General features: G+C 63.4%; 54 protein-coding genes, 1 tRNA gene and 1 other RNA gene (2 of these 56 cut by a window edge). 27 read left to right on the top strand and 29 right to left on the bottom strand.

All coding sequences use genetic code 11. The features are described from left to right. Positions 1–420, top strand: the end of a protein-coding gene (locus HUV48_RS01110) for an MFS transporter (protein ID WP_176265935.1). 903 nt of this gene lie to the left of the window's left edge; only the last 420 of its 1,323 coding nucleotides appear in the window; its start codon lies beyond the left edge, outside the window; the stop codon is at positions 418–420. 13 nt (positions 421–433) lie between these two features. Here the strand turns inward: HUV48_RS01110 and HUV48_RS01105 are convergent, their stop codons facing one another. After that, entirely contained in the window at positions 434–643 is a 210-nt protein-coding gene (locus tag HUV48_RS01105) for a hypothetical protein (RefSeq protein WP_176265934.1), read from the bottom strand. Between the two features lie 196 nt (positions 644–839). On the opposite strand from HUV48_RS01105, the gene HUV48_RS01100 reads away from it, so the two are divergent. Then, positions 840–2,504 (top strand): thiamine pyrophosphate-binding protein, encoded by a 1,665-nt coding sequence (locus tag HUV48_RS01100; protein ID WP_176265933.1) that lies wholly within the window; start codon positions 840–842, stop codon positions 2,502–2,504. 65 nt (positions 2,505–2,569) lie between these two features. Here the strand turns inward: HUV48_RS01100 and HUV48_RS01095 are convergent, their stop codons facing one another. Next, entirely contained in the window at positions 2,570–2,740 is a 171-nt protein-coding gene (locus HUV48_RS01095; protein ID WP_176265932.1) for a CsbD family protein, read from the bottom strand. 77 nt (positions 2,741–2,817) lie between these two features. Beyond that, a complete protein-coding gene (locus HUV48_RS01090; RefSeq protein ID WP_176265931.1) occupies positions 2,818–3,228 on the bottom strand; it encodes an EVE domain-containing protein in 411 nt (136 codons plus the stop codon). 168 nt (positions 3,229–3,396) lie between these two features. Here HUV48_RS01090 and HUV48_RS01085 point away from each other — a divergent pair, with 168 nt between their 5' ends. The 5 genes from HUV48_RS01085 to HUV48_RS01065 all read left to right on the top strand — a co-directional run bounded on the left by HUV48_RS01085 (position 3,397) and on the right by HUV48_RS01065 (position 8,779). Then, positions 3,397–5,112, top strand: coding sequence for a putative bifunctional diguanylate cyclase/phosphodiesterase (locus tag HUV48_RS01085; protein ID WP_176265930.1), 1,716 nt, complete (start codon positions 3,397–3,399; stop codon positions 5,110–5,112). Positions 5,113–5,191: 79 nt separating this feature from the next. Then, a complete protein-coding gene (dapF, locus tag HUV48_RS01080) occupies positions 5,192–6,001 on the top strand; it encodes a diaminopimelate epimerase (protein WP_176266648.1) in 810 nt (269 codons plus the stop codon). Next, complete coding sequence (gene mtaB / locus HUV48_RS01075; protein WP_176265929.1) at positions 5,983–7,200, top strand: tRNA (N(6)-L-threonylcarbamoyladenosine(37)-C(2))-methylthiotransferase MtaB; 1,218 nt, start codon at positions 5,983–5,985, stop codon at positions 7,198–7,200. Before dapF ends, mtaB begins: the two co-directional genes overlap by 19 nt. Then, positions 7,197–8,120: a signal recognition particle-docking protein FtsY gene (gene ftsY / locus HUV48_RS01070; protein ID WP_176265928.1), complete on the top strand. Its 924-nt coding sequence runs from the start codon at positions 7,197–7,199 to the stop codon at positions 8,118–8,120. The genes mtaB and ftsY overlap by 4 nt, the downstream gene beginning before the upstream one ends. Further along, positions 8,120–8,779: an inner membrane-spanning protein YciB gene (locus HUV48_RS01065; protein ID WP_176265927.1), complete on the top strand. Its 660-nt coding sequence runs from the start codon at positions 8,120–8,122 to the stop codon at positions 8,777–8,779. The genes ftsY and HUV48_RS01065 overlap by 1 nt, the downstream gene beginning before the upstream one ends. A gap of 10 nt (positions 8,780–8,789) precedes the next feature. Here HUV48_RS01065 and HUV48_RS01060 read toward each other — a convergent pair whose 3' ends face one another. From HUV48_RS01060 to HUV48_RS01015, 10 genes are all read right to left on the bottom strand, one after another. After that, the gene (locus HUV48_RS01060) at positions 8,790–10,766 is read right to left on the bottom strand and encodes a potassium transporter Kup (protein ID WP_176265926.1); all 1,977 of its coding nucleotides are present in this window, start codon (positions 10,764–10,766) and stop codon (positions 8,790–8,792) included. Positions 10,767–10,935: 169 nt separating this feature from the next. Then, on the bottom strand, positions 10,936–11,583 hold the full coding sequence (locus HUV48_RS01055) for a tetratricopeptide repeat protein (RefSeq protein WP_176265925.1): 648 nt from the start codon (positions 11,581–11,583) through the stop codon (positions 10,936–10,938). Continuing rightward, positions 11,580–11,996, bottom strand: a complete 417-nt coding sequence (locus tag HUV48_RS01050; RefSeq protein WP_176265924.1) for a cytochrome c-type biogenesis protein — start codon at positions 11,994–11,996, stop codon at positions 11,580–11,582. Before HUV48_RS01050 ends, HUV48_RS01055 begins: the two co-directional genes overlap by 4 nt. After that, positions 11,993–12,523 carry a DsbE family thiol:disulfide interchange protein gene (locus HUV48_RS01045; protein WP_176265923.1) on the bottom strand — a complete coding sequence of 177 codons (531 nt, stop codon included), beginning with the start codon at positions 12,521–12,523 and terminating at the stop codon, positions 11,993–11,995. Before HUV48_RS01045 ends, HUV48_RS01050 begins: the two co-directional genes overlap by 4 nt. Further along, positions 12,520–14,505, bottom strand: a complete 1,986-nt coding sequence (locus tag HUV48_RS01040; protein ID WP_176265922.1) for a heme lyase CcmF/NrfE family subunit — start codon at positions 14,503–14,505, stop codon at positions 12,520–12,522. Before HUV48_RS01040 ends, HUV48_RS01045 begins: the two co-directional genes overlap by 4 nt. After that, the gene (ccmE, locus tag HUV48_RS01035) at positions 14,502–14,978 is read right to left on the bottom strand and encodes a cytochrome c maturation protein CcmE (protein ID WP_176265921.1); all 477 of its coding nucleotides are present in this window, start codon (positions 14,976–14,978) and stop codon (positions 14,502–14,504) included. The genes HUV48_RS01040 and ccmE overlap by 4 nt, the downstream gene beginning before the upstream one ends. Continuing rightward, positions 14,975–15,136, bottom strand: coding sequence for a hypothetical protein (locus tag HUV48_RS01030; RefSeq protein WP_176265920.1), 162 nt, complete (start codon positions 15,134–15,136; stop codon positions 14,975–14,977). Before HUV48_RS01030 ends, ccmE begins: the two co-directional genes overlap by 4 nt. Then, positions 15,136–15,858 (bottom strand): heme ABC transporter permease CcmC, encoded by a 723-nt coding sequence (ccmC, locus tag HUV48_RS01025; protein ID WP_176265919.1) that lies wholly within the window; start codon positions 15,856–15,858, stop codon positions 15,136–15,138. Before ccmC ends, HUV48_RS01030 begins: the two co-directional genes overlap by 1 nt. A 55-nt stretch (positions 15,859–15,913) precedes the next feature. Next, a complete protein-coding gene (locus tag HUV48_RS01020; RefSeq protein WP_176265918.1) occupies positions 15,914–16,978 on the bottom strand; it encodes a Leu/Phe/Val dehydrogenase in 1,065 nt (354 codons plus the stop codon). A gap of 58 nt (positions 16,979–17,036) precedes the next feature. After that, positions 17,037–17,113, bottom strand: a tRNA-His gene (locus HUV48_RS01015). A gap of 194 nt (positions 17,114–17,307) precedes the next feature. Here HUV48_RS01015 and HUV48_RS01010 point away from each other — a divergent pair. Beyond that, entirely contained in the window at positions 17,308–17,952 is a 645-nt protein-coding gene (locus tag HUV48_RS01010; protein WP_176265917.1) for a prolyl hydroxylase family protein, read from the top strand. After that, entirely contained in the window at positions 17,949–18,131 is a 183-nt protein-coding gene (locus HUV48_RS01005; protein WP_176265916.1) for a hypothetical protein, read from the top strand. Before HUV48_RS01010 ends, HUV48_RS01005 begins: the two co-directional genes overlap by 4 nt. A 23-nt stretch (positions 18,132–18,154) precedes the next feature. Here HUV48_RS01005 and HUV48_RS01000 read toward each other — a convergent pair whose 3' ends face one another. Further along, a complete protein-coding gene (locus HUV48_RS01000) occupies positions 18,155–20,248 on the bottom strand; it encodes a malate synthase G (protein WP_176265915.1) in 2,094 nt (697 codons plus the stop codon). A gap of 162 nt (positions 20,249–20,410) precedes the next feature. On the opposite strand from HUV48_RS01000, the gene HUV48_RS00995 reads away from it, so the two are divergent. The 4 genes from HUV48_RS00995 (at position 20,411) to HUV48_RS00980 (ending at position 24,268) form a co-directional block, all read left to right on the top strand. Further along, on the top strand, positions 20,411–21,619 hold the full coding sequence (locus tag HUV48_RS00995; RefSeq protein WP_176265914.1) for a hydrolase: 1,209 nt from the start codon (positions 20,411–20,413) through the stop codon (positions 21,617–21,619). After that, positions 21,616–22,635 (top strand): arginine N-succinyltransferase, encoded by a 1,020-nt coding sequence (locus tag HUV48_RS00990; protein ID WP_176265913.1) that lies wholly within the window; start codon positions 21,616–21,618, stop codon positions 22,633–22,635. The genes HUV48_RS00995 and HUV48_RS00990 overlap by 4 nt, the downstream gene beginning before the upstream one ends. Further along, complete coding sequence (locus HUV48_RS00985; RefSeq protein ID WP_176265912.1) at positions 22,632–23,894, top strand: N-succinylarginine dihydrolase; 1,263 nt, start codon at positions 22,632–22,634, stop codon at positions 23,892–23,894. The genes HUV48_RS00990 and HUV48_RS00985 overlap by 4 nt, the downstream gene beginning before the upstream one ends. A 116-nt stretch (positions 23,895–24,010) precedes the next feature. Continuing rightward, complete coding sequence (locus HUV48_RS00980; RefSeq protein WP_176265911.1) at positions 24,011–24,268, top strand: hypothetical protein; 258 nt, start codon at positions 24,011–24,013, stop codon at positions 24,266–24,268. 49 nt (positions 24,269–24,317) lie between these two features. Here the strand turns inward: HUV48_RS00980 and ssrA are convergent. Beyond that, positions 24,318–24,658, bottom strand: a transfer-messenger RNA (tmRNA) gene (ssrA, locus tag HUV48_RS00975). A 6-nt stretch (positions 24,659–24,664) separates the two neighbouring features. Further along, on the bottom strand, positions 24,665–25,156 hold the full coding sequence (gene mscL / locus HUV48_RS00970; protein ID WP_176265910.1) for a large conductance mechanosensitive channel protein MscL: 492 nt from the start codon (positions 25,154–25,156) through the stop codon (positions 24,665–24,667). 135 nt (positions 25,157–25,291) lie between these two features. On the opposite strand from mscL, the gene HUV48_RS00965 reads away from it, so the two are divergent. From HUV48_RS00965 to HUV48_RS00945, 5 genes are read left to right on the top strand one after another with little or no spacing between them, the layout of a single operon-like run. Further along, positions 25,292–25,975: a LemA family protein gene (locus tag HUV48_RS00965; RefSeq protein ID WP_176265909.1), complete on the top strand. Its 684-nt coding sequence runs from the start codon at positions 25,292–25,294 to the stop codon at positions 25,973–25,975. 20 nt (positions 25,976–25,995) lie between these two features. After that, positions 25,996–26,814, top strand: a complete 819-nt coding sequence (locus HUV48_RS00960) for a TPM domain-containing protein (RefSeq protein ID WP_176265908.1) — start codon at positions 25,996–25,998, stop codon at positions 26,812–26,814. A 3-nt stretch (positions 26,815–26,817) separates the two neighbouring features. Further along, positions 26,818–27,492: a TPM domain-containing protein gene (locus HUV48_RS00955; protein ID WP_176265907.1), complete on the top strand. Its 675-nt coding sequence runs from the start codon at positions 26,818–26,820 to the stop codon at positions 27,490–27,492. Continuing rightward, positions 27,492–28,067 carry an NUDIX hydrolase gene (locus tag HUV48_RS00950; RefSeq protein ID WP_176265906.1) on the top strand — a complete coding sequence of 192 codons (576 nt, stop codon included), beginning with the start codon at positions 27,492–27,494 and terminating at the stop codon, positions 28,065–28,067. Before HUV48_RS00955 ends, HUV48_RS00950 begins: the two co-directional genes overlap by 1 nt. After that, positions 28,067–28,849: an SDR family oxidoreductase gene (locus HUV48_RS00945; protein ID WP_176266647.1), complete on the top strand. Its 783-nt coding sequence runs from the start codon at positions 28,067–28,069 to the stop codon at positions 28,847–28,849. Before HUV48_RS00950 ends, HUV48_RS00945 begins: the two co-directional genes overlap by 1 nt. Positions 28,850–28,896: 47 nt before the next feature. Here the strand turns inward: HUV48_RS00945 and HUV48_RS00940 are convergent, their stop codons facing one another. Beyond that, a complete protein-coding gene (locus tag HUV48_RS00940; RefSeq protein ID WP_176265905.1) occupies positions 28,897–29,112 on the bottom strand; it encodes a PspC domain-containing protein in 216 nt (71 codons plus the stop codon). Beyond that, the gene (locus HUV48_RS14470) at positions 29,109–29,240 is read right to left on the bottom strand and encodes a hypothetical protein (protein ID WP_263970482.1); all 132 of its coding nucleotides are present in this window, start codon (positions 29,238–29,240) and stop codon (positions 29,109–29,111) included. Before HUV48_RS14470 ends, HUV48_RS00940 begins: the two co-directional genes overlap by 4 nt. A gap of 229 nt (positions 29,241–29,469) precedes the next feature. Here HUV48_RS14470 and recF point away from each other — a divergent pair, with 229 nt between their 5' ends. Beyond that, positions 29,470–30,552: a DNA replication/repair protein RecF gene (gene recF / locus HUV48_RS00935; protein ID WP_176265904.1), complete on the top strand. Its 1,083-nt coding sequence runs from the start codon at positions 29,470–29,472 to the stop codon at positions 30,550–30,552. On the opposite strand, the gene HUV48_RS00930 is transcribed toward recF, so the two are convergent. After that, positions 30,549–31,283: an arylesterase gene (locus tag HUV48_RS00930; RefSeq protein WP_225871471.1), complete on the bottom strand. Its 735-nt coding sequence runs from the start codon at positions 31,281–31,283 to the stop codon at positions 30,549–30,551. The two genes, recF and HUV48_RS00930, sit on opposite strands and share 4 nt — an antisense overlap. A gap of 68 nt (positions 31,284–31,351) precedes the next feature. Between HUV48_RS00930 and HUV48_RS00925 the strand changes: the two genes are divergently transcribed. Together HUV48_RS00925 and HUV48_RS00920 are read left to right on the top strand one after the other, a co-directional pair. Continuing rightward, a complete protein-coding gene (locus HUV48_RS00925) occupies positions 31,352–32,041 on the top strand; it encodes an ABC transporter ATP-binding protein (protein ID WP_176265903.1) in 690 nt (229 codons plus the stop codon). Beyond that, a complete protein-coding gene (locus HUV48_RS00920; RefSeq protein WP_176265902.1) occupies positions 32,038–34,560 on the top strand; it encodes an ABC transporter permease in 2,523 nt (840 codons plus the stop codon). Before HUV48_RS00925 ends, HUV48_RS00920 begins: the two co-directional genes overlap by 4 nt. Before the next feature lie 70 nt (positions 34,561–34,630). On the opposite strand, the gene HUV48_RS00915 is transcribed toward HUV48_RS00920, so the two are convergent. After that, positions 34,631–37,312 (bottom strand): TonB-dependent receptor, encoded by a 2,682-nt coding sequence (locus tag HUV48_RS00915; protein ID WP_176265901.1) that lies wholly within the window; start codon positions 37,310–37,312, stop codon positions 34,631–34,633. A gap of 284 nt (positions 37,313–37,596) precedes the next feature. On the opposite strand from HUV48_RS00915, the gene typA reads away from it, so the two are divergent. Beyond that, positions 37,597–39,435, top strand: coding sequence for a translational GTPase TypA (typA, locus tag HUV48_RS00910; protein WP_176265900.1), 1,839 nt, complete (start codon positions 37,597–37,599; stop codon positions 39,433–39,435). A 7-nt stretch (positions 39,436–39,442) separates the two neighbouring features. Here the strand turns inward: typA and HUV48_RS00905 are convergent, their stop codons facing one another. Beyond that, positions 39,443–40,201, bottom strand: coding sequence for a ZIP family transporter (locus HUV48_RS00905; protein ID WP_176265899.1), 759 nt, complete (start codon positions 40,199–40,201; stop codon positions 39,443–39,445). A gap of 105 nt (positions 40,202–40,306) precedes the next feature. On the opposite strand from HUV48_RS00905, the gene putP reads away from it, so the two are divergent. From putP to HUV48_RS00890, 3 genes are read left to right on the top strand one after another with little or no spacing between them, the layout of a single operon-like run. Next, positions 40,307–41,776 (top strand): sodium/proline symporter PutP, encoded by a 1,470-nt coding sequence (putP, locus tag HUV48_RS00900; protein ID WP_176265898.1) that lies wholly within the window; start codon positions 40,307–40,309, stop codon positions 41,774–41,776. 9 nt (positions 41,777–41,785) lie between these two features. Further along, positions 41,786–43,585: a gamma-glutamyltransferase gene (ggt, locus tag HUV48_RS00895; protein ID WP_176265897.1), complete on the top strand. Its 1,800-nt coding sequence runs from the start codon at positions 41,786–41,788 to the stop codon at positions 43,583–43,585. Between the two features lie 60 nt (positions 43,586–43,645). Next, positions 43,646–44,332 (top strand): extensin-like domain-containing protein, encoded by a 687-nt coding sequence (locus tag HUV48_RS00890; RefSeq protein ID WP_225871470.1) that lies wholly within the window; start codon positions 43,646–43,648, stop codon positions 44,330–44,332. A gap of 4 nt (positions 44,333–44,336) precedes the next feature. Here the strand turns inward: HUV48_RS00890 and HUV48_RS00885 are convergent, their stop codons facing one another. The 7 genes from HUV48_RS00885 to HUV48_RS00855 form a co-directional block, all read right to left on the bottom strand. Then, positions 44,337–44,978, bottom strand: coding sequence for a response regulator transcription factor (locus tag HUV48_RS00885; RefSeq protein ID WP_176265896.1), 642 nt, complete (start codon positions 44,976–44,978; stop codon positions 44,337–44,339). A gap of 150 nt (positions 44,979–45,128) precedes the next feature. After that, positions 45,129–45,881: a proteasome-type protease gene (locus tag HUV48_RS00880; RefSeq protein WP_176265895.1), complete on the bottom strand. Its 753-nt coding sequence runs from the start codon at positions 45,879–45,881 to the stop codon at positions 45,129–45,131. Between the two features lie 81 nt (positions 45,882–45,962). Further along, positions 45,963–46,778, bottom strand: a complete 816-nt coding sequence (locus tag HUV48_RS00875) for a transglutaminase family protein (protein ID WP_176265894.1) — start codon at positions 46,776–46,778, stop codon at positions 45,963–45,965. A 21-nt stretch (positions 46,779–46,799) separates the two neighbouring features. After that, positions 46,800–47,744 carry an alpha-E domain-containing protein gene (locus tag HUV48_RS00870; RefSeq protein WP_176265893.1) on the bottom strand — a complete coding sequence of 315 codons (945 nt, stop codon included), beginning with the start codon at positions 47,742–47,744 and terminating at the stop codon, positions 46,800–46,802. Between the two features lie 34 nt (positions 47,745–47,778). Continuing rightward, complete coding sequence (locus HUV48_RS00865; protein WP_176265892.1) at positions 47,779–49,206, bottom strand: circularly permuted type 2 ATP-grasp protein; 1,428 nt, start codon at positions 49,204–49,206, stop codon at positions 47,779–47,781. An 84-nt stretch (positions 49,207–49,290) separates the two neighbouring features. Next, complete coding sequence (locus tag HUV48_RS00860; RefSeq protein WP_318656022.1) at positions 49,291–50,082, bottom strand: alpha/beta fold hydrolase; 792 nt, start codon at positions 50,080–50,082, stop codon at positions 49,291–49,293. A gap of 38 nt (positions 50,083–50,120) precedes the next feature. Further along, positions 50,121–50,678, bottom strand: a complete 558-nt coding sequence (locus tag HUV48_RS00855; RefSeq protein ID WP_176265891.1) for a DUF3617 domain-containing protein — start codon at positions 50,676–50,678, stop codon at positions 50,121–50,123. A 124-nt stretch (positions 50,679–50,802) separates the two neighbouring features. On the opposite strand from HUV48_RS00855, the gene uvrB reads away from it, so the two are divergent. Beyond that, positions 50,803–52,989 (top strand): excinuclease ABC subunit UvrB, encoded by a 2,187-nt coding sequence (uvrB, locus tag HUV48_RS00850; RefSeq protein ID WP_176265890.1) that lies wholly within the window; start codon positions 50,803–50,805, stop codon positions 52,987–52,989. Then, positions 52,986–53,618: a hypothetical protein gene (locus tag HUV48_RS00845; RefSeq protein ID WP_176265889.1), complete on the top strand. Its 633-nt coding sequence runs from the start codon at positions 52,986–52,988 to the stop codon at positions 53,616–53,618. The genes uvrB and HUV48_RS00845 overlap by 4 nt, the downstream gene beginning before the upstream one ends. Here the strand turns inward: HUV48_RS00845 and HUV48_RS00840 are convergent. Next, positions 53,536–55,439, bottom strand: partial view of a protein-disulfide reductase DsbD family protein gene (locus tag HUV48_RS00840; RefSeq protein ID WP_176265888.1) — the 3' portion only. It continues 169 nt past the right edge of the window; 1,904 of the gene's 2,073 nt are visible here — the last part of the coding sequence; its start codon lies beyond the right edge, outside the window; its stop codon occupies positions 53,536–53,538. The two genes, HUV48_RS00845 and HUV48_RS00840, sit on opposite strands and share 83 nt — an antisense overlap.

Raw genomic sequence — 55,439 nt, 5'->3', positions numbered from 1 at the left:
GTGCTCGTGATGGGCGTTTTCGTAGTCGCGTTCTACGCAGTCTGCCGGCTATGGGAGGCCGATCAGCCGACCCAGCTTTTGTCGGTCAGCGAGTTCATCGCCTGGCCGACGGCGACCTTCCTGTTGCTGACCTTGCTCGGCATCGCGATTGCCGGCGGGATGTTCGTCGTACCGCTCTACGCGTTCCTGACGACCCGCGTGGCGCCCGAAAAGGCGGCGCGCACAATAGCGGCGAACAACATCGTCAATTCTGGAGCGATGGTAGCCGGGTCCATACTCGCCGGCCTGCTGAACGCCCTCGGCATCTCGCTGACAGAACAGGTCCTGCTGAGCGCCTTCATGTGCCTGATTTCAGCATGGCTTGCCCGCAAGCTGTTCCGCACCGAATGTGAGGCGAACCTTGCGGAGCAGACGACCTAATCCTTTCCTCGCCTCAGGCGAGGAAGACGAGCGCCGCCGCAAAAGTGGCGAAGTACACGCTGGCTACGCCGCGCATGTCTTCCATCGTAAGCCAGAGGGTCGGCTTGCCGTCGATGATATCAGGGTCTTCCTCCGAGCGGTCGCTCGAAAAGACGTGAGGGGGGAGGCTCGCGCGGAAGCTGTGTCCGGCGCCTTCGGTGGTGAGTACGAGTGATCTACGCATGATGTAGCTGTTAACGGAACGGTAAGAATTCGGTTTCCCATAAATCGAACGTGTCGCGTGATGGAACATTAAGCATGTCTGCTAACTACCGAGTTGTGCAGCAATCGATCTAAACCATTGAAAAGAGACCGGCCCTTCGCTCGGCGCCAATGAAGTGGATTGCGGAGGGGCGCTGCGCTCTCTAAGCGCGTTTACCATGACCGAACATGCTTCCCCGCAGGCCGCACGTCTGCTCGTAGACTGTCTAGCAGCGCAGGAATGCGACCGTATCTTCACCGTTCCGGGTGAAAGTTTCCTGCCGGTCCTAGACGCTCTGCACGGGGATCAGTCCATCGACGTTGTCACTTGCCGCCAGGAAGGCGGGGCTGCATTCATGGCCTGCGCGGACGGCGCGATGACGGGACGACCGGGCGTCGCCTTCGTCACCCGCGGACCCGGCGCTACCAATGCGAGCATCGGAGTGCATGTCGCGCAGCAGGATTCGCAGCCGATGATCCTGTTCGTCGGCGACGTCGGGCGCTCGATGCGGGACCGCGAAGGTTTCCAGGAAATCGACTTTCCGGCGTTTTTCGGTCCGATTGCAAAATGGGCCGCACGGATCGACGATGCGGAGCGCATTCCGGAATACATCGCTCGTGCTTATGCGACCGCGATGTCGGGCAGACCGGGACCGGTGGTGCTCGCTTTGCCGGAAGACATGCTGAGCGACACGGCTGAAGCGCAGCCGAGACAATTCCTTGCCCGTCCCGCTCAGGCGCCCTGCCCTGATGCGATGCAGACGATGCTCGCGATGCTCGACGATGCCGCTTCGCCGGTGGCAATTGTCGGCGGTGCGGGATGGAACGCCAAGGCGCGCCAGTTCTTCCAGATTTTCGCGGAGCGCGCCGGCATTCCGGTCGCAACCGCGTTTCGCCGTCAGGATGCGATACCCGCCAGTTCGTCCGTCTATGCCGGAAGCCTCGGTTACGGACCGAACCCGAAACTGGTCGAGCGCGTCAAGCAAGCAGACCTCGTGATCGCGGTTGGAGCCAGGCTGGGCGAAGCGACCACAGATGGGTACGCTGTCCCCGATCTCGACGGCGGCGACTACAAGCTCGTCCATGTCCACCCCGATCCCTCGGAACTCAACAGCGTCTACCCGGCCGATCTCGCGATCTGCGCCGATATGGGCGAGTTTTCCGAGGCATTGGCCCTCTGGGACGAAAGCGACATCACCCCGTTCTCGACGGGCGCGGAAGCGAACCGGGAGTGGGAAGAATGGGCCAGTCCCTCGCCGGGCAGCGAATACCCGCTCGATCTCGCCCGGTGCGTCACCTTCATGCGTGATACGCTTCCGCCGGATACCATCATCTGCAACGGCGCCGGCAATTTCGCAGGCTGGTGGCATCGTTACTGGCGCTACGAGGGCTACCCGGCGCAGTTAGCACCGACCTGCGGCGCCATGGGCTACGGCTTGCCGGCAGGTGTGGCCGCGGCGAAGCGCTTCCCAGACCGAACGGTCGTCGCAGTGTGCGGCGACGGGGACTTCCTCATGAACGGTCAGGAACTGGCGACGGCGGTTCAGTTCGAAGTCGACCTGATCGTCGTCGTGGTAGACAACGGCGCATACGGCACGATCCGGATGCATCAGGAACGCGAGTTTCCCGGCCGTGTCTCAACCACGGACCTGCGCAATCCCGATTTTGCCGCCCTAGCGGAAAGCTTCGGTTGCTGGAGCGCCTTTGCCGATACCACCGAAGCGTTCAAGGATGCCATTGTCGCTGCCGAAGGCCGTCGCGGGGTACGGCTCATCCACTGCAAGATCGACGTCGAGCAACTCGCAGCGAGCGGAGCGACGATAAGCGGACTGCGTGCGCGCTAGCTGATCGACGTACGAAAAGGGCCGCCCATGCCGGACGGCCCTTCTGCATTCATATTAGTCGGCAATTATACTTTGTTGCCGGTAGCGCCCTTCACTTCACCCTTCAGGTTCTGTGCTTCACCCTTGCGCTCCTGGGCATGACCTTCGGCACGCGTTTCCGGATCGTTCGATTGCTGCTTCGCTTTGCCGGCAACTTCGTTTCCGACGCCCTTGGCTTTGTCTTTCAGTTCACCCATGATTTGTCTCCTGCAACTGTGCGGCGCAGTATCGCGCGGCTATATACAGTTAACGGAGTAGCGGGCCCGCAGTTCCGTCAGACGCCTGCCATCTTGAGGATCAAAGACCATTCGTCCGGTTTGATTTCCGCTACGGAAAGACGCGATTGACGAACGAGTTCGCAATCTGCGAGCCGTTCCTCCACCTTGATCTCTTTAAGCGTCACTGGCCGCGGCAGCTTCGTTTTCGGAACGACCTTGACGGCAGCCCACTTGCCCGTTTCGTCGGTCGGATCGGTAATCCCCGCTTCACTGACTTCGCAAATGCCCACGATCTCAAGCCCTTCGCGCGAATGGTAGAAGAACGCCTGGTCGCCGACTTCCATGGCGGCGAGATTGTTCTTCGCGCGGTGGTTGCGAACACCGTCCCAAGTGCCCTCGCCTTCCGCTTCGAGATCGTCCCAACCGTATTTGAACGGTTCCGATTTGAGGAGCCAGTAGCGTTCCATCGTATTCCTTCGCGTTTGTGCAGAAGCCGGTCGGTACCGCATGATTGAGCCGGGAAGCAAGGCGACCGGCAAACGCATTCCCGTACCCAACCTTCGGCCAATTAACCGATTATTGAACACTGCCCCTTACCAATCGGTCACTAATCAGGACGGGCAGGATTAACCGCGTTGACCGACAAGGCCGCATACAAAAGCGCAGCGCTTAAAAGGGCAACCCAAGGCGATATCGTAACTCTAGCGATCGCCGGCGCCTCGATCCTGCTGTTCGCCGGCAGCGCAAGTATCGTCATACCGCAGATCATCGCGGCTTTTCAGGGACATCAAAGTCCGCCGGACATCCTGCTGGCAAATGCCTTGCTCCTCAATATAGCACTCATCGGGCTCGGCTGGCGACGTTACAACGAACTCAATCGAAGGCTTAAGGCGCAGGCTGCCGCAGCCCGGGACGCCAAGCTTCTCGCCGATACCGATCCGCTAACCGGATCTCTCAACCGACGAAGCGGGATCGAAGTCATCGACCGGCTGATGAGCAACTGCCAGAAGTCGGGGAGCGCCACTGCGATCATTCTGATCGACCTCGATAACTTCAAGCGGGTCAACGATTCCAACGGACACCGTGTCGGCGACGATGTCCTGCGGCAGACGGTCCGGCGGATCGAGGATCTGCTCCCTATCGAAGCCAAACTCGCGCGGATCGGCGGCGACGAATTCGTTTGCGCCCTGCCTTACGCCGCGCATCAGCGCGAACGTATCGAGATGCTCGCCTTCCGTATGCTGGAAACGCTCGCCAAGCCGTTCGACTACGAGCACGGTGCGGTGGAACTCACGATCTCGGTCGGTATTGCCAGCAATGATGCGCAGTCGAACGCAGCGGCGAACGCTCAGCCCAGTCAGCCCGAGAAAGCAGGTGCGCAGCTGCTGATTCACCGCGCAGACCTCGCGATGTATCATGCGAAGAACAGCGGGAAGAACCGCTACGCATGGTTCGACGAAGCTATGGAGCGCGAACTGGTCGAGCGCCAGCGCCTCGAGCGGGGCCTGCGCGAGGGCCTGAGACTTGGCCAGTTCAGACCATTTTACGAACAGCAGATCGATCTCGACAGCGGGGATCTTCTGGGGTTCGAGATGCTTGCACGCTGGCGGTCCCCCGAACTCGGCGAAGTCAGCCCCGAAATCTTCATTCCGCTCGCGGAAAAACTCGGATTGATCGATGAACTCTCCGAAGGGCTGATAGCTCAGGCGCTTGCCGATGCGCGCGATTGGGCACCGCATCTCACTTTGTCGATCAACATTTCGCCCATACAACTGCGCGATCAGTGGTTCTCGCACCGCATCCTGAAACTGCTGGTGCAGAATGCTTTTCCGCCCTCCAGGCTCGATCTGGAGATCACGGAGAGCTGTCTGCACGAGGACCTCGATCAGGTGCGCTCCGTCATCACCAGTCTGCGCAACCAGGGCGTTCGCTTCTCGATCGACGATTTCGGGACCGGCTATTCGAGCCTGCTCCAGCTCAAGAACCTGCCGGTGGACCGGCTGAAGATCGACCGCAGTTTCGTGTCCTCGTTAACCGAAAACGGCGAGGCGGATGCGTTCGATACGACCATCGTAGATGCGATCCTGTCGCTCGGCGAAGGCTTCAAGATGCCGATCACGGCCGAGGGTATCGCGACGCCGGATATACTCGAAGCGCTGAAGCGCCGCGGCCGGATGGCCGGACAGGGCTATCATTACGGGATGCCGGAAAATGCGGACCAGGTGCGGAACAGGCTCGCCAAACTCGGTTTGCTGGCTCAGTCGGAAGCGTCGCCCGCTCACCCGCACGAGCCGAAAACCGAGGTTCACGATCTTGCACACGGCTATGCGGAAAGGGTCCGCACCGGCTGACTTTCCTCGATACAGGGCGGCCGATTGCGGCCAGCGCTCTTTACGATAGCCTATGCCGCGCATAGATGCGGGCGCGATAATGCGCATTTCCTTCACCAAGATGCACGGTCTGGGCAACGACTTCGTCGTTATCGATGGCCAAGCGCAAATTTTGCCGGAGCTTTCCCCGGCCGCGGTGCGCAATATCGCCGACAGGCACGGCGGTATCGGCTGCGACCAGCTTATCCTGCTCGAAGCATCGGATAAGGCCGACTCCAAGATGAGGATCTTCAACGCCGATGGCAGCGAGGTCGAAGCTTGCGGCAATGCGGCCCGCGCGGTCGCCGTATTGCTCGGAGAAAAAGCGGCGCTGGAGACTGCCGGCGGTGTCATTGCGCTCACTCCGGCAGAAGGCGGGGCAAGCGTCGACATGGGCACACCGCGCTTCGGCTGGGAGGAAATCCCGTTACAGATGCCGATGAATACGAACCGGATGCCGGTCGCCTGGGATGGACTAGAGAACCCTGCGGCGGTCAATGTCGGTAATCCGCATGTGATCTTCTTCGTCGAGAATGTCGCCGACGTTCCGCTGTCCGATCTCGGACCTCAGATTGAGCACGACCCGCTGTTCCCTGAGCGCGTCAACGTAAACGTCGCTTCCGTGAAAGATCGCAAAACCATAGAGTTGCGCGTCTGGGAACGCGGTGCGGGTCTGACCAAGGCTTGCGGCACGGGAGCCTGCGCAACGGCAGCCGCAGCGATACGCCGCGGGCTGACGGAGAAGCGAGTAATCGTTCACCTTCCTGGCGGGGCGCTCGAAATCGAACAGGCCGGTGATGGCCGGCTGACCATGACCGGCCCGGCAACCGAGAGCTTTCGCGGCTCGTTCGAATGGGACGACTTCGCGTGAACGCGCTTGCGGACACTACCCGCGGTGCGAAGATCGTATCGCTCGGCTGCCGCCTCAATATCGCGGAAAGCGAACGCATGGCGGCGCTGCTCGCGCAAGAGAGCGGTCTCGTCGTCGTGAACAGCTGCGCGGTCACGGAAGAAGCCGTAAGGCAGACCCGCAAGGCGATCCGCCGTGCCCGGCGGGAAAATCCCGATGCGCGGCTGCTCGTTACAGGCTGCGCTGCCGATATAGAGCGCAGCGCTCTCGGCGCGATGGACGAGGTCGACGGACTTGTTCCGAACGCGGCAAAACTCGACGCGAGGGCGTGGAACGTACCTCTCCCCAAAACGATGCCGCGCAATGCTCCCAAACATACGCGGGCGTTTATCGCGGTGCAGAACGGCTGCGACCACGCCTGCACCTTCTGTGTCATTCCGCAGGGCCGCGGAAAGAGCCGCTCGCTGTCCATGGGCGAAGTCCTGCGTGAAGTAGAGCGTCATCTCGACGCGGGCGCAGCCGAAGTCGTTCTGACGGGCGTCGATCTGACTTCATGGGGTAGTGATTTAGCCAGCAGCCCCACCCTCGGCTCTCTCGTTGCCGCGATCCTGAACACATTTCCCGCATTGAGACGGCTCCGCCTGTCTTCGCTCGACGGAATCGAGATCGATCCGGAGTTGATCGAACTGTTCTGCTTGGAAGAACGGCTCATGCCGCATCTGCACCTGTCGATGCAGCACGGGTCGGACCTTATCCTGAAGCGGATGAAGCGCCGCCACCTGCGCAGCGATGCCATCAAGCTTGTTGAAAGACTCAAGGCCGAGCGGATCGACCTCGCCGTAGGTGCCGACCTTATCGCAGGCTTTCCGACCGAGACCGAAGCGCATCACGCGGACAATCTTGCGATTATCCGCGATCTCGGCATCGTACACGGCCACGTCTTTCCGTATTCGCCGCGTTTAAACACCCCCGCCGCGCGCATGCCGCAGCATGTGCGCTCGACCATCAAGCAGCGCGCGAAGGAACTGCGCGAGGCGGTTTCCCTTCAGCGAGCGGAATGGCTCGAAAGCCTCGTGGGCAACGAACAATCCATTCTCGTCGAAAGCGACGGAACGGGCTATGCGCCAAACTATGCCCGCATTTCCGCTCCGACCGGCTCGAACCGCGGGGATATCGTGAGTGTAACCCCGCTCCGCCATGACAAGGACCTTCTGATATGAGCGAGACACGCTGGTCCGACCGGCTCTTCGGCGGCTTCCGCAAGACGTCGGAGCGACTTTCCGGAAACCTCACCGGCGTTGTCGGTACGGCGAAGCTGGACGACGCGACGCTGGACGAGGTGGAGGATGCGCTGATCGTCTCGGACCTCGGCCCGGCAGCGGCCGCGCGTATTCGTGCGAAACTTTCCGAGCAGCGCTTCGGCCGCGAAATCACCGAGCGCGAACTCAAGGAAACGGTTGCCGAAGAAATCGCGGCCATCCTGCGCCCGGTGGCCAAGCCGCTCGAAATCGTCGCTTTCCCCCGCCCGCAGGTCATACTCGTCATTGGCGTGAACGGTTCGGGCAAGACGACTACTATCGCGAAACTCGCGCACTGGTTTCAGGAAGACGACTACGGCGTGATGCTGGCGGCGGGCGACACCTTCCGCGCGGCGGCAATTGGTCAGCTGGCGACATGGGCTGACCGGCTAGGCGTGCCTATCGTACGCGGGCCACAGGGCGGAGATCCAGCAAGTGTCGTCTTTGACGGGGTCAAGGCCGCGACGGACCAGGGCATCGATACGTTGATCGTGGATACCGCCGGGCGACTGCAGAACAAGCGCGAGCTGATGGACGAGCTTGAGAAAATTCGCCGCGTTCTCGGCCGGCTCAATCCGGAGGCGCCGCACGATGTCGTGCTCGTGCTCGATGCGACAAACGGGCAGAACGCGCTGTCGCAGATCGAGGTTTTCAAGCAGGTCGCAGGCGTTACCGGCCTCATCATGACGAAGCTGGACGGAACGGCGCGCGGCGGCGTTCTGGTCGCGGCAGCCGAGCAATACGGCCTGCCGATCCACGCCATCGGCGTGGGCGAGCAGATGGACGACCTGCGCCCCTTCGACCCCGACCTTGTCGCGCGCGTTATCGCAGGGGTGGCATAATGAAAAGCGAACCGCAGGCCGATACGAAACCGAAGTCCGGTTGGCTCAACGTGCTTGTCGACTACGGTCCGCTGGCCGTCTTTCTCGGCACCTACAAGTGGTTCTCGCCGGACGATCCTCAGCCGCTGGCCGAGATCGCAGCAGTCATCAAGGGTACGCTGGCCTTCATGGTGGCAGCGGTGGCGGCGCTCCTGTTCTCGAAATTCCGTCTCGGCCGCGTATCACCGATGCTCTGGTTCTCGACCGGACTCATCGTCTTCTTCGGCGCGCTTACAATCTTCTTCGGCGATCCGACGTTCGTCCAGGTCAAGCCGACGATCATCTACACGGGCTTCGGGCTCGCCCTGCTGATCGGCTATTTCTGGAAACGGCGGGCGTTGCTCAAGATTCTGCTCGAAGCGGCCTTCGAAGGCGTAAGCGAGGAAGGATGGCTCAAGCTGTCGCGCAACTGGGGCTTCTTCTTCCTGTTCCTCGCCGGTCTGAACGAGGCGCTACGGCTCCAGCTTTCCTTCGAAAGCTGGCTGTGGGCGAAGTTCTGGGTCTTCATGCCGCTGACCTTCCTCTTCACCTTCAGCCAGATACCGATGCTCATACGGCACGGGCTGAACGTAGGTGAGGAAGAAAAGGCCGTGACCGAGCAGCCGCCGACCGGAGAATAGGTCGCGGCAGCTAGATCCGAACCTGACTGCCCAGTTCGACGACACGGTTGGTCGGCAGACGGAAGAACTCCATCGCCGTCGCCGAATTGCGAAGCATCCAGGCGAAAATCTTCTCCCGCCAGATCGGCATGCCCGGCTTCTCCGAAGGAAGCAGCGTCTGGCGCGACAGGAAGAAGCTGGTGTGCATCATCTCGAACGCACCGCCGCACTGTTCCATGGTCTTGAGCCCTGACGGCACGTCGGTTTCCTGCATGAAACCGTAGTGCAGAATGGCGCGGAAGAAGCCGTCACCCATGTCGTGATATTCGCAGCGTTCGCGCGCATCGACGTAAGGCACGTCGGCGATCTCGACCGTCAGGATCACCACGCGTTCGTGCAACACCTTGTTGTGCTTAATATTATGCAGCAGCGCGGACGGCACGCCTCCCTTGGATGAAGCCATGAAGATGGCCGTGCCCGGGACGCGTGTCGCGCTGTTCTTCGCCGATTTGGCGAAAATTTCGAGCGGCAGGGCAACCTCGCTCATGCGCTCGCGCATCAGCTTGCGGCCTTTCGCCCAGGTCGTCAGCAGCGTGAAAGCGATCGCTCCGACCAGTAGGGGGAACCACCCGCCGTCGCCGACCTTGGTCAGGTTTGCGGCGAAATAGGCTCCGTCCACGATCAGGAATAGGATCACGACCGGCGCCGCATACCACCAGCGCCACTTCCAGACGCCGACGAGCAGCACCGCCATAAGCAGCGTGTCGATCGTCACGGCGCCCGTTACCGCGATTCCGTAGGCATTGGCGAGGTTGGACGAGTTCTGGAACGTCAGCACGAGCACGATGACCGCTACCAGCAGCGCCCAGTTCACGACCGGGATGTAAATCTGCCCCGCCTCTGTCTCGCTCGTGTGGCGGATCGACATGCGGGGGATGAAACCGAGTTGCATCGCCTGATGCGTTATGGAGAACGCACCGGAAATTACCGCCTGGCTGGCGATGAAGGTCGCGAAAGTTGCGAGGAAAACGAGCGGCAGGCGCCACTGCTCGGATGCCAGGAAGAAGAACGGGTTCTGGATGGCTTCCGCAGCACCTTGTGCGTCGAGACCGATGATCATCGCGCCCTGCCCGAAATAGTTGAGAAGGAGGCACGGCATGACGAAGCCGAACCACGACAGCTTCATCGGCCCGCGCCCGAAATGTCCCATGTCGGAATAGAGCGCTTCTGAGCCCGTCACTGCGAGCACGACGGAGCCGAGCGCAAGGAAGGCGAGCGTCCCGTCGAGAATGAAGAAGTTGACGGCGTAATAGGGATTGAGCGCCCACAGGATCTGAGGCGTCTGGATTATTTGCCACGTTCCGAGCCCCGCAAGGACGAAGAAATAGACGATCATTACCGGTGCAAAGAGTGCGCCGACCTTGGCCGTCCCGCGCTTTTGCAGCAGGAAAAGCAGAACGAGCAGAAACAGCGCGAGCGGAATGACGTAGTCGGAGAACCCCTCGTCCACGACCGTCAGCCCTTCCACGGCGGACAGGACCGAGATCGCGGGCGTGATCATGCTGTCGCCGTAGAACAGCGATGTCGCGAACACGCCTAATAGCACGGCTACCCAGGCATTGCGGCTGTTCTTGACGTGGCTCGAAATGAGCGCGACGAGAGCGAGGCTGCCGCCCTGTCCCTTGTTGTCCGCCCGCATGAGGATGGTGACGTACTGGATCGAGACGACCAGTGTCATCGACCAGAAGATGAGGCTGATGACGCCCAACACATGCGCGGTATCGAGCGCCAGCTTATTCGGCCCGATGAAAGTCTCGCGGAAAGCATACAGCGGGCTGGTGCCGATGTCGCCGAAGACGATCCCGATCGCCCCAACCGCCAGGGCGGCTTTCGAGGCTCCCTGCCCGTGTCCGTGTCCGCCGCCTTGTGCAGGCGCTTCCGCACCGACTTCGGCCGGGGCCTGCACGTCAGCAGACGGATGTTTCTGGGGAATGGCGCTATCGCTCATATAAATCCAAGCCCTGCTGCCGGCCACAAGCCGGCGATTGACCATGCGGCCGACCTATGCCGCTAAGCCTCCCCCAAAACCTCTACTCTGCCTGTTCCCGGCAGCGGTGGGCGCGCTTACCACCTCGATTGCCCGGCGGCAACTTGCGCTTCGAGATTGCACAGTTTTGCTACTGCGGCGGCCCGTTCGCCGCAGAAGAAGCGCTGATGAAGGCATCGAGCTGGGCTAGCCGGAACGCGAGTTCCGGGCGAAAATCCGCGTCTTCCGGGCTCAATTCGAGCGCCTCTGCCCACAAGGCACGGGCATCGGCAAGCTCGCCGCGCCGGAGCAGCGCCGCGCCAAGGAAGTAGGGCGGCGCCGGGCTGTCCGGATCTGCCGCGCGCGCGCGGGCGAAAGCTTCGGCCCCCGCCGGGGTCAGCGTCCCGTTCGCGTATTCGACCAGTACGTTGCCGAGCGACACCCACGCCTCCGCATCGTTCGGCTGCTCGCGAATAGCGAGATTGAGGAAATCGGCTGCTTCTCCGTAGCGGCCCCGCCGAGCGAAGCCGTCCGCCAGATTGACGTAACGCGAGGGAGGAAGGTCGGGTCCGAACATCGCGCGGCGAGCGCGGATGACGGCTTCGCTACCCGCATCGCTAATTTCCACCGCGCTGCGCGGCGCACCCGGAAGATCGGGGCTGCCCTGCACTGCGTATCCGGCGAGGGCGAAGAGCAAGGCTGCCGCGAACAGCGTGTAGCCCTGCCGCGGAAGGCCCGCCAGATAGGCCGCGGAGATAAGGCCGAGCGCCGCCAGCGCGATCAGCAGAAGCCAGATCATGAAGGTTCCGCCTTGCTACGCCGCAGCCTACGCGACAGGGCAATGCCGGCGACAAGAATCAGTAGCAGCGGAACCGCGAACAGGGGCCATGTCGTGCGGCTCATGCGCGGTTCGTAGCTGATGTAATCGCCGTAGCGCTCCATCATCCAGCCGCGAATATGTTCAGGGTGTTCGCCCGAAGCGATCCGGCTGCGCACCTGGTGACGCATGTCGCCCGCCATTGGCGCATCGCTGTCGGCGATCGACTGGCTCTGACAGGTGAGGCACCGCAGGCTTTCCATCAGTTCGCGCGCTTCGGCTTCCTGCGCCGGATCGTCGAGCTGGTTGTAAGCATAGGGCGCGGGCGGCATCGAATCCTGCGCTAGCGACGGGGTCGCGGCCAGCAATGCCAACAGGATCGCGAAACCCTTCATTCCTGTGCCTCGCGCAATTCGGCGAGCAATTCGGGCACGTGTTCAGACCGAATGTCGCCGATATGCTGGTGCCGTATGATGCCCTGCCCGTCGATAACGAACGTTTCGGGCACCCCCGACGAGCCTAGCGCAAGCTGCAATTCTGACAGGTCGTCCGCACCGATCGAACTGTAAGGGTCGCCGTGCGTCTCGAGGAATGCAGCGATGTCCTCGGGTTTGTCGCGGATGGCGACGCCGACGATCTCCACCCCCGCTTCGTCGAGCGCTTCGAGCTGCGGCGCCTCGGCAATGCACGGCAGGCACCAGCTCGCCCAGACGTTGAGAAGGCGCGGTTTGCCGTCCGCGAACATCGCATTCGTTACCGGCTGACCGCCATTGAGCGCAGCAGGTAGGGCGAATTCGGGAAGCGGCTTGCCGACCATCGCGCTCACGATGCGGTCGTCCTTCGGCTGATTGAGCTGATAGGCCGCCAGCCCTAGCACCAGAGCAAACAGGCCTAGCGGCACGAAGAGTTTCCAGCGGCTCATGCGGCGGCTTCCAGAGCGCGCTCGTCTGCACGGCGCGAGGCGAGGCGGCTGCGCACGGATCGCCGCGTTAGGTCTTTCCTTACCCGCCCGATTATCGAAAGAACGCCGCCGAAAGCGATCAGCAGCCCGCCATACCAAATGAACGTGACGAAGGGCTTCCACCACAGCCGCAGCTGCCAGCGCCCGTCGTCGAGCTGGTTGCCAAGCACGGCGTAGAGCTGGCCGTTCCAGCGGGTGGCCAATGCGCTCTCGGTTGTCTGCTGGACCGGTGCCCAGAACGTGCGCGATTGCGGCGCCATCATGATCGGTTCGCTGGTCCGGCTCGCGTCTTCCGCGCGGACGGCAAGGCGCCCTTCGAGCGCGGTCCAGTTCGGTCCTGCAACCGGATCGACGCCGTTCAACGTCACGCGCCATGGACCGGCCTGCGCCGTCTCGCCCACTTCGAGAGCCGCCAGCCGCTCGCTCGAGAACGCACTTTCGCTTGCCATTCCGAACAGCGCGACTGCGATGCCGAAATGCGCGACGACCATCCCCCAGGTCGCGAGCGGCACGCGCGTCAGTTTGCGGCGGCGAAGAGGTATGAAGCTCGCTACGGCAAGAATGGCAGCGAGCGCGAGCCCGACTAGCGGCAGGAATGCGATATCGGCAACGAGGGCGACTATCGCCAGCACGACCGCGCCGATCACAGTGAGCAGGGCAAGTGGCTTCATGACGCGCTCCAGCCGGTCGCGCCGCCAGCGCAGCAGCGGGCCGATTGCCATGACGACAAGCATCGGCAGCACGAAGATCGCGCTGACCGGATTGAAGTAGTTCGGCCCGACCGACACGCGCACGTCGAACGCTTCGGTCAGCAGCGGATAAAGCGTGCCGAGCAGCACAATACCCAGCGTCGCCGACAGCAGCACGTTGTTGACGACCAGCGCGCCCTCGCGGCTTGTCGCGGCGAAGCGCTCGCCCTCCGCCACGGCTCCGGCGCGAAGCCCGAAAAGCAGCAGCGCACCGCCGATGTAGATGCCGAGCAGCACGAGAATGAACATCCCCCGCTCCGGATCGACCGCAAAGGCATGAACGCTCGTCAGAATGCCCGACCGCACGAGGAAGGTGCCGAGCATTGACATCGAAAAGGCGATCACGCCCAGCAGGATCGTCCATGCGCGCAGAGCGTCGCGCGCGGCCAGCACGCTGATCGAATGCAGTAGCGCAGTCGCTGCCAGCCATGGCATGAGCGAGGCGTTCTCGACCGGGTCCCAGAACCACCAGCCGCCCCAGCCGAGCTCGTAATAGGCCCAGTAGCTTCCCGCCGTGATGCCCATGGTAAGGCACACCCACGCCGCCAGCACCCACGGGCGCGACACGCGGGCGAACTCGGGCGTCACCTGCCGCGTGAGCAGCGCGCCGACTGCGAAACTGAAGGCGACCGACAGTCCGACATAGCCGAAATAAAGGACCGGAGGATGCAGCGCGAGGCCGATGTCCTGCAAGAGCGGATTGAGCCCCATGCCTTCCGGTGCGGGCACCTCCAGCCGTTCGAACGGATTGGAACTGAACAGCAAGAAGGCATAGAACCCGAGCGCGACGAAACCCTGCGCGGCAAGCGTCGCCTGCATCATGCGTTCGGGCAGACGCCGCTCCAGCGCGGCGATCAATGCGCCGGAGAAAGCCATGACCGTCACCCACAGCAGCATCGAGCCTTCGTGATTGCCCCAGCTACCGGCGAGCTTGAAGATCATCGGCTTGGCGGAATGCGAATTGGCGGCGACGAGCTTCACCGAAAGGTCGGTAACGGCGAACACGTAGAGCAGCGCCACGAAGGAACAGGCTGCGAAGAACGCCTGCACGATTGCGGCGGGCCGGATGAACATACCCATCGGGTTCTCACCGCCCGTGCCGTCCGTTCGAAAAGCGAGCACGCCTCCGGCGAGCTGCAACAGCGCTAGCACCGCCGCCAGCCATAGGCTCGCAAGACCGATTTCCGCGATCATGTGCCGGGGTCGGCTGCGCGGGTTTCCGCGACGATCTGTTCGGCCTGCGCTTTCGTCATGTCTTCGAGTTCGCGGGGAATGTAATTCTCATCGTGCTTGGCAAGAAGGTTCGAAGCCTCGAACACGCCGTCGGAGCGGAGCCGTCCTTCGGCCACGACGCCTGAACCCTCCACGAACAGATCGGGTACGATCCCCGAGAACCGCACTGGAACGCGCGCCCGGTCCTTGTCGGTCACGACGAATGCGAGCGTGACCCCATCGGGCTGGGTCGCGAGACTGCCCTCCTCCACCATCCCGCCGAGCCGCACGTCGCGGTCCGGTCGCGGCGGATCCGCCAGCATCTGCCCCGGCAGGTAAAAATAGTCCGCCTGGTTTCTGAGAGCGTAGGCTGCGAGCAGCCCTGCCCCGACCAGCGCCAAGAGGGCGATCAGACCGAGGACCAGCCGCTGGTGCTTGGCTTTGAGCGCGCTCATCGTTCCGGACGCTCTAGCGCGTCGCTGCGCACCTTGTCGCGCCGGCGCTCCGCCCGCCGCATCGCCAGCCAACTCCATCCGACGAGCAACAGCGTGCCGGCAATCGCCACGGCATAGGCTGCAATGACGTAGTTCGTCTGGTCGAGCGCTTCGCGCATCAGACTACCTCGCCTGCCATGCGCCGAAGGCGGGCTTCGGCCTGCGCCTCGGCCAGCAAGGCACGCATCCGGGCCAGCACGACACCGGAGAAAATAAGCGAGAAGCCGGCGACAGCCGCGAGCAGCGGCGTAAGATAGGCAGCGTCGATTGCGCTCTTCCCGACCGTGATGCTCGGCGGTTGGTGAAGCGAGTTCCACCAGACGACGCTGCGGTTGATGATCGGAATGTTGACCGCACCGAGAAGCCCGAAAATAGCCGGAATGCGCGGCGAAATGCCTTCGCGCGCGCTTGCGTCGGACAGCGCGATGTAGGCGAGATAGAGGAACAGCAGGATGAGCATCGATGTCAGCCGCCCGTCCCACACCCACCACGTGCCCCATGTGGGCCGACCCCAGATCGACCCGGTCACCAGGCAGATCGCGGTGAAGACCGCTCCCGGCAGTGCAGCCGCGCGTGCCGCGAGCGCGGCCAGCGGGTGGCGCCAGACGAGAAACGCAAGGCTTGCCGCGGCGATCGCAGCCCAGCCGCCCATGCCCAGCCATGCCGCGGGTACGTGGATGAAGAGGATGCGCACCGTCTCGCCCATCAGCCGGTCGGGCGGAACCTGCGTCACGCCCCAAAACAGGGCCGCCCCGGTAAGCAACATGCCCAGGGTCAGCGCGAGCGGCGTTATCCAGCGCGCGAGCGACAGGAAGCGGCGGGGATTGGCGAAGGAATGCATCGTTCGGTCTGCGGTCTTATGTGGCAGCGACCGCCGCTGCTATCAAGAAGCGGCTTTAGCGCCCGATCAGCTTCTGCGCCATCCGGTCCGCGACCTGGTCGGACGAAATTCCGCTCCGCTCGCTCTCTTCCCAGATTTCCACGAGGCGGCCCGGTATCTGCGCGATGCGCCGGCGCACTTCGTTGATGTCGCAGTTTCCTTCGCCGCAGCGGCAGAGATATTCCATCGTCACGCTGATGATGCCGCCTGCATTGATGACGTAGTCGGGAGCATAGAGAATACCGCGCGCCGCCAGCATCGGACCATGACCTGCGCGGGCAAGCTGGTTGTTCGCGCCGCCTGCCACGATTGCGCAATCGAGTCTTCCAATTCCTTCGTCGTCGAGGATGGCGCCGAGCGCATTCGGGCTGAAGACGTCGCAGGGCGTCGACATGATCGCATCGGCGTGCACGGTTTGTGCGCCAAGTTCCTTTGCAAGCGCTTCGGCCCGCTTCTCGTCGATGTCGGACAGGGTCAGCTTCGCGCCGTCATGCGCCAGAAGCTTCGCAACGCCGCCGCCGACGCTGCCGGTTCCCTGAACCGCGACATGGACACCCTCGACGCTGTCCTTGCCGAGCTTGTACTGAACAGCCGCCTTGATGCCGTGATAGATACCCATCGCGGTGAACGGTCCGGGATCGCCGCCCGCTTCGTCCGCGTCGTCGTTCGGCAGGCCGGAGACGAACTTCGTCCGTTTGGCCACCGCGGCCATGTCGGCTTCGCTGATGCCGACGTCTTCTGCCGTGACGTATTTCCCGCCGAGCGCGTCGACCGCGTCGCCGAACGCAGCCAGCATTTCGGGCGTCTTGGTCCGGTCTTCGCCTGCGAGGATAACCGCCTTGCCGCCGCCCATCGGGAGGCCGGCCATGGCGTTCTTGTAGCTCATTCCGCGCGAGAGGCGCAGCGCATCCCGCATGGCGGCCTTGGGTTCTGCGTAATGCCAGAAGCGCGTGCCGCCCGCGCCGGGTCCGAGATGCGTCGAATGCAGCGCGATGATCGCGGTCAGGCCGGATTTCCGGTCATGGATCAGTTCGACCCGCTCATGCTCGTCGAAGTCCGGTTCGGTCCAGAAAGCCGTCATTGGTCGCATATTTCCCGCTTGAATCGAATGGCGTGAAGTCACCGGCGGAAGCAGGAAATGGGGCGATCGAGGGGTCTCGAACCCCCGACCTCCGGTACCACAAACCGGCGCTCTAACCAACTGAGCTACGATCGCCACATACCCGCCGGACCTGCCGGTCTCGCGGGCTGATAGTGCGAGAAACGGGGCGGTCAACCCGCGTCGCGAACTGCGCGGCGCGTGTTGCATAAGCGGCGGCTTTTGGGAAGCGAAAACTGTGCGGGCGCCAGTTCTACGCAAGATTGTTACGCGCTTGTTTCGAGCATACCAGTTTGGCTATTGCGCGAAGCATGGCAAGCAGCACCAGACCACCCAGCGAATCCTCCGCCGAGCATCTGCTCGGCCAGCGCGGCGTTCAGCGCATACCGACGGACAAGCTCGAGCTGTTTCAACTGCGCAATTTCCTCTCCGCGGATCATTGCGCCAGGTTGATCGACCTGATCGACGAGAAGCGCCGCCCCTCGACAATAGCGGACGACAATGGCGATGCGTATTTCCGTACCAGCGAGACCTGCGACCTCTCGCCGGACGAACCGGCGGTCCGTCAACTCGAGGATCTGCTCGATACGCTTTCCGGCATCGATCCGGCGCATGGCGAACCGGTTCAGGGACAGCGGTACGATGTCGGGCAGGAATTCAAGCCGCACACCGATTACTTCACGCCGAACGGGCCGGACTGGGACAAGTTCTGCTCGGTCGCCGGACAGCGCAGCTGGACCTTCATGGTTTATCTGAACGATGTCGATGCGGGCGGCGGAACGCGCTTCAAGACGATCAGGAAGACAGTCCAGCCGGAAACCGGCAAGCTGCTTTGCTGGAACAACCGGCGCCCCGACGGCTCGCCCAATCCCAACACGCTTCATCACGGGATGAAGGTGCGCAAGGGCCTCAAATACGTCATCACCAAATGGTACCGCGAGAAGGAATGGGGGTGAGCACGCAGCCCGGTCTCGTCGCGATCTACCGCTGGCGCATCGATGACGAAAACGTCGAAGCGTTCCGCGCGCGATGGACCCATGCGACGCGCGCGCTGAAGCCGCATGGCGGCATGGGCTCGCTTCTCGCACGGGCCGACGACGGCAGCTTTGATGCCGTCGCCCTCTGTCCTCAGTAAGCTTTCCCGCGTTTAATTCAGACTTAGGCTTTCTTCTTCAGCCGCCAGGAATGCAGCAGCGGTTCGGTATATCCACTCGGTTGCCGTGTGCCTTCGAAGATGAGATCACAGGCGGCACGGAACGCGGGCGCGTTCTCGTTGCCCGACAGCTTCTCGTAGGACGGGTCGTCGGCGTTCTGCTCGTCCACTTTCTTCGCCATGCGGCGCAGCGAATCCATCACTTGATCCTTCGAGCAAACCCCGTGATGCAGCCAGTTCGCCATGTGCTGCGATGAGATACGCAGCGTTGCCCGGTCTTCCATCAGCCCGACGTCGTTGATGTCGGGAACCTTGGAGCAGCCGACCCCCTGGTCGATCCAGCGTACGACATAGCCGAGGAGCCCCTGCGCGTTGTTGTCGAGTTCCTCGCGCACTTCCTCTTCCGACCAGTTCGCGCCGCGCGCGAGCGGAATGGTCAATAGCGGTTCGAGACCGGGCACTTCGCCGAGCCCTTGCTGCGCTTCGAAGACATCCTCGCGGTGGTAATGCAGCGCGTGCAGCGTCGCGGCCGTCGGTGAGGGAACCCAGGCAGTGTTCGCCCCGGCGCGTAAGTGACCGATCTTCTCGATCATCATTTTGCCCATGAGGTCGGGCGCGGGCCACATGCCCTTCCCGATCTGCGCGCGGCCCGACAGGCCATGCCGCAGGCCGATGCCAACGTTGCGCTTTTCATAGGCGTCGAGCCAGTCGCTCGACTTCATATCCGCCTTGCGGATCATCGGACCGGCCTGCATCGAGGTATGGATCTCGTCCCCCGTCCGGTCGAGGAAGCCGGTGTTGATGAAGACGATCCGGTCCTTCACTGCATGGATACACGCGGCCAGGTTGGCGCTAGTGCGCCGCTCTTCGTCCATGACCCCGACTTTGATCGTGTGGCGCGGCAGACCGAGCAGGTCCTCCACCGCATCGAACAGGTCGTTGGTGAAGGCGCATTCCTCCGGCCCGTGCATCTTGGGCTTGACGATGTAGATCGAGCCGCAGCGCGAGTTCCCGTATCTCGCGTGGTCTTCGACATCGAGCGTGCTGATCGCGCTCGTGAAGACCGCGTCCATGATGCCTTCGGGTATCTGTCCGCCGTCCGCCAGCGTAATCGCCGGATTGGTCATCAGGTGGCCGACATTGCGGATGAAAAGCAGACTGCGGCCGGGCAGGCTCTGCGGATTGCCGTCAGTGTCGGCGAAGTCCTTGTCCGGCGCGAGCTCGCGTGTCAGGCTTTCGTCGCCCTTCTGGAATGTCTCGCTCAGATCGCCGCGAATGACGCCCAGCCAGTTGGAGTAGGCCAACAGCTTGTCTTCCGCATCGACCGCGGCAACCGAATCTTCGCAATCCGCGATTGTCGTCAGAGCCGCTTCGAAGACGATATCCGCAATGCCCAGCCGGTCGCTTTTGCCGACCTGGCTACCGGGATCGACCACCAGTTCGAAATGGAGGCCGTTGTTGCGCAGCAGCGGGCCGCGCCCCGTATGCCCGACAAGTTGCGCCGGATCGGCGAGCGTCAGGTCGTCCAGCGTTTCCAGATCGGTCCAGCTTCCGCTGGCGAGCGGCGCGATCTCGTCGAGCAGCTTGCGCCCCTCCGCCATCACCGCCGCACCGCGTTTCTCGTCGTAGCCGCCGGGCTTGGCTGCAGGCGCATCGAGCGCATCGGTGCCGTAGAGCGCGTCATAGAGGCTGCCCCAGCGCGCATTGGCGGCATTCAGCAGGAAGCGCGCATTGAGGATCGGGACCACCAGCTGCGGCCCCGCCATCTTCGCAATCTCGGGATCGACGTTCTCCGTCCCGATCTGGAACTCGCCAGGTTCGGGCACGAGATAGCCGATCTCTTCGAGGAAGCTGCGATAGGCCGCGCCGTCGTTGTGCTGCCCCTTCCGCTCCGAATGCCAGGCGTCGATCTTGGCTTGCAGATCCTCGCGCTTCTGCAGAAGCGCCTTGTTGCGCGGTGCGAAGGTGCCGAGCAGGTCTGCGAAGCCCTGCCAGAAGGCGTCTACGTCGCGTCCGAGCGGCTTCAGCACCTCGCGTTCGAGAAATTCCGCCAGCTTCGCATCGACCCGCAAACCGGCCTTGTCCGTCATGTTCGTCATCATTCCTCGCACGTGAATTGGCGCACTCGCTATGAGTACGCAGGTCTAGCCAATCAATTCCCGGGGAGGAGGCCTGCCGTATGGCGAAGCCTTCGGGGAAATGCAACCACGCGCGGCGGCGCAGGGGTTGGAAGGTGCGCGGCGCACGGTTAGAGCCGGTCCATGACAACAGAAATCAGAAACGACGCGCTGCTGGGTAGCATCGATGCGGACGCGATGCTGCAGCAAGTCAGGAAATGGAGTGCCGTCAATACCGGCACCGCCAATCTCGACGGGTTGAAGCGGCAAGCCGAACTGCTGGCCGATGCCTTCTCCGCCCTGCCCGGCGAGATCGAGCTGGTCGATCCAGCCCCGGTCACAGCGATCGCTGCCGACGGCAACGAATACGAGAAACCGCACGGGCAGCACCTGGTCGTGCGTGTGCGTCCGGGCGCGAACCGGCGGCTGATCCTGACCGGACACATGGACACGGTTTTCCCCGAAGATCACAGCTTTCAAGACCAACGCTGGCTCGACGAAGAGACGCTGAACGGCCCCGGTGTCGCTGACATGAAGGGCGGCCTCGCTGTGATGCTTCACGCACTGATAGCGCTGGAGCGGACCGATGCGGCCTCCGCGATCGGCTACGACGTAATGATTAATTCCGACGAGGAAACGGGCTCGCTCGCGTCCTCCGGCCTCATCACGGAATTGGCTAGCGGAAAGCTGGCGGCGCTGACTTACGAGCCTGCCGCCCTCCCCGACGGAACGCTTGCCCATGCGCGCGGCGGCACGGGCAACTACTCGATCACCTTCTCGGGCAAGTCCGCCCATGCCGGACGCAACCCGCACGAAGGGCGCAATGCGGTGCTTGCGGCGGCCGATCTGGCGCTGCGGCTGAAAGCGATGGAAGGCGAAAACCTCACCGTCAATCCGGCGAAGATCGAAGGCGGCGCAGCCAACAACGTGGTGCCGGATCACGCAATACTGCGCTTCAACATTCGGCCGAAATCTACGGGGGCGATGGACAATTTCGACAACGAGTTGAACGACTTGCTGGGCGAGATCGAGGAAAGCCACGAAGTCGGCATCCACCGCCACGGCGGCGTGACGCGGCCACCAAAGCCGGTCGACGAGCGGGCGCAGCGCCTGTTCGATCTCGTGCGCGAGTGCGGCGCGTCGCTCGGGCAAACCATCGGCTGGCAATCGACTGGCGGGGTATGCGACGGCAACAACATCGCGGCCTGCGGCGTGCCGGTGGTCGACACCATGGGCGTGCGCGGCGGCGCGATCCATTCGCCGGACGAATATCTCATCGTCCCTTCGCTCGCCGAACGAGCCTCGCTGTCCGCGCTGGTCCTCCACCGCCTCGCATCGGGAGAGAGCCTGTGAGCTTCCGCCTGCGCGCTGCGCGTAACGAGGACATCGAGCCGCTCTATGAAATGGCGAAACTGACCGGCGGCGGGTTCACGAACCTTCCCGCCGACCGAGACGCACTGTCGTTCAAGATCGAGCGGTCGAGCAAAGCCTATGCGCGCGCGACCGACGGCGAGGTTCGCGACGAACTTTTCGTGCTGGTGCTCGAAAACACGGAAACGGGCCAGGTTCGGGGCACGTGCCAGCTTTTCACCGCGGTCGGACAGCAGTGGCCGTTCTACTCCTACCGAATGACCACGCTGACGCAGCACAGCCAGGAACTCGACCGGACAGTGCGCGCCGAAATGCTAAGCCTGACGACCGACCTCGAAGGGTGCAGCGAAGTCGGCGGGCTGTTCCTCCACCCCGGCGAGCGGGCCGGCGGCCTCGGCCTGCTGCTCGCGCGCAGCCGCTATCTGTTCATCGCGATGCACCGGGCGCGCTTCGGCGACCGTATCCTCGCGGAACTGCGGGGAATCATCGACGAACGCGGCGGGTCGCCGTTCTGGGACGGGGTCGCCGGCCGTTTCTTCGGCATGAGCTTTCAGGAAGCCGACTACTTCAATGCGATCAAGGGCAACCAGTTCATCGCCGATCTCATGCCGAAACACCCAGTCTATGTGGCGATGCTGACGGAGACTGCCCGGACAGCGATTGGCGTGCCGCACCCTTCCGGGCGCGCTGCCATGCGGATGCTGGAAAACGAGAATTTCTCGTTCGAAGGCTATGTCGACATCTTCGACGGCGGTCCGACCATGATCGCGCGCACCGATCAGGTGCGTAGCGTTGCCGAGTCGAGGGAGGCGCAAATCTCCGGCACCGACCTCGACGGCGGGGAGAAGGCGCTGATCGCGGCGGGCGAACTCTCCGATTTCCGCTGTGTTTACGGCACGCGGGAGGTTGCGCAGGACGGGACTGTCGCGATCGACGCCGAAGCGGCGCGCATACTCGGCGTTTCGAAAGACGACACCGTCTGGAGCGTCGCGCGATGACGGCCGGAAACGCGCTGCGCGAAATCAATTTCGACGGATTGATCGGGCCTTCGCATAATTACGCTGGCCTCAGCCTCGGCAATATCGCCAGCGCCACGCACAAGGGGCAGACATCGCATCCGCGTGCCGCGGCGTTGCAGGGCCTCGCGAAGATGCGCTCGAACATGGCGCTAGGCCTAGCGCAGGGTATCCTGCTGCCGCTCAAACGCCCGAACGCGGCGCTGACCGAAGAGTTGGCGCTGGACGAGACATCCGACCGCGCCCTGCTCGCTGCCGCGTGGTCGGCAAGCTCGATGTGGACAGCCAATGCCGCGACGGTCAGCCCGGCACCCGATACGCGCGACGGCAGGTGCCACCTGACCCCCGCGAACCTCGTCACCATGCTGCACCGCGCGCAGGAGTGGCCGGAAACGAAACGGCAGCTTGCATTGGCTTTCGCGAACGAGAAGCACTTTGCGGTGCACGACGCCGTTCCGCCTTCCTTCGGCGACGAGGGCGCGGCGAACCACATGCGGTTTTGCGAAGAGCACGGCGCACAGGGCGTCGAAGTGTTCGTCTACGGCAGACCGGGCGGCAAATTCCCCGCTCGCCAGCACGAGCAAGCGAGCCGCATCGTCGCGCGCCGGCACGGGCTCGATCCGGAGCGCTGCGTGTTCATCGAACAGAACTCGGCTGCGATCGAGGCGGGGGCGTTCCACAACGATGTCGTCTCGGTCGCGAACGAACGCGTGTTGTTCACCCATGCGGAAGCCTTCGCGGACCAAGGCCGGGCCTACGCAGCCATCGCGGAAGCGTTGCCCGCGCTCGAAGTGGTCGAAGTGCCATCGGACCGCGTCAGCCTCGAAGAAGCGATCCGCACCTACCTCTTCAACGCGCAGCTCGTCAGCGTGCCCGGCGGCGGAATGGCGCTTGTGGTGCCGAGCGAATGCCGCGAGAGCGAAGCGGTGTGGGGCTGGCTGCAGGAGATGCTTGCTGGCACAGGTCCGATTCGCGACGTCCATGCTGTCGATGTTAGGCAGAGCATGGCGAACGGCGGCGGTCCCGCGTGCCTGAGGCTGCGCGTGGTCGCCGATCCGAAGACCGTAGACGGGCGGTTCTTGCTGGACGAGGAAAAGGCCGACAACATCGAGAAAGTAATCGCCGAGCACTGGCCCGAATCCATCGCCCCGAGCGATGTCGGCGATCCCGATTTGGCACGGCAAGTGCTTGAAACGCGCGGAAAACTGCTGTCCGCGCTGGACCTCGAAGAACTCGGTTAACGCGCTGGACACCATCTTCCGCCCGCTTACAATACGAGACACGTTAACCATTAAACGCCGCAAAGTGCGGAACCTAAACGGTTTTTCAGCGTCGAGGCGTTAAGGAAAGGGAATTGATGTTTCGCAAGATCGGCAGGCTGTTCGTGATCAAGACTCGCTTCGAGGCGTTCGTGATCATCTATGCCCTCGCCCTGGGTGCGACGGCGCGCGGCTCCGCCTATCTGACCGAGTATCCCGGATGGGGCGGCAAGCTTCTGTTCCTCGCGGCGACCGGAGCGGTGTTCATGGCAGGCGCGAAGATTCTCGATTGCCTGAAATACGAGCAAGCGGAACGCAAGGCCGCGGAAACGGCCGCCGCCAAACATCACTCTTAACCGGATTCCTGAAAATGGGGGTTTCTGTTGCTAGCTACCCCCGGAGCCCCGGTATCCCTTCTGTTGCCCGGTGGGTCCAACCGCGCTTTTACGTAGTAATGTCAGGCCCTTAGGCCATCAATTACGCTGCAATTGCGAGTGCTTCGTTATCGTTTGCACTTATAAAGATGAGCCTTATGCGGGTTACTCAGCCCGGGCGAAAACGATGCTTTTCAACACACGTCGATCCTAGTTCGGCCCCGTCAAAATTCCCGGATTTCCGGGCGTTTTGGTGGAGCCGCCGGGTACTGCCCCCGGGTCCGTTGTGTCTATTGCACACCGCAGTTTATCACCATAGCCGGTCGAAACCGGCACGCCCTATATAGGGTCTCGCGCGTCAATGTGAAGTGACCGAAATTACGTGGCCGGGTCGCTGCCCGATCGCCCCGCGTCGCCGCCGCGCAGTTCGGCGAGTATTTTCTTCAGCACGTCGAGTTGCGGATCGGTGGGAACCTCGTCGCTCTTGGAACTGTCCTCGGTTTCCGCCTGCTTGCGCTGCATTTCCTCGGTGACACGGTTGACGCTGCGAACAATGATGAACAGGGCAAAGGCCACGATCACGAAGTTGATGAGTGCCGTTAGCAGCGCGCCGTAACCAATCATCGCGACGCCCGCTTCCTTCAATTGCTCGTAATTGTCGGTCGCTCCTTCGTAGCCTTCGGGAATGTCTCCCAACAGGATGAACCAGTTGGAGAAATCGATATCGCCGAAGATCCAGCCGATCAGAGGCATCAGGATCGCTTCGGTCACCTGCGTGACGATGCCGGTGAAAGCGGCGCCGATCACGATACCGACCGCCAGATCGATGACGTTGCCGCGTGCGATGAATTTCTTGAACTCTTTGAACATGGGCCGGATGACTGCCAGCGCTCCGCCCGGTTCTCAAGCGCAAATACGTGCGGGCAATGCTTGTCTCCACAAGTAGGTGCGCTATGTAGATAATACAGGATGGCGCGACACGCGCTTCGCGAAGGGGAAAGACAAATGATTGCGACGACGTTCAAACGCTTCGGCCTTGCTGCGGCGGCTTCGATGCTGCTGGCCGCGTGCGGAATCAACTCGGTTCCGGCAGCGGAAGAGAACGCGAAGGCGAAATGGGCCGATGTCGAGGCGGCCTTCCAGGAACGCGCCAACCTCATCCCCAACCTTCAGGAAATCGTGCTTTCCTCCGCCGAGCAGGAACGCGCGACTTTCGAAAGCGTGACGCAGGCCCGCGCTTCGGCCACCCGGCCCGAAGTGCAGATCGATGGCGACGATCTCAGCAACCCGGAGGCGGTGCAGCGGTATCAGCAGGCACAGAACCAGCTCGGCGGAGCGCTGTCGCGCCTGCTCGTATCGGTCGAACGCTATCCCGAACTGCGCAGTCAGGAAAACTTCGGGCGCTTCATGACCCAGTTCGAAGGCAGCGAGAACCGCATCCGCGTGGCGATCCGCGACTACAACGAAGCGGTGCGCCAGTATAACACGACCATCCGCACCTTCCCCGATACGATCGGCGCGAACATCATCCACGGCGCGGAGCCGCTCGTGCCTTACGAAGCCACGACCGAAGGCGCTGAAGTCGCGCCGAGCCTCGACATGCGTTCGGGCGGCGACACATCCGCCGCGCCGGCCGGCTCGAACGACAACGATGCGGCTACTGGCTCCGATGCGGCGGCAATGAACTGACCCTAAGCAGTTCGATCTCGATGCGATTGATCGCATGTCTTGCAGCGGCGCTGGCTTTTCTGTCGGCGCCGCTTGCCGCGCAGCCCACCTTTCCGGAGCGCGGGACCGCGCCCGTGGTCGATGCTGCCAACATCATCGACGACGCGACCGAGGCTGAGCTGACCGCGCAGCTCGACCAGTTCGAAGAACAGAACCAGCGCCAGTTCGTCATCGCGACCATTCCCGATCTCGGTGGCTACGACATCGCCGACTATGGTTATCAGCTTGGCCGCGAATGGGGGCTCGGCGATACGGAGAACGACGACGGGATCATTCTTCTCGTGGCCCCGAACGAGCGAAAGGTGCGCATCGAGGTCGGCTACGGTCTAGAGGCTATTATTCCGGACGGTCTCGCGTTCGACTACGTAGAGGGCATGAAGCCTTACTTCCGCGAAGGCGACTACTCCGCCGGCATTGAATGGGGCGCGCAGCAGATTATCCAGCAGCTCGAACTGCCGCCCGAAGAAGCCGCGGCGATCGCGCAGCAGGCACAGCAGCAGCGCGCGAGCGACGGCGGGTTTCCCTTCGGTACGCTTATCTGGCTCGCGCTTATGTTCTTCTTCTTCGTCCTTCCCATCCTGCGCGGAGGCGGCCGCAGCCGCCGCTATCGCCGCGGCGGCATGGGCGGCGCGGTCGGTAACATCATTCTGTGGGAGGCAGGTAAGGCCATCGCGCGCGGAGCCGGCGGCAATTCCGGCTGGGGCGGCGGAGGCGGTTTCGGCGACGGGGGTGGCGGCTTCGGAGGCTTTTCCGGCGGCGGCGGCAGCTTCGGGGGCGGCGGCGCCTCGGGAGGCTGGTAGGCGATGCGCTACCTGAACGAAGAAGGGCACAAACTCGTCAGCGGCGCCGTGGGCGAGGCCGAACTGCAGACATCGGGCGAGATCGTCACGGTCCTCGCAAAGCAATCGGACGGCTATTCCGACATCGCGCTCCTCTGGAGTATTGCGCTCGCCTTCACGGTGATGAGCCTGTTCGCGCTCTTCCCGCTGCCATTTCTCGATTTCTACGACCGGCTCGCGGGCGGGTGGGAGCACGACTGGACGACAGGCGAACTCGCCAGCATGACCATCGCGCTTGGCCTTGTAACCTTCCTTGCTGCATGGGCTGCGCAGTCATGGGACACGCTCAGGATGTTGCTCGTGCCCGGCACGGTCAAAACCTCGCGCGTGCACGACCGAGCAGTAGCGCTGTTCAAGGTGGGCGCGGAACGCCGCACCCACGGCCGCACCGGCGTTCTCATCTACCTCTCGATGGACGAGCACCGCGCCGAAATCGTGGCCGACGAACCCATTGCGGCAATCGTCTCCGCCGAGGTCTGGGGCGAAGCCATGGCCGACATGCTCGCCGAGATCAAACAGGGCCGGCTGGCGGAAGGCATGGCGGCAGGCGTGCGCGACGTCGGCGTCGTTCTCGCAGAGCATTTCCCGCGCGATGCGGACGACCAGAACGAACTTCCCGACCGGCTCATCGAGGTTTGATGGATTACGATATTCCGCCGAAGGACGCGCCCGTACGCGATCCCGATTTTGCGAAAGACGAAGAGGTGCTATGGCAGGGGCGCTTCATCAGCATGAAGCGGCGCGGACGCTGGGAATATGCGAGCCGTGCGCGCGGCATCCGGGCTGCTGCGATCATCGCTATCGACGACGGCCATATCCTGCTCGTCTCGCAGTACCGCATGGCGACGTCCTGCCGGACGCTTGAAATTCCCGCAGGCCTCATCGGTGACGACGACGGCGCGGAAGGCGAAAGCGCCGTGAGCGCCGCTGCGCGCGAACTCGAGGAAGAAACCGGCTACCGCGCGGATAGCTTCGAAGAACTGGGCTATTTCTATTCCTCGCCCGGCATGGTCAGCGAGGGGTTTACGCTGCTGCGCGCGCATGGCCTCACGAAGGTTGGACCGGGCGGCGGGACCGAAAGCGAGGACATCACGGTCTACCGCGTGCCTCTTTCCGACCTGCCCGATTTCGTTGCACACTGGCGCGAAGCGGGCCACGGGGTCGATGTACGGATTGCCGTAGCAATGGGCAGCGGATTTATGGGAGAAGGATGATGAGTAACCGGGCGGACGGCAAGCTGGCGCTGGTAACGGGTGCGGCGCAGGGGCTCGGCGCGGCGCAGGCGGCGTTGCTTGCCCGCGAAGGTGCGCGGGTGCTGCTGACCGATATCAACGAAAGCGGCGCAAAAAAGACCGCTGCGGCCATTTGCGAGGAATGCGGCGCGGATACGGCATTCGCCATCAAGCACGACGTGACCGATGCCGCCGACTGGGACGCGGCCATCGATGCCGCGCGAGAAAAGCTGGGCGGTCTGTCGGTCCTCGTCAACAATGCGGGGATCGGCGTTGCCGGAAATATCGAGACCTGCAGTTTCGAGGACTGGCGCCGCGCGTTCGCGGTCAATGTCGATAGCGCGTTCCTCGGCTCCCAGAAGGCGCTGGGTCTGATGAAGGACTACCAGCCGGGCTCGATCGTGAACATCTCGTCCATCGCCGGGCTGATCGCCAGCGATACGATGCCGGCCTATAACGCCTCGAAGGCGGCGGTGTGGATGCTGTCGAAATCGGTTGCCCTGCATTGCGCGAAGCAGGGGTGGGACATTCGCTGCAATTCGGTGCATCCCACATTCGTCGATACGCCGATCTTGGACGGGATCGGCAAGCGAGCCGGGATCGACAAGGAAGTCGTCATGGGCAAGCTCGCGCGGCAGATACCGCTTGGACGGGTGGGCGAGCCGAACGATATCGCGATGGGTGTGCTCTATCTGGCAAGCGACGAGAGCCGCTTCATGACTGGAGCCGAGCTCAAACTGGACGGCGGCATATCCGCCATGTGAGCTTCTCTGGATGAGGGTGAAGCGCGGAACTTGCCGCCCCGCGCTTCCTAGTTCGCGATCAGTCCGATCGCCAGGTAGATGAGAATGAAGCTGCCGAAGCCGAGCAGCGCGCCGAGGACGAAGACCACGCGGACCATCGTGGTATCGACGCCGAAGTAATCGGCAATTCCGGCGCAGACCCCCATCAGTTTCTTCCGGTCCCGATTGAGCCGGAAAGTCTTGTTCGGGGGTCCGCCTGCGCTGCGCCGGTCGAGGTTGCTCATACCAGCATACCCGTGCCGGTTGCGCTGGGAACGGCGGGAGCGATTGCGAAAGCGAAGACGAAGGCCGAAATGGCAAGCGAGGAGACGGCTGCGAAGACGCGGGCGCTGAAGTCGTTGGACGAGAACATGAGTAAATTTCCTTTCGTGTTTTGCCGGAAGAACCACTCTGCCGGTCATACCAACACTGTTGCAGGACGCGTGCCATTTTCGAAAAACCGCAGAAATCCTAAGGTTCGGCAGTTTCCTTCGTGAACCGTTTGTTCAGCGTTCCGCAAGTTTGGCGAAATTTCCCAACTATTGGATTTGCGCTAATCGCGCTTTGCGCATGAGCGGCGCGCGGCTATCGCAAAGCCCTTCATGTCGCTCGACCGTATTGCCCTATCGCGCTTCCGAAACCACGCCGACACCGTCCTGGATCAGGCTGCGCGGTTCAACGTGCTCGTGGGCGAGAACGGTGCGGGTAAGACGAATGTATTGGAAGCCTTGTCGCTGCTCGCGCCGGGACGCGGCCTCAGGCGGGCGGCACTGATCGATCTGGCGCAGGCGGGGGGTCCGGGTCACTTCGCGGTAGGTGCGAGCCTCACCATGCATGACGACGATCATGTTCGGCTAGGAACGTTCACGCAGCCTGATCGCCCTGCCCGCCGCCTCGTACGGATCAACGAGGCCGCTGCGAGCGCGGTCGCGCTCGGCGAATGGCTGTCGGTCGGCTGGCTCACGCCGGCGATGGACCGGCTTTTCATGGACAGCGCGGGCGAGCGGCGGCGCTACATGGACCGGCTGGCGGTCGCCATCGAACCGGGTCACGCGGCCCATGCCGCGCGGCAGGCGGCTGCTTTACGCGAGCGCAACCGCCTGCTGTCGGGCGACGAGATGCCTGAGGCCGCATGGCTCGACGGGATCGAGGCGCAGCTTGCGCGGCACGGCGCGGCGCTGGCGCAGGGCCGCGCGCGCCTGGTGGAGGGCCTCAAGGCCGAACTGGCGGATGCACCGGCCGAGCCTTTCGCGCGCCCCGCCCTCACCTATCGCCCCGGCGGCCCGCTGGACGAGCAGGCGCTCGCAGAGACGCTGGTGCACAGCCGCAGGCGCGACCGCGCGGCCGGTCGCACTCTGATCGGGCCGCAGCGCGACGAACTCGAAGTCGTGTTCGCGGCCAAGGATGTGCCGGCAGCGCAATGTTCGACCGGAGAGCAGAAGGCGATGCTGATCGCCATAACGCTCGCACACGGCGCGCTCGCGCAAAAAGGCCGCGCCAGCGTACTGCTGCTCGACGAGGTCGCCGCGCATCTCGATCCGGTGCGCCGGCTTGCCCTGTTCGAACGGCTCGCGCAAGGCAGCGCGCAGGTGTGGATGACCGGAACCGAGATGGCCGCGTTCGAAGGCATTGCGGACCGTGCGGCCGTATGGCAAGTGTCGGGCGGCGCGGCGCAGCGGCTCTAGGAAGCGGCGGCCGTTTCTGCCGGCGGCGGTAAAGCCTCTACCACGTCATCGACCGTCGCACCGACCAGCTCCGAAATCCCTTCCTCGGTCGGATGCACGCGGTCGGCCTGGATCAGGTCCGGCCGCCGGTAGATGCTATCGAGGAAGAACGGCACGAGGTTCGCGTCGTATTTCTCCGCCAACTCGCTGTAGATCGCATCGAACTCGCCTTGAAAGGCCGGGCCCAGATTGGGCGGCGCGCGCATTCCCATCAGCAGCACGGGGATACCGCGCTGCTGCAATTCGGCCATCATCGCGTCCAGATTCTTCCGGGTCTCCGCGGGCGGCAGGCTCCGCAGCAGGTCGTTTCCGCCGAGTTCGAGGATCACGAGTTCGGGCACGGTTTCCTGCGCGTCCAGCGTATAGGACAGCCGCGCCAGTCCGGCGGCGGTCGTATCGCCCGAAATGCCCGCGTTGACGATGTCGGCATTGATGCCGCGCGCTCTCAGCGCCGCCTGAAGCTGCGCGGGATAGCTGTTCTCGCGTCCGACGCCGTAGCCTGCGAACAGGCTGTCTCCGAAGGCGAGGATGTGCCGCTCCGGCCCCATGACGGGGATCGGCGCTTCCGCTTCGCTGGCGGCGTTCGCGCCCGTTTCCGGCACAGGCGCGGTGGCCTGATCCTCGCATCCGGCGAGGCCGAACAGGGCGGCTGCCGAAAGCGTCAGTGCAAATCGCGTCGATGAAGGGGTCATGTAAGTCTGTCAGTCTCCTTGTGCCGGGTCCGTGCCTATGCCATCGCAGCGGCGTGGAAAAGTCACAAATGGCAATCGCCGCCCGCAACCTCACCCTGACCCTCGGAACCCAGGCCGCACCGGTCGACATCCTGCGCGGGATCGATCTCGATATTGCGCAAGGCGAGACCGTCGCGCTGCTCGGCCCCTCGGGATCGGGGAAGAGCTCGCTGATGGCGGTGCTCTCCGGTCTCGAACGCGCGAGCGGCGGTAGCCTCACCGTCACGGGACGCGATTTCGCCGCGATGGACGAAGACGCACTGGCCCGCGCGCGCCGCGGCCGGATCGGCATCGTCCTGCAGGCTTTTCACCTGCTGCCGACCATGACCGCGCTGGAGAATGTCGCAACGCCGATGGAACTCGCCGGCATGTCGGATGTGCGCGCCCGGGCGCAGGCCGAACTTGAAGCGGTCGGCCTCGGGCACCGGCTCGGCCATTACCCACCGCAGCTTTCGGGCGGAGAGCAGCAGCGCGTCGCCATTGCGCGCGCCACAGCGCCCCGCCCCGACCTCATTTTTGCCGACGAGCCGACGGGTAATCTAGACCACACTACTGGCGAAGAGATCGTCCGCTTGCTGTTCGCCCGGCGCGCGGAAACCGGTGCAACCATGCTGATCATCACGCACGATCCAGAACTCGCCAAGCACTGCGAGCGGGTCATCACGCTCGAAGACGGCAATATTGCGAGCGACACCGCCGGGGCAGGCGTTCCGGCGTGAGCGAGCGTCTATCCTGGAGCGACGCGTGGCGGATCGCCCGCCGCGACCTCAATGCCCGGTTCCGCGGGCTGCGCCTGCTGTTGGTGTGCCTGTTCCTCGGAACCGGAGCGCTCGCGGCGATCGGAACGCTGACCGCCGCAATCGAAGGCGAACTTGAAGGCCGCGGGCAGGAACTGCTCGGCGGCGATATCCAGCTCAGCGTATGGCAGCGCGATTTGAGCGAGGAAGAACGCGCGGCGCTCTCGGCGCTCGGCACGGTTTCGGGCGGAGCGCGGCTACAAGCGGTGGCGCAGGCGGGCGGCAACACCGCGCCGATCGAATTGAAATCGGTCGATGCGAACTACCCCCTTTACGGCACTTTCACTCTCGCCGACGGTCGTTCGGTCGGAGCACCTCCGAGCGGCAGCGCATGGCTGTCGCAGGGGGCGGCGGACCGGCTGGACGTGTCGGACGGCGATACCATCCGCATCGGTACCGAGGACCTGACTGTCGGGGGGATCATCGAAACCGAGCCCGACCGTCTCGGCGAAGGGTTTCAGCTCGGCCCAACCGTCATCGTCGCGCAGGGCTTTCCGGCGAGCGCCGGACTGACCGCGGTAGGATCGCAGTTTCGCAGCAAGTACCGGATCGCCTTCGCTGACCCCGGAACCGATCCCGAAGAGGTGACGGAGACCCTGCAGGACCGCTTTCCCACCAGCGGCTTCGAGTACCGCACGCGCGACAATGCCGCGCCGGGTGCGGACCGGTTCATCGGACGGATGAGCGAATTCCTGACGCTGGTCGGCCTCGCCGCGCTCGTCATCGCCGGGATCGGTATCGGCGGCGGCGTCACCTCCTACCTCGAGGCGCGGCGGCAGAGCATCGCCACGCTCAAGATACTGGGCGCGACGTCACAGGATATAGTACGCATCTACGCGCTGCAGATCGGCGCGGCGGCGTTTGCGGGAAGCCTCGCTGGACTTGCAGTCGGGGTCGCGACGACGCCGATCCTGGCGCAGGCATTAAAGGGCTTGCTGCCGGTCGAGACCGGGTTCGTAATCGACCCGCTATCGCTGCTCACCGCGCTTGCCTACGGGCTGCTCGTCGCGCTCGTCTTCGCCGCCCCGCCGCTGCTGCGCGCGCGGCAGTACCCGGCGATGGCGATCATGCGCTCGCGCACTGGAACGATGGCCCGCGACCGGACCGCGCTCAAATGGGTGCTCGGCGGACTGGCTGCGATCACTGCGCTGGCGCTGCTCTCTGCCAGCCGCCCGCTCCTGACCGCCGGCTTCCTCACCGGAGCCGCAGCCGCGCTCGGCTTTCTCGCGCTGCTCGGCTTTGCAATCCGCGAGAGCGCACGCCGTCTGCCCCGCGCGAACAATCCGATCCTGCGCAACGCGCTTGCCAACCTCTACCGCCCCGGAAGCAGCACCGGCGCGCTGGTCACCGCTCTCGGCTTCGGACTTTCGGCTTTCGTCCTGCTCGCCGCGATCCAGTCGAGCATCGACGGCAATATCCAGCAGCGCGTGCCCCGCGAAGCACCCGATTACTTCGTCCTCGACATCCCCAAGGACCGGCTTGGTGCATTTGAAGCCCTTGTCGGTGCACGTGAACCCGGCGCCGCGATCCGCACCGCTCCCTCGCTTCGCGGAGCCGTAATCGCCTACGGACCGCGCGGCGACATGACTCAGGTTTCCGATCTGGAGGACCTGCCCGATGGCGCGTGGGCGCTACGGGGCGAGCGCGGGCTCACTTACTCCGCGGGCGTTCCTGAGGGCAACACAGTCGTCAGCGGAAGCTGGTGGGATGCGGACCATGCAGGCGAGCCGCTCGTGTCGATCGACGAAGAGCTCGCCGAAGCGACGGGCCTCGAAGTCGGGGACTACCTGACCGTCGCGGTTCTGGGGGTCGAGCGCACCGCCCGGGTCGCGAACCTGCGACGCATCGACTGGGACTCGATGGGTTTCAACAATGTTTTCGTTTTCTCCCCCAATGCCCTGGAAGACGCTCCGCATAATTTTTCCGCCACGATCGAGCTGGACGAAGGCAGCGAAACCGCGCCGCTGCTGCGCGACTTGGTGCAGAACTTCCCGTCGTCCTCGGTCATCGAAATCGGACAGGTGCTCGTGCAGGCGCGCACGATCCTGAGTCAGGTCGGGCTCGCGACGCTTGCCGCCGCCTCCGTCGCGGTGCTCGCCGGGCTGGCCGTGCTGCTCGGCGCGATCGCAGCGGCGCGCGCTGCCCGCACTTACGACACCGTCGTCATGCGCGTGCTTGGGGCGGACCGGCGGCAGATCTTCGCGATGCAGGCCATCGAATACGGTATTCTGACCGGCGTCCTCGCCTTCGTGGCACTGGCGCTAGGCAGCGTGCTTGCCTGGCTGGTCGTGACGCAGCTGTTCGAGTTCGACTGGCTTCCCGACTGGCTCGAGGTTCTAGCTGTGCTCGGCGGCGGACTGGCGGTGGTTATGGCGTTTGCGCTTCTCGGTTCACTGCCGCTGCTGCGGACGAAGCCGGCGCAGGCACTCCGCGCACTTTAACGAAGCAACGAAGCCCGAAACGAAAAGGGGCCGCCGAAGCAGCCCCCTCCCGTGACGAATTAAGGAACCGTCAGAAGTTGAAGCGAACCGTACCGCCGTAGGTGCGCGGCTGGTTCGGGTAACCCGAAACCGTGCCCGTCTGCGCAACGCCGGGGAATATCTGCGTAATGAAGCGGTCGTCGAGCAAATTGCGCGCCCATACGCCGACTTCAAGGCCGTTCTCCATCGCGAAGGTCAGCGAAGCGTTGACGAGGTTCGTCTCGCTGCGGAACGGCTCTGCCGCCTCTCGTGCGGGCAGGAACGGATCGGGCAGCGTGAAGTCGATCCGGTCGGGGAGCCCTTCGATGAGCTGCCGGTTGCTTTCGTGGCTGTAATCGACACGCGCGATGAGCGCATTACCGCTCGCACCGAACTCATGCGTATAAGCCGCCGAGGTCGAGATCGAGAACTCTGGCACGTTGCCCGGACGTGTCCCGGTCAGATCGCCGACCGCCGAATTGACGAAGCTGTCGTAGACGGCATCGAGGTAGGTCATCGCGAATGTGAGAACCAGCGGATCGGTCGGGTTCACCGTGGCATCGAGTTCGAACCCGCGGCTGGACTGCGAACCGGCATTGGCGAGCGCAAAGCCCGTTCCGGTAAAGATGTTCGACTGGAACCCTTCGAGCGTCTGATCGAACAGCGCGAGGTTGAACCCGAACCGGTCGAACTGCGCCTTGAGGCCGAACTCGTACACTTCTGCCTCTTCCGGTCCGGCAAAACGCGTTCCGGTAGTGAGGTTGGGTACGAGCAAGCCGGCGTCCGTGATCGGAGAACTCGGTCCGAGGATCAGCGGAAGGATGACGCTGCCCGAAGGAGCACCGGTCGATAGCGGGTACGGCGTGAAATCGCCGGGCAGCGGCCGCGAATCGCGCGACAGGTTTACGGACGATGCCTTGAAACCGGTCGCGTAGCTGAAATAGGTATTGATGTTGTCCGTGACGTCGTAAGCGGCGCGCAGGGTGTAGCTGAAGTTGTCGTCGCGCGTCTGGCCCGGCTCGACCGCGTTCGGCACGTTCAGGAACGGCGGCAGGAACTGCAATGGCCGAAGGGCGAGCAGCGGGTTCGATGCCGGGTTCGTCGCCAGCAGTGCGATCTGTTGGAACTGGGCCGGATTTGCCGCAGCAAAGGCACCGATCTGTGCCGGGTCCCGCGTTCCCAACGCCTGGGAAATGAACGCATCGACGAGGCTGACGTTCGCCAGCGGATCGAGCGACTGCTGCTCGAGCGTGAAATCCTTCTTGTCGTCGGTATAGTTGAAGCCGCCCGTCAGGGTCAGCCGGTCGGTCAGTTCGAAATCGACCGTACCGAAGATCGAATAGCTCTCGTTATCGAGCGTGAAAAACTCGAAAGTGGACGGCCCCTGTTCGAAGATGGAACCCGGCTCGAAGCCAAACAGCCCTTCGATGCCGCCCAGCGTGCCGGGTGTTCCAGCCCCCGCCAGCAGGTCGAAGAACAGTCGTCCGTCTTCGCCATTGGTGAGGCCGCTGTCTTGTACGATGTCTTCCTTGAAGTAGTAACCGCCAAGCAGGAAGTTCAGCGGTCCGTCGAAGTCGGACGTCAGCCGCACTTCCTGCGTGAAGGTGTCAATCGACTGGTCGCGGAGTTCGTTGACGATGTCGGCGCTGGAAAAGTCGACGTCCTGCTGCTGGAACGAGCTCAGCTCGCGGTACGCAGTGATCGACGTCAGCTGGAGCGCACCAAGCTCCAGATCGGCCTGCAGCGATCCGCCGTAGTTCTCGATCTCGTTCTCCGGCAGCACGTTGAGAAACGTGCGGTCGGAGAACAGGTCTTCAGGCTGGATCGCGCCACCGACCGCGAAGATAAGCGGAACGGTCGGACCGGCGACGAGATTGCCGGCGTAGCAGCACAGCTCGTCGATCTTGGAATAGTCGCCGATTGCGCGCAGACGAAGGGCGCCGCCATTGTCGAACAGGAGCTGCCCGCGCAGGGAGTAGCGGTCCCGCTCGTTGATGGTTTCGTCGAGATTGACGACCTCGACATAGCCGTCGCGCTTGTTCAGCGTACCATCGACCGAGAAGGCGACGCTGTCGGTGATGGGTCCGGTGACATCGCCCTTGAGGACGATCTGGTCGTAATTGCCGTAAGTGGCAGAAACGCTGCCGCCGAACTCGAACTGAGGCTCGCGCGTAATGATGGAGATGACGCCCGCGCTCGCATTTTTGCCGAACAGGGTCGACTGCGGTCCGCGCAGCACTTCGATCCGCTGCACGTTCGCAAGGTCGCCGATCTGCGCGGCGGAGCGTGAGCGGTAGACGTTGTCGATGAAGACGCCGACGGAGGGTTCGATACCGGCATTGTTCGCGCCGTTGCCGAAACCGCGAATGACGAAGTTGGTGTTGGCAGAGCTTTGCAGCGTGCTCACGCGCAGCGAAGGGGCGACCGTCTGCAAGTCCGCGATGTCGCGGATCTGCGCCTGCTCGATCGTCTCGCCGGAGGTGACGGAAACCGAGATGGGCGTTTCCTGCAGCGTCGTCTCGCGCTTGGATGCGGTCACGATGATGACATTCTCGCGCGGAGCAAGTTCGCCCTGCTCGGTTTCGAGAACCAGTTCGTCCGCATCGGTTTCGGTCTGCGGCTCCGCACCTTGCTGCGCAGACGCTGCAGCCGGAAAGGCGAGGCCGAGCGCAGCCGCACCTGCCAGATAGGCGGCGCGATTGGATACAATGCGGACGTGGGGACTGAATTTCATCGGCAAGTGTTCCTCTCCAAGACAGAAGCCGCTTCTCTAATGGCCGGCTAACTGTATTCGTGCAGTCATATCGCAGGAAATCCTTCGCTCAAGTTACTTGCGCGGCCGTATGCACCGTCCTGAAGCGATGTTGCCGAAGCGCCACACCGCGCCCGAGCCGACGTAAGCCCGTCAAATCGGTTGCCCCAACGGCTTCGCGGCGCTAGGGGCAGCGCCGATATGCGCAGGCGTCAGACCCGCGCGTGGTGCGATGGCCGCACCAATTCCAGCGAAAGAACGAGTTCATGTCCCTCAACTTGCGCAATGTCGCAATCATCGCCCACGTCGATCACGGCAAAACCACTCTTGTCGACCAGCTGTTCCGCCAGTCCGGCACCTTTCGCGAAAACCAGCGGGTGGACGAGCGTGCGATGGACTCCGGCGATCTCGAAAAAGAGCGCGGCATCACCATCCTCGCCAAATGCACCAGCGTCGAATGGCACGGCAGCGCCAAGGGCGACGTGCGCATCAACATCGTCGATACGCCGGGTCACGCCGACTTCGGCGCGGAGGTCGAACGCATCCTCAGCATGGTGGACGGGGTCATCCTGCTCGTCGATGCTGCCGAAGGTCCGATGCCGCAGACCAAGTTCGTGACCGGCAAGGCGCTCGCGCTCGGCCTGCGCCCGATCGTGGTCGTCAACAAGATCGACCGTCCCGATGCGCGTGCGACCGAAGTGCTGGACGAAGTGTTCGACCTGTTCGTTGCGCTGGATGCGAATGACGAGCAGCTCGACTTTCCGGTCCTCTACGCCTCGGGCCGCGACGGTTATGCGAGCGAGAGCCCCGATACGCGGGAAGGTTCGCTGGAGCCGCTCTTCAAGCTGATCGTCGATCACGTGCCTTCGCCCGATCTCGACCCCAGCGGCCCGTTCTCGTTCCTCGCGACCCTGCTCGACCGCGACAATTTCATGGGCCGCGTGCTGACCGGCCGCGTGCAGTCGGGCACGATCAAGATCAACGATCCGATCCACGCGCTCGACGCGGACGGAAAGGTCGTGGAAGCGGGCCGCGCAACCAAGCTCATGTCCTTCGACGGGCTCGAGCGCGTGCCGGTGGAAAGCGCCAAGGCAGGCGACATCATCGCGCTTGCCGGCCTTGAAAAGGCGACCGTCGCCAACACCATCGCCGATCCCTCGGTAAGCGAGCCCATCGCTGCACAGCCGATCGATCCGCCGACGCTCGCCATGCGTTTCTCGGTCAACGACAGCCCGCTCGCCGGGCGCGAGGGTGACAAGGTGACGAGCCGCATGATCCGCGACCGCCTCAACCGCGAAGCAGAAACCAACGTCGCGATCCGTGTGACCGAATCGGCCGACAAGGACAGCTTCGAAGTCGCCGGCCGCGGCGAATTGCAGCTCGGCGTCCTGATCGAGACGATGCGCCGCGAAGGCTTCGAACTCGGCATTTCGCGTCCGCGCGTTCTGCTGCGTGAAGAGAACGGCCAGCGGCAAGAGCCGTTCGAGACTGTCGTGATCGATGTCGACGACGACTACAGCGGCACGGTCGTGGAAAAGATGCAGCGCCGGAAGGCTGAACTGACCGATATGCGCCCCAGCGGCGCGGGCAAGACGCGCGTGACCTTCTCCGCGCCGAGCCGGGGTCTGATCGGCTATCACGGCGAGTTCCTGTCCGACACGCGCGGCACGGGCATCATGAACCGCCTGTTCGAGAAATACGATGCTTACAAGGGTCCGATCGAAGGCCGGCAGAACGGCGTGCTGATCTCGAACACGTCGGGCGAAGCGGTCGCCTATGCGCTTAACGCGCTCGAAGAGCGCGGTGAGCTTTTCATCGGCAGCCAGGCGAAGGTCTACGAAGGCATGATCATCGGCGAGAATGCGAAGCCGCAGGATCTCGAAGTCAATCCGATGAAGTCGAAGCAGCTGACGAACTTCCGCTCGACAGGCAAGGACGACGCCATCCGCCTGACCACGCCCCGCGTGATGACGCTGGAACAGGCGATCGCCTACATCGACGACGACGAAATGGTCGAAGTCACGCCGCAGTCGGTGCGGCTGCGCAAGGCGATCCTCGATCCGCACGAGCGCAAGAAGGCGCAGCGTAAGTCGGACGCCATGTAACCGGCGGCTAGAGCGCGGTTTCCCCGATCACGAGGGCGGCATAAAGCACTGCCCCGCCGAAGAAGGGAATGAATGCGCTCTGCCGCTCCTCGGGCAGTTCTTCCTTCAGCACGACCAGTACGATCCCGCCGCCGACGAACGCGAACAGTCCGCCGATCGCGATCTGCGGCAGTTCGACGAGCTCGCCGACCAGCCACCCTCCGAGCGTGGCCGCGGCGAGCACCCATCGGCCGTAATCGTCGTACAGCTCCGGGTGGTCGCTCCGCGTGCCGTAATCGGCAGTCGTGAAATGCAGGATCATCGCGACGAAGTAGACCGCGAGGCTGATCGCTCCGTAATCCTCTCGGTGATTGAGCAGATAGGCGATGATCGCGATCAGCAGCGCTGAACTGGCGATGTGGATCCAGAACTCGCCCGTACCCGCGCGTTTCTTCGCGCCCTTGGCCTCCTGCTTCGATTTGGAGGCGGACAGCAGCTGTTCCGTGCCGTAGAACAGGACAAGACCGATTAGCGCGAGCGAGTAAACCGCGCTCTCTGCCATACTTTCATCGAGGCCGATGGCACGCGAAAACGTGGCTCCATGCGCGGCCAGTTCGGGCAGGATGTGAAGGAAAACGTAAGCGACGGCGACGCCGCCCGCGAAGGATAGCCAGCGGCTCCGCGGTGTCTTGTCCAGGAACCGCAACTGGCCGATCCCGATATGCACCAGCGCGAAGCTGATCGCCATTGCACCGGTCACCCAGATCGAAATCGGTTCCTGCCCCATTCGCCCCTCCTTGCAGAAGCCCGGCGCGATAGCAAAGGCCCGCCCGCCTGATGCATGTTAGCACCCATTTGGGTTTTCGCGCGCTTGCCGTTATGAGCGCGCACCATGCAGACGGGAACACTCATTTCGCTGGCCCTGTATTTTGCGGCCATGATCGCAATCGGCCTCTACGCATGGCGCAAATCCACCGAAGACAGCGAAGGCTATCTTTTGGGCGGACGCAATCTGCCGCCCGCTGTGGCCGCGCTTTCCGCAGGCGCTTCGGACATGTCGGGCTGGCTGTTGCTGGGCCTGCCCGGCGCCTTGTTCGCGACCGGGCTCGTCAGCGCGTGGATCGGCATCGGCCTGTTTGTCGGCGCATTCCTCAACTGGATCATCGTCGCGCCGCGGCTGCGCGAGCAGACCGTGAGCTACGGCAATGCGCTTACCATTCCCGAATTTCTCGCCAACCGTTTTCCGGATAAGGCGATCGCGCTTCGTGTAGTCAGCGCCATCGTCATCGTCGCCTTCTTTACCGTCTACACTGCAGCAGGTCTCGTGGGCGGCGGAAAACTGTTCCAGACCGCATTTGCGGACCTTATTCCCGGCGCCGATCCGTATTTCGCCGGTCTCTGGATCACTGCTGGCGTCGTCCTCGCCTACACGATGGTCGGCGGGTTCCTCGCCGTCAGTCTCACCGACTTCGTCCAGGGGTGCATCATGGTCGTAGCGCTGGTCCTCATGCCGCTGGTCGTCATGTTCGGCGAAGGTGGAAGCGCGGGCGGATCGCTAACCGAAGTGCCCGTGCCCGGTTTTCTGAGCTTTACCGAGGGGCTGACGGTCATCGGCTTTTTTTCGGCCGTCACGTGGGGCCTCGGCTATTTCGGGCAGCCGCACATCATCGTGCGCTTCATGGCCGTGAAGAGCGTCGCGGCGGTTAAGACTGCGCGCAACATCGGCATGACCTGGATGGGGGTCGCCCTGCTCGGCGCGGTCGGTGTCGGCATCGCGGGCCGTGCCTATGTCGAGCGCAACGGGCTGGTGGTCGAGGACCCGGAGACGATCTTCATCGTCCTGTCCGACCTGCTGTTCCATCCGCTCATCACCGGCTTCCTGTTCGCCGCACTGCTGGCCGCGATCATGAGCACGATCAGTTCGCAACTGCTCGTTTCGTCGAGTTCGCTGACCGAAGATTTCTACCGCCTGTTCCTGCGCAAGAACGCGAGCGAGCCCGAGGCGGTGAACGTCGGGCGCGTATGCGTCGCGCTCGTCGCTTTGGCAGCGATCGTCATTGCCTTCGATCCGGACAGCGAGGTTCTCGGTCTCGTCAGCAACGCCTGGGCCGGCTTCGGCGCGGCCTTCGGCCCGCTCATAATCCTGTCGCTGACGTGGAACAGGATGACCGGTTCGGGCGCGCTCGCCGGTCTGGTTACTGGCGCCGCCGTAGTCATGGCGTGGATCGCGCTCGGCTGGAACGGCGCTTTCCTCGGCGGCGAAGGTATCTACGAGATCATTCCCGGTTTCATCGCGGCGTGGGCGGCGATTGTTATCGTCAGCAAGATGACCTACGCTTCGAGGGAAACTGTCCCCGCTTAAGGAAATCATATGCGACTGTTCGCCGCTGCCACGCTCCTGCTGACATCGACCGCCCTACCCGTCTCCGCTCAGGATACATTACCCACAGAGGATGCGGAAGTCGGCATCGCCGACACGATCGGAGCGGGCGGCCGCCCCATCGGCAAAGACTGGTCGCGCAGCCCCGTCATTGTCGAGCACGGGATGGCCGCCACCGCCCATCCGCTCGCCACTCAGGTCGCGATTGACATCCTCAAGGCGGGCGGAAACGCGGTCGATGCGGCGATCGCGGCGAATGCGGCACTCGGGTTGATGGAGCCGACCGGCAACGGCATCGGCGGCGACCTGTTCGCGATCATCTACGACCCGAAAACGAACCAGCTGCACGGAATTAACGGTTCGGGACGCAGTCCGCGCGGACAGACCCTGGCGCAGCTTCAGGAGAAGCTCGGTCCGGACGCGACTTCGATCCCGCCGCTCGGTGCTCTGCCAATCACCATTCCCGGCACGGTAGATGCGTGGTTCACCATGCACGACCGCTTCGGCAAGATGGACATGGCGCAAATCCTCGCACCAACGGTTACCTATGCGCGCGAGGGGCATCCCATCGCGCCGGTGATTGCGATGTATCTCGATCGGTCGCTCGCGTCCTTCGAGCGCCGGCAGGACATGATCGGCGACTTCGGCAATGCCCGCGCGACCTATTTCGCGGATGGCGCGCCGGAAGCGGGCGAGATCTTCAAGAACCCCGATCTCGCTGACACGCTCGAAACGCTTGGCCGCGAAGGCCGTGACGCTTTCTACGAGGGAGAACTGGCCCGCACCATGGTCGACTACCTGCGCGAGCAGGGAAGCGCCTTTACGCTCGAGGATTTTGCCGCGCACGAAAGCCAATGGGCGGAGCCGACCTGCGTGACCTACAAGAAGGGTTACGAGCTGTGCGAATTGCCGCCTAACGGACAGGGCTTCGCGGCACTTCAGATGGTGAACATCCTCAAGAACGTCGACCTGTCGCAGTGGGACCGCGGCAGTCCGGAAGTTCTTCATTACATCACGGAGGCGAAGCGGCTCGCCTTCGCGGACCTCGCGCGCTTCTACGCCGACCCCGACTTCACCCCCTTCCCTACCGAGTTACTCTCCGACGAGTATGGCCGGCAGCGTTTTTCCATGATCGATCCGCAGCGCGCTGCGCCCGACGTGGCGCACGGCGCTCCGCAGATCGAAGGCGAAGGTGACACGACCTACCTGACCGTCGCCGACAAGGACGGCATGATGGTGAGTCTCATCCAATCGAACTACCGCGGGATGGGATCGGGTCTGGTGCCGACAGGTCTCGGCTTCATGTTCCAGGATCGGGGCGAGCTTTACTCGCTCGATGCCGAACACCCCAATGCCTACGAGCCCGGCAAGAGGCCTTTCCACACGATTATTCCCGCGTTCGTCAAAAAGGATGGCAAGCCGTGGATGAGTTTTGGCCTGATGGGCGGAGGGATGCAGCCGCAGGGTCACGTCCAAGTGCTCGTCAATATCGTCGATTACGGTATGAACCTGCAGGAAGCGGGCGATGCGGCACGCCTCAATCACGACGGCGGGAGGCAGCCGACCGATCCCTTGCTCGGCGAGACAACCGATCCGCTCGGCACGCTGTACGTCGAGCCGGGTATCCCAGCGGATACCGTCGCGCGGCTCAAGGCCATGGGTCACAAGGTCGAGGTGGTCGACAACGGCATCATGTTCGGCGGCTATCAGGCCATCGCTCGCGACCCCGAGAGCGGCGTTTACACGGGCGCGACCGAGATGCGGAAAGACGGGCAAGCGAGCGGATATTAGCTCGCTTTGCGTACGGCCTCACTTGCGGAAGGTCGGAGCGGGTAGTTAGAACGCGGGGCCATGCTGAGAATGCCTCTCTTCCTGCCCATGCTACGTAGCGCCCTCGCTGTGGCGGTTGTGGCGGGTTTGCTGGCCGGGTGTGCGCGGCAGGAAGAGCGGGTTACGCAGCGACCGGGCAGCGCTGCGCAGGCATCCGTACAGTCGGCGGAGACGCGCATATGCCTCGCCGATCTTGCGCAGACCGGCTCGACCTTCCGGCTGCTACCCGACCGCGATTTCGGCGCCGGGTGCGAGCAGCGCGGCGTGGTCCAGCTCGACGGCGTGGCCGGAGACGCGGCACGTATCGCTTTGACGAACCTTGGGCCGGTGACCTGCCCGTTAGCCGACAAGGCCATCGGCTGGGCCCGCTTCGGCGTCGACCGGGCGGCGCGCCAGATCCTCGGAAACGGGCTCGCACAAATCGAGACCTTCGGCAGCTACTCCTGCCGGAACGTGGCCGGCTCTTCCCGCCGGTCCGCCCATTCGCGCGCCAATGCCATCGACGTGGCCGCCTTCGTGCTGACCGACGGGCGGCGGATCAGCGTGAAGGACGACTGGCACGAGGGTTCGTCAGAAGAGCGGCGCTTTCTGCGCATCGTGCACGACAGCGCCTGCAAGCGCTTCGGAACCGTGCTCGGCCCCGAATACAACGCTGCGCACCGCGACCATCTGCACCTCGAAATGAGCGGCAACGCCTTCTGCCGCTGAAGTTTCAAACCATTACCAGCGAGGGCAGAAGGTCCGCCTCCAGTCGCAAACGGACTGCTTCTGCCGAATGGGCCGCGCCAAGTTTGGCCAGCATTTTCGAGCGGTGAATCTCGACGGTTCTCGGGCTGATGCGAAGTTCGCGGGCAATCCCCTTGTTACTGCATCCCGCGGCAAGCCATTCCAGTACTTCACGTTCGCGCTCGGACAGGTCCATGAGCCTGCGCCGCGCGGTCAGAAGCTTCCGGCGCGCTTCGCCCAATCGCACGGCTTCGGCCTCCGCCTCGGCTACCACCGTGACGAGGCGCTCTGACGAGATCGGGTAGGCAAGATAGTCGACCGCCCCGCCCCGGATTGCGGACACGATGCGTGCCGGCTCCACTTCTTGCGCATACACGACCGCAGGTAGCCAGATGCCGTGTGCGCCCAGACCCGTCCCGAGCGCCGCGATACCGCCGTCGGATTGCGCGTCGTGCAGGAAGACGATCCCGGCCTGCGGAGGCCTTGCCAGCAGTTCGGTCAGCGAGGCGTAGACCTCCACATGGTAGCCTGCGTTCATTCCTGCACGCGCAAATGCGGCGCGCCGGCGGCTGCAGCCGTCGATGACGTGGAGTGCGGGGCGGGCTGTTTCGTTCTTCGTCTGTGCCATCCGCAGAGAAGTGCCGCTGACGCAGCGCGTTGTCACCGCGAGAAAGATCCATTCTGGATGTATCTTGACGCGTGAACCGAAAACCCGGGAGAACCCGCTCTTTCTAACGGTTAATTTCACGCTCCGCACATGCGCTATTTCTCACGAAGCTCAGCGCACGTCCTCGTTCGGCTGGTAGAAGCTGTAGTCGGGCAACGAATGGAACGCCGCTTTCAGCGCCTCGCCCCAACCGGTCGAGATCGCGTTGAAATAGGGATCGTCGTGCATGATCCGCCGCTCGAACGAAGGCTTGAATGCATCGCGCTTGATTACCATCAGATCGAGCGGAAGCCCGACCGAAAGGTTCGCCTTCAGGGTCGAATCGAACGATACCATCAACAGCTTCACCGCGTCCTCGAGGCTCATTTCGCGGTCGTACCCGCGAATGATGATCGGCCGCCCGTACTTCGTCTCTCCGATTTGGAAGAACGGCGTCTCCAGTCCTGCCTCGATGAAGTTGCCTTCAGGGTAGACCATAAAAAGGCGCGGCTCCATTCCCCTGATCTGTCCGGCGACGATGATCGAAGCGGTGAACTTGGAGCGCATGTTGTTCGCTTCCTGCCGCTCGCTGACGGTGGTGCGCAGCAGCTTGCCGATCTCGGTCGCGACCTGAAACATGGTCGGCGCGCTCTTCAGGGAATTATCGCGCTGGTCGGGTGTTTTCGTCCGCTCTTCCAGTTGGCTCACGACCGCCTGCGTGGTCGCCAGATTGCCTGCCGTCATCACCGTGATAATCCGCTCGCCCGGCACGCACCAGTGAAACATCTTGCGAAAGACGGAGATATTGTCGACGCCCGAATTGGTCCGCGTATCGCTCATCAGCACGAGGCCGCGCTCGATCATCATTCCCACGCAATATGTCATTATCGTCCTTTGGCGGCTACCGGCCGCTTCTCCCGTGTGGCTGTGCGCCTCTGCGCAGCGCCTTCAAGCAATAGTGCGGGCTTATTGTTCAATCTGCTGCTGTTCAACCGCCACGTCCACATGAAGATGCTGTGCGGAAGAGCCGAAACTGATGCCCGTGATCGGTGCCGCATCGCGGTAGTCGCGTCCGGTCGCCACGCGAACGTAACGTTCGTCGGGACTGATACCGTTCGAAATGTCGAACCCGACCCAGCCGAGTCCCTCGACGAAGGCTTCGGCCCAGGCGTGCGTCGCTTCCTGCTCGATCCGGTCGTTCATCATGAGGTAGCCGCTGACGTAGCGGGCAGGCACGCCCCTCATCCGCGCGGCTCCGATAAAGATATGCGCGTGATCTTGGCACACACCGGCGGCCGATCCCATGGCCTGCTCGGCGCTCGTATCGACCTTGGTCGAGCCGACCTTGTATTCGACCCGGTCGCGGATTTTCGAGGACAATGCGTGCAATTGCCCGACCGTATCGCTGCTGTCGCGCGCTGCTTCCTCTACCATCGCGCTGATCTTGTCGCCCGGCCTAGTGAGCCGCGTCTGACCGAGGAAGCTCCAAAGCGGCAGGTGGCCGGAATGGCGGCCGATCACACCGGCATTGTCCTGCGTGTCGACCATGCCGCGGCACTCGACGACGACTTCCTGTGCCCCTTCTTCCACCGCGACGAGAACGGTCGGGTTATGGTGCTGGTCCTCGTAGTGCAGTTCCTCGTGCGCGTGCGTGTAGTCCATCTTCCAGTCGAGGATTTCCTGCCCCTGCGTCGTCTTTGGCGTCAGGCGCAGGCGTTGCAGCGCATGAACGACCGGATCGTCGAACTGGTAGCGGGTCGTGTGGCGGATGGAGAGGCGCATGGGTCTAGCCTGACGGTTTGCTTAGGAAAGGAAACGGTAATCGCTGGCGATGGCTTGGCCGATCGCGGCATTGGTTCCAGCGAACTCGATGAGAAATTCGTGCAGCCCTTGGTCGAAGACATCCTCGATCGTGAGGTCCGAGAGGCGCGTGTCGGCCCGCCGCATCAAGGCATTGCTCTCGCCCTCGCTGCCGTGGAGGCGCGCCAGCGCAGACAATTCGTCGCGCAGCGCCGAATGGCAGAACGCGAGACTGCGCGGGAATCGGTCGTCCAGAACAAGGAATTCGACGATACCGCGCGCATCGACCTGACCTGCATGGAGCGATCGGTACGCACGGTCGCCCGAAACGGAACGTAATACCTGGTCCCACTGGCCCGTATCGAGGCTCGACCCGACGTAAGAGAGCGAGGGAAGCAGGAGGTAATACTTGATGTCGAGAATGCGAGCGATGCTGTCCGCCCGCTCGACGTAAGTGCCCGCGCGCGCGAAATGAAAGCCTTCGTCGCGCAGCATCGTGCCGAGCATGGCGCCATGCGCAAGCGTACCGGCACTTCGGATCAGCGTCACCGCTTCGTTGACGCTGCCTTGCCCGACCGGCTTCGCCATGATCGCGCTGATCTGCATCCAGTTGTCGTTGATCGCTTCCCACAGCTCGCTGCTGATGGCGTTACGGGCGAGGCGGGCGTTCGTCCGCGTCTGTTCGAACATGTTGATGATCGAGGCCGGGTTGTCGCGGTCGCGCAGAATGAAGTTCCACGCCTGCATCCCGGTGTAGGTTCCGTGCTTCTGCTCGAACGCTTCGCGCTGGCCGGCGGCCGCGATGACCGAACGCCACTCGTCTTCCGCGCTCACGATGTCGCGCGTCAATGCGATGCGCAGACCTGCATCGAGTAGCCGGGCCATGTTTACGGCCCGCTCGAGATAGCGGAACATCCAGAACAATCCGTTCGCCGTGCGGCCTAGCATGAAGCGCCTCCGAAAATGGTTTGCCGTATCCGCATCAGTCCTTCAGCACCCAGGTATCCTTGGTGCCACCCCCCTGGCTGGAGTTAACGACGAGCGAGCCCTTCTTGAGCGCCACGCGCGTCAGGCCGCCGGGCGTGATTTCGATATTGTCGGGCGAGACGAGCACGAAGGGACGGAGGTCTACATGCCGCGGCGCAAGCCCCTTCTTGGTGAAGATCGGGCAGGTCGACAGCGACAGGGTGGGCTGCGCGATGTAGCCGTCGGGCTTCGCTTCGAGCTTCTTGCGAAACTCCTCGATCTCCGCCCTGGTTGCCGCGGGGCCGATCAACATTCCGTAGCCGCCCGAACCGTGAACTTCTTTCACCACCAGTTCTTCGAGGTTGTCGAGCACGTATTTGCGGTCTTCCTCTTCGCTGCAGCGGAACGTCTGGACATTGGGGAGCAGCGGCTTCTCGCCGGTATAGAATTCGACGATTTCCGGCATGAAGGAATAGATCGCCTTGTCGTCGGCGACGCCGGTGCCCGGCGCGTTGGCGATCGTAATGCCGCCGGAGCGGTACACGTCCATGATGCCCGGCACGCCGAGGACGCTGTCGGGATTGAAGGTAAGCGGATCGAGATATTCGTCATCCACCCGCCGGTAGATCACGTCGACCGGCTTGTAGCCATGCGTGGTCCGCATCGCGACGCGGCCATCGACGACCCGCAAATCCGTTCCCTCGACCAGTTCTGCACCCATCTGGTCGGCGAGGAAGGCATGCTCGAAATAGGCGCTGTTGTAGATACCGGGCGTCAGAACGGCGACGGTCGGCCGGCCCTCGGTCATCTTCGGCGCGCAGGCCGCCAGGCTCTTCGCGAGACGGCGCGGGTAGTTCGACACCTCCTCGATGCCCACCTGCATGAACAGCTCCGGAAACATCTGCATCATGGTTTCGCGGTTTTCGAGCATGTAGGATACGCCCGACGGGGTGCGCGCATTGTCTTCCAGCACGAAGAACTCGTCCGGACCGGTGCGCACCAGATCGATGCCGACTATGTGCGTATAGACGCCGCCCGGCGGGGTGAAGCCGACCATGTGCGGCAGCCAGGCATCGTTATTGCGCAGGATGCTTTCGGGCAGACGTCCTGCACGAACGATTTCCTGCCGGTGATAGAGATCGTGCATGAAGGCGTTGAGCGCGCTCACCCGTTGCTCGATCCCGCGGCTGACCTTGCGCCATTCGTTCGCATCGATGATGCGCGGAACCATGTCGAAGGGGATGAGCCGCTCTTCCGCCTCGTCCTCACCGTAGACGTTGAAGGTAATTCCGGTGCGCCGGAAGCTATGTTCGGCGTCCTTGTGCTTGCGCTTCAGGAAGCGCGCGTCCTGCGCCTGATACCAGGTATTGTAGTCCTCGTACGCCTTGCGAACCGTGCCGTCCCCAGCTTGCATTTCATCGAAGTTCTCGCTGGATTCGTTCATGTGCCCCCGCATTGTGGATAGTTCGCCGCGTTCGGTGTGCAATTGCGCCGCAAGCGGACGCGGTCCCCTCAGATCAATAAAGGTTTATCGCGCGTCCAGTTCCCCGAGAACGGCTTCGATGGACTCCTTTGTCTGCACGAAGCCGATATGCGAGCAGCGTAGAGCAATGGCGCGGTCGCGCTCGTGCGGTTTGCCGCAGGCCGAGCGCGGCGAGATCACCCCGTCGCGCGGGCTCCAGATGGCGATGGTGGGGACAGGAGGTTTTTCGGCGATCGCGCTTTCGACCGGCGGATTGTCGATGCTGTAGCCGGCGACCGCCTGATAGATGCGCCATGCGTTGTTGGCGCGCATGTCGCCCGAGAACGGCGTTCCGAGCGTGATGACCTTCTCGACCGCCTCGGGATGCCGCTTCGCAAGTTCGCGGGCGAACAGACCGCCGAGGCTCCAGCCGACCAAAACGACGGAACAGCCGCGGTCCTCATGGATCGCGACGAGCCGCTTCTCGACGGCTTCGAGCTTTTCCGTCGTCGCGCCCCAGTTGAAGCCGAGACCCCAGCGCTTGACCTCGTGCCCCGCCTTCTCGAGCTGCTGCGCCATGTATTTCATCCGCACCGGATGGGTGGCGAAGCCGGGCAGCAGCATGACCATCTTCGGCTGCTGCGCCGGCGTGACCCTGATCGAGCGGAAGGGGCGCTTAATCGGTTCGAGTAGGTGCGAAAGCTCAGCCGCGAACAGGCGGCGCCGCGGTCCCTTCGCGTCGGTCACAGCCGGTTCGCGGGCCAGCGCCACGCGGCGCGTGAGTTCGGCGATCGCGCCCGAGCCTGTCTGCCCCTCGCCCGAACCCCCGGATTGTGCGCCATCGGTCATAACGGCCATTTAGGTACGGCCTATTGAACGGACCGTGAAGCGGCTTCTCAGCCTGCCGGACATTCTCCGATCCGCTCCTGATCGATGCGCATGGTCATGGATGCCGGACCGACGGCCGTCATCTCCTGGCTCATCTCCATCGTGAGTTTCAGCGTGGTCGGCGTGCCCTGCCCGCTCAACTCCATCTTCGCCTCGCCTTCCCCGTTGCGGCACGTCATCGACGCATCGATGACACCGCGCGCGTCGGCGTTGAATTTCTGCACCTTGCAGTCGGTGTTTTGCGAGCTTTTTGCGAGCTCCTCGAACCCCTTCTCGGCTTGCTCCGGCGTGAGGCAATACTGCGTCGCCGTATTTGACTGGTCGGCGAACATTCCCTTCATCGCCTCAACCTGCTCCGGCGGAAGTCCGGGGATGTCGACGTCGAGCAGCTGGACTTCGGCCCGGTACAGGCCCGGCTCCGGCTTCACCATGGCCGCATTCGCCCCTTCGAGCTGCTGCGCCGTAAGACCTTCTTCGCTTTCCATCGCGACCGAATTGTCGTCTCCCCCGCCGCAGGCGGCAAGCGCCAGCGCGGCAACGGCAGGGGTGATGAGGGAAAGGCGCATCGTGTTCTCCATAAAATGCGGGTAATTCGGCGCGGCAGCTAGCAGCGGGGCCAAATCCTGTCACCGCCGCAGCGCTAGCGCGTATCCATTGCGGGGCAGGCTGCAAACGCCCATATAGCCGCGCATGGCGGAACTCGTAATCAGGCGCGGGCTGGAAGAGCCCGATACTTCAGGCAATTTCGTACCGCACAAGCCCGACCGACCCGAAAAGAGCATGGGCGGCAAGCGCTTCGAGCTTGTGTCCGAATACATGCCGGCAGGCGATCAGCCGCGCGCGATCAAGGAACTCGTGGCTTCCGCCCTGGAAGGCGAACAGACGCAGACGCTGCTCGGCGTAACCGGTAGCGGCAAGACCTTCACAATGGCGAAGGTGATCGAGGAACTGCAGCGCCCCGCCCTGATCCTCGCGCCGAACAAGATCCTCGCCGCGCAGCTATACGGCGAGTTCAAAAGCTTCTTCCCCAACAACGCGGTTGAGTATTTCGTCAGCTACTACGACTACTACCAGCCCGAAGCCTACGTGCCGCGCTCCGACACTTATATCGAGAAAGAATCGAGCGTAAACGAGGCGATCGACCGGATGCGCCATTCGGCCACGCGCGCACTGCTCGAACGCGACGACGTCATCATCGTGGCCTCGGTTTCCTGCCTATACGGCATCGGATCGGTCGAGACCTACTCGGCGATGATCTTCGACATCAAGAAGGGTGAGACGGTCGATCAGCGCGAGCTCATTCGCAAGCTCGTCGCTTTGCAGTACAAGCGCAACGATGCCGCCTTCGCGCGCGGCAATTTCCGAGTGCGCGGCGACAACCTCGAACTCTTCCCGAGCCACCTCGAAGACACCGCCTGGCGAATAAGCTTCTTCGGCGACGACATTGAGGAAATCAGCGAATTCGATCCGCTGACGGGCAAGAAGGGTTCGGTGCTCGACCGGGTACGCGTTTATGCGAATTCGCACTACGTTACGCCCGGTCCGACGATGAAACAGGCGACGCAGGCCATCAAGTTCGAGCTGGAAGAGCGGCTCAAGGAGTTGCACGCGGAGGGCCAGCTCCTCGAAGCCCAGCGGCTGGAGCAGCGCACCAATTTCGACCTCGAGATGATCGCGGCGACCGGTAGTTGCGCGGGGATCGAGAATTACTCGCGCTTCCTGACCGGACGGCTTCCGGGCGAACCGCCGCCCACGCTGTTCGAATACCTGCCCGAAAATGCGCTGCTGTTCGTCGACGAGAGCCACCAGACGATTCCGCAGATCGGCGCAATGTCGAAGGGCGACCACCGCCGCAAGATCACGCTTGCCGAATACGGCTTCCGCCTGCCGTCCTGTATCGACAACCGCCCGCTGCGCTTCAACGAATGGGACGCGATGAGGCCGCAGACCTTCGCGGTTTCGGCGACGCCCGGCGGGTGGGAGCTCGAACAGACCGGCGGTGTCTTTGCCGAGCAGGTCATCCGGCCCACCGGCCTCATCGATCCGCCGGTCGAAATCCGCCCGGTCGAGGATCAGGTGCAGGACTGCATCAACGAGTGCAAGGAGACGGCCAAGAAGGGCTACCGCACGCTCGTCACTACGCTGACGAAGCGCATGGCTGAGGACCTTACCGAATTCATGCACGAGGCGGGCGTGAAGGTGCGCTACATGCACTCCGACGTGGAAACGCTCGAGCGCATCGAGCTTATCCGCGACCTGCGGCTCGGTGTCTACGACGTGTTGGTTGGTATCAACCTGCTGCGCGAAGGGCTCGACATTCCCGAGTGCGGACTGGTCTGCATTCTCGATGCGGACAAGGAAGGCTTCCTGCGCAGCGAAACCTCGCTCATCCAGACGATCGGGCGCGCGGCACGTAACGTAGACGGCAAGGTCATTCTTTATGCCGACCGGATCACCGGCAGCATGGAACGCGCCATGGCCGAAACCGAGCGGCGGCGCGAAAAGCAGCGCCAGTTCAACGAAGAACACGGCATCACGCCGCAAACCATCAAGCGTCAGATCGCCGATATCGTGGCGCATTCGGCGGCGGGCGACGGGGTCACGGTCGATACCGGGGATGACGAGCGCAACAACCTCGTCGGGCACAATCTGCGCAGCTATATCGAGGACCTCGAGAAGCGGATGCGCAACGCCGCCGCCAACCTCGAATTCGAGGAAGCCGGGCGGCTCCGCGACGAAATCCGGCGGCTCGAAAACGACGAGCTCGGCCTGCCCGAAGGCGAGAAGAAAGCGCCGATTGTCGGGCGCAGCAACGAAGGCAAGCCGGGCACGCGCAAGACCCGCTACGGCAAGACGCAAAGGAAATGGAAACGGTGACGCCTCTGCGAATGCTGCTGCCTTTGGCGGTCCCGATTTTCCTTGTCGCTTCCTGCAATCCCCCCGCGACCGACAGCTATGCGGAGCGCGGCGAGGTCGCCGCCAAAGCGTCCAAACTGATCGAGCCGATCGAATCGCCTAACGTGGAAGATGCGATCTGGGCCAAGGCCAAACAGGGCGAGCGGATCGTCTTCGGCAAGCCAGGCGAGCCGCCGCTGTTCGCCCTCGCCTGCAAGCGCACCGATGTCGGCTCGGCAATCGAGCTTACCCGCTTCACGCCGACCGACGAGGGCGCGAGGGCGCTGATCGCTATTATCGGCAACGGCCATATCGGACGCTACAAGGTCGATGCGACACCCGCGCGGCAAGGCTTCTACTGGCAGGGACAGGTTCCCGCCAACGACTACAACCTCGAAGCCTTCCGCGGTCCGCGCACGACCGAGGCAACCGTGCCCGGCGGCGGATCGCTCATGCTCAACGCCAACCCGATGGTCGGCGAACTCATCGACGAATGCCAGCGGGACGAGGTGGAAGAAACCGAACCCGTCAGCGGGTCGGATAAGCCTGTCGAGCCAACCGTGGCAGCAAGTCAGGCGACAGAAGCTGCGGCAGGCGCTCGGGTTCGCTAGCGCCAGCGGGATACCACAAATAGAGCGGCACCCCCGCGGTTCCCTGCTCGCTCAGAAAGCGGGTTATCTCCGGATCGCGGCGAGTCCAGTCGCCGCGAATGGTCGTGACGCCCGCTTCCTCGAAGGCTTCGCGCGTGGCTTCGCGCTCGATCGCCGCAGCTTCGTTCACTTTGCACGAAACGCACCAGTCGGCGGTGAAATAAACGAACACCGGCGCGTTCGCAGCACGCGCTTCGGCGAGCGCGCTTTCGCTGAATGGCTGCGCGGCGAGAATGCCGGGGTCGTTTTCGCTATCGGCACGCGCCGCCAGCGCAGCGGGCAAAGCAAATGCGGCGAAGACCGCAAAGGGCGCGGCAATCAGACCGAAGGCGGGCCAGGCGAGCTTGCCTGCGCGTTGCAAACGTCCCGTAACCGCGAGCGCCAGCAGCACGCCAGCCACCAGCAGTAAGGCGAGCAGCGCGAAGGGCTTTCCGGCGACACGCACGGTCAGCCAAACGAGCGCGAGAGCGGTCAGGCCCATTGGGATCGCCATCGCGTGGCGAAATCGCTCCATCCACGGGCCCGGACGCGGCAGTCGCTTACGCAGCGCCGGCACGAAGCCGAGCAGCAGGAACGGTAGCGCCAGTCCAAGACCCAACGCCGCGAACAACGCAAGCGCAGACAGCGGCGGCAGGATCAGCGCCGCGCCAAGCGCCGCCGCCATGAACGGCCCGGTGCAGGGGGTCGCGACGAAGGCAGCGAGCAGGCCGGTGACGAATGCGCCGAGCGGCTCCCCGCCCCGCCGGATCGGCAAGGTCGGAAGCTCGAACACGCCCGCGAAATTGGCGGTGAGCACTGCGGCGAGAACCAGCAGGGCAGCGACGACGCCCGGCTCCTGCAACTGGAAGGCCCAGCCGATCTGCTCCCCGCCCGCTCGCAGGATCAGCAGCAGCGCGCCGAGCGCGGTGCACGCCAGAACAGCGCCCGCAGTGTAGGCAAGCCCCTCTTGGCGCGCCGCGCCTTCGCTGACACTTGCCTTGACGAGCGACATCGCTTTGAGGCTCAGGATCGGAAACACGCAGGGCATGACGTTGAGGATGAGGCCGCCCGCCAGCGCGCCGAGGATCAGCAGCAGCAGGGGCGCGTCCGTTCCGCTTGAGCGCAAAGGTTCGAGGCCGGTCGGGACTTCGCCTCGTTCCGCGGTGAACCGAACGCCTTCGCCACCACCAAAGGAGAGAATGCCGCCGAGAGCACCCGGTCTCGCCGGATCATTCTGCAGCGTCAGTTCCGCGACAAGAACGTCCCCCTCGCGAGCGAACGTCTGCGTAACGCCGTAGTCGACCACACCGTCCTCGGCGAGAAACACGTGCGGATCGTTCAGCGCCAGTCCTTCGGGCAGCGGAATGGCGATGCGCAGCTTCCCGCCACGCATCTCTAACCGGGCGGTGCTGTCCAGCAGCGGCGCGATGGCCGCGCTCCACCCGGCGAACTGCTCTGGTGCGGCCACACGGTCGAACTGCAACGTCGGCGAAGCGGTTTCCGGCACGCAAATCCGGTCGGTGCAGGCGAGGTAGTCGGCCTTGACCGACACGGTTGCTGAAGAGGGGTCAAGCGATGTCGAGGATACCTTTAGTGGCACCAGGACCGCGTAATCGCCCTCGTAAACATGATTGATGAGCCCCGATATCTCCAGCACCTTCGGAACCGGATATTGCGGCTCGCCCGCTTCCCATCCGGGCGGCAATTCCCAGTCGAGCATCATGCCCACACCCGCGTCACCGGGATTCGACCAATAGCCGTGCCATTCGTCCGATACCGGCTGGAAATGCAGCGCGACCATCA

Origin of the sequence: Qipengyuania atrilutea (assembly GCF_013370205.1) — a bacterium.
GTDB classification, from domain to species: Bacteria; Pseudomonadota; Alphaproteobacteria; order Sphingomonadales; family Sphingomonadaceae; genus Actirhodobacter; species Actirhodobacter atriluteus.
This window is presented reverse-complemented; position numbering and strand designations above follow the sequence as displayed.

What these genes read in the sequence shown, in the direction of transcription:
- HUV48_RS01105 (WP_176265934.1), bottom strand. Translation starts at nt 643, where the DNA reads ATGCGTAGATCACTCGTACTCACCACCGAAGGCGCCGGACACAGCTTC.
- HUV48_RS01100 (WP_176265933.1), top strand. Translation starts at nt 840, where the DNA reads ATGACCGAACATGCTTCCCCGCAGGCCGCACGTCTGCTCGTAGACTGT.
- HUV48_RS01095 (WP_176265932.1), bottom strand. Translation starts at nt 2,740, where the DNA reads ATGGGTGAACTGAAAGACAAAGCCAAGGGCGTCGGAAACGAAGTTGCC.
- HUV48_RS01090 (WP_176265931.1), bottom strand. Translation starts at nt 3,228, where the DNA reads ATGGAACGCTACTGGCTCCTCAAATCGGAACCGTTCAAATACGGTTGG.
- dapF (WP_176266648.1), top strand. Translation starts at nt 5,192, where the DNA reads ATGCGCATTTCCTTCACCAAGATGCACGGTCTGGGCAACGACTTCGTC.
- mtaB (WP_176265929.1), top strand. Translation starts at nt 5,983, where the DNA reads ATGGGACGACTTCGCGTGAACGCGCTTGCGGACACTACCCGCGGTGCG.
- ftsY (WP_176265928.1), top strand. Translation starts at nt 7,197, where the DNA reads ATGAGCGAGACACGCTGGTCCGACCGGCTCTTCGGCGGCTTCCGCAAG.
- HUV48_RS01065 (WP_176265927.1), top strand. Translation starts at nt 8,120, where the DNA reads ATGAAAAGCGAACCGCAGGCCGATACGAAACCGAAGTCCGGTTGGCTC.
- HUV48_RS01060 (WP_176265926.1), bottom strand. Translation starts at nt 10,766, where the DNA reads ATGAGCGATAGCGCCATTCCCCAGAAACATCCGTCTGCTGACGTGCAG.
- HUV48_RS01055 (WP_176265925.1), bottom strand. Translation starts at nt 11,583, where the DNA reads ATGATCTGGCTTCTGCTGATCGCGCTGGCGGCGCTCGGCCTTATCTCC.
- HUV48_RS01050 (WP_176265924.1), bottom strand. Translation starts at nt 11,996, where the DNA reads ATGAAGGGTTTCGCGATCCTGTTGGCATTGCTGGCCGCGACCCCGTCG.
- HUV48_RS01045 (WP_176265923.1), bottom strand. Translation starts at nt 12,523, where the DNA reads ATGAGCCGCTGGAAACTCTTCGTGCCGCTAGGCCTGTTTGCTCTGGTG.
- HUV48_RS01040 (WP_176265922.1), bottom strand. Translation starts at nt 14,505, where the DNA reads ATGATCGCGGAAATCGGTCTTGCGAGCCTATGGCTGGCGGCGGTGCTA.
- ccmE (WP_176265921.1), bottom strand. Translation starts at nt 14,978, where the DNA reads ATGAGCGCGCTCAAAGCCAAGCACCAGCGGCTGGTCCTCGGTCTGATC.
- HUV48_RS01030 (WP_176265920.1), bottom strand. Translation starts at nt 15,136, where the DNA reads ATGCGCGAAGCGCTCGACCAGACGAACTACGTCATTGCAGCCTATGCC.
- ccmC (WP_176265919.1), bottom strand. Translation starts at nt 15,858, where the DNA reads ATGCATTCCTTCGCCAATCCCCGCCGCTTCCTGTCGCTCGCGCGCTGG.
- HUV48_RS01020 (WP_176265918.1), bottom strand. Translation starts at nt 16,978, where the DNA reads ATGACGGCTTTCTGGACCGAACCGGACTTCGACGAGCATGAGCGGGTC.
- HUV48_RS01010 (WP_176265917.1), top strand. Translation starts at nt 17,308, where the DNA reads ATGGCAAGCAGCACCAGACCACCCAGCGAATCCTCCGCCGAGCATCTG.
- HUV48_RS01000 (WP_176265915.1), bottom strand. Translation starts at nt 20,248, where the DNA reads ATGACGAACATGACGGACAAGGCCGGTTTGCGGGTCGATGCGAAGCTG.
- HUV48_RS00995 (WP_176265914.1), top strand. Translation starts at nt 20,411, where the DNA reads ATGACAACAGAAATCAGAAACGACGCGCTGCTGGGTAGCATCGATGCG.
- HUV48_RS00985 (WP_176265912.1), top strand. Translation starts at nt 22,632, where the DNA reads ATGACGGCCGGAAACGCGCTGCGCGAAATCAATTTCGACGGATTGATC.
- HUV48_RS00980 (WP_176265911.1), top strand. Translation starts at nt 24,011, where the DNA reads ATGTTTCGCAAGATCGGCAGGCTGTTCGTGATCAAGACTCGCTTCGAG.
- mscL (WP_176265910.1), bottom strand. Translation starts at nt 25,156, where the DNA reads ATGTTCAAAGAGTTCAAGAAATTCATCGCACGCGGCAACGTCATCGAT.
- HUV48_RS00965 (WP_176265909.1), top strand. Translation starts at nt 25,292, where the DNA reads ATGATTGCGACGACGTTCAAACGCTTCGGCCTTGCTGCGGCGGCTTCG.
- HUV48_RS00960 (WP_176265908.1), top strand. Translation starts at nt 25,996, where the DNA reads ATGCGATTGATCGCATGTCTTGCAGCGGCGCTGGCTTTTCTGTCGGCG.
- HUV48_RS00955 (WP_176265907.1), top strand. Translation starts at nt 26,818, where the DNA reads ATGCGCTACCTGAACGAAGAAGGGCACAAACTCGTCAGCGGCGCCGTG.
- HUV48_RS00950 (WP_176265906.1), top strand. Translation starts at nt 27,492, where the DNA reads ATGGATTACGATATTCCGCCGAAGGACGCGCCCGTACGCGATCCCGAT.
- HUV48_RS00945 (WP_176266647.1), top strand. Translation starts at nt 28,067, where the DNA reads ATGAGTAACCGGGCGGACGGCAAGCTGGCGCTGGTAACGGGTGCGGCG.
- HUV48_RS00940 (WP_176265905.1), bottom strand. Translation starts at nt 29,112, where the DNA reads ATGAGCAACCTCGACCGGCGCAGCGCAGGCGGACCCCCGAACAAGACT.
- HUV48_RS14470 (WP_263970482.1), bottom strand. Translation starts at nt 29,240, where the DNA reads ATGTTCTCGTCCAACGACTTCAGCGCCCGCGTCTTCGCAGCCGTCTCC.
- recF (WP_176265904.1), top strand. Translation starts at nt 29,470, where the DNA reads ATGTCGCTCGACCGTATTGCCCTATCGCGCTTCCGAAACCACGCCGAC.
- HUV48_RS00930 (WP_225871471.1), bottom strand. Translation starts at nt 31,283, where the DNA reads ATGACCCCTTCATCGACGCGATTTGCACTGACGCTTTCGGCAGCCGCC.
- HUV48_RS00925 (WP_176265903.1), top strand. Translation starts at nt 31,352, where the DNA reads ATGGCAATCGCCGCCCGCAACCTCACCCTGACCCTCGGAACCCAGGCC.
- HUV48_RS00915 (WP_176265901.1), bottom strand. Translation starts at nt 37,312, where the DNA reads ATGAAATTCAGTCCCCACGTCCGCATTGTATCCAATCGCGCCGCCTAT.
- typA (WP_176265900.1), top strand. Translation starts at nt 37,597, where the DNA reads ATGTCCCTCAACTTGCGCAATGTCGCAATCATCGCCCACGTCGATCAC.
- HUV48_RS00905 (WP_176265899.1), bottom strand. Translation starts at nt 40,201, where the DNA reads ATGGGGCAGGAACCGATTTCGATCTGGGTGACCGGTGCAATGGCGATC.
- putP (WP_176265898.1), top strand. Translation starts at nt 40,307, where the DNA reads ATGCAGACGGGAACACTCATTTCGCTGGCCCTGTATTTTGCGGCCATG.
- ggt (WP_176265897.1), top strand. Translation starts at nt 41,786, where the DNA reads ATGCGACTGTTCGCCGCTGCCACGCTCCTGCTGACATCGACCGCCCTA.
- HUV48_RS00890 (WP_225871470.1), top strand. Translation starts at nt 43,646, where the DNA reads ATGCTGAGAATGCCTCTCTTCCTGCCCATGCTACGTAGCGCCCTCGCT.
- HUV48_RS00885 (WP_176265896.1), bottom strand. Translation starts at nt 44,978, where the DNA reads ATGGCACAGACGAAGAACGAAACAGCCCGCCCCGCACTCCACGTCATC.
- HUV48_RS00880 (WP_176265895.1), bottom strand. Translation starts at nt 45,881, where the DNA reads ATGACATATTGCGTGGGAATGATGATCGAGCGCGGCCTCGTGCTGATG.
- HUV48_RS00875 (WP_176265894.1), bottom strand. Translation starts at nt 46,778, where the DNA reads ATGCGCCTCTCCATCCGCCACACGACCCGCTACCAGTTCGACGATCCG.
- HUV48_RS00870 (WP_176265893.1), bottom strand. Translation starts at nt 47,744, where the DNA reads ATGCTAGGCCGCACGGCGAACGGATTGTTCTGGATGTTCCGCTATCTC.
- HUV48_RS00865 (WP_176265892.1), bottom strand. Translation starts at nt 49,206, where the DNA reads ATGAACGAATCCAGCGAGAACTTCGATGAAATGCAAGCTGGGGACGGC.
- HUV48_RS00860 (WP_318656022.1), bottom strand. Translation starts at nt 50,082, where the DNA reads ATGGCCGTTATGACCGATGGCGCACAATCCGGGGGTTCGGGCGAGGGG.
- HUV48_RS00855 (WP_176265891.1), bottom strand. Translation starts at nt 50,678, where the DNA reads ATGCGCCTTTCCCTCATCACCCCTGCCGTTGCCGCGCTGGCGCTTGCC.
- uvrB (WP_176265890.1), top strand. Translation starts at nt 50,803, where the DNA reads ATGGCGGAACTCGTAATCAGGCGCGGGCTGGAAGAGCCCGATACTTCA.